Below are 52,657 nucleotides of genomic sequence, written 5' to 3' on the forward strand. Positions count from 1 at the left end.
CACCGCTTTCGCCAAGGCGCACCAGAACGATTATGCGGGCAAGGAATTCGACGATATCGTCGATGCCAAGCGGGCACTCGTATCCGTAGGTATTGCCGATCCCGACCGCACCGGCATTACAGGCGGATCGTATGGCGGCTATGCCACGGCCTGGGGCTCCACCGCCCAATCGGAGGAATTCGGCGCAGGCGTCATGTTCGTCGGCATTTCAAACCAGATCAGCAAATTCGGCACGACCGACATCCCGCAGGAAATGTACCTCGTCCATGCGCGGCAGTTCCCGTGGGAAGACTGGCAGGGCATGCTGGAAGCCAGTCCGATCTACCATGTCGAGAATGCGAACACCCCGCTGCTGATCATGCATGGCGAGGAAGATACGCGGGTCAGCCCGACGCAAAGCTACGAGCTTTACCGCAACATCAAGGTCCGCAAGCCGGACACCCCGGTGCGGCTGGTGCTGTATCCCGGCGAAGGCCACGGCAATCAGCAGGCGGCAGCCCGTTACGATTACAATCTGCGGATGATGCGCTGGTTCGAAACCTACCTGAAAACCGGCGACCGCGACGCTGCCAAGCCCGCACCGCGCCCGTTGCTGCCAGCAAGTGTCCTCGGCGAGGAATGACTTAGCGACATCGTTGAAGATGAGGGGGCGGCCGCAGGGTCGCCCCTTTCTCGTCCGTCTCGACTCCTCCGTACGGTACAAAGGGCAATTGCGCGGAATGGCATTGCGCCCTAGGGCTTGAGCCGGAATGGAAAGTCACGACCTCGACATTGCGATTGCCGGCGGCGGACTGGCGGGCGGGCTTACTGCCCTTGCCCTGCATTTCCGCTGCCCCGACCTGAAAATCGCCTTGTTCGAGTGCGGTGAAAAGATCGGCGGGCATCACCGCTGGAGCTGGTTCGACAGCGATCTTTCACCCGCAGGCCGCGCCTTGATGAGCGCCTTCGATACGGCCTCATGGCCTGCCTATGACGTGCGCTTTCCGAAATACGAACGGACGCTGGGCTCGCGCTACAATTCGCTGGCCTCTGCCGATTTCGACCGCGCGATACGGCAGGAGCTGCCCGCTGCGGCAATCCGCACCGGCACGAAGGTCGTCTCGGTCGATGAAGGCGGGATTACACTGGCTGACCAGCAGCGGATTACTGCCGGCGCGGTGGTGGATTGCCGCGGGGCCGAAATCGGCACCGGCCTCGAGGGCGGATGGCAGGTCTTCCTCGGGCGGCACTTGCGCTGCGAACATCCGCACGGCGTGAGGCGGCCCATCATCATGGATGCCAACGTCGCGCAGCATGGTGCCTATCGCTTCGTCTATGTCCTGCCCCTGTCGGACACCGATCTGTTCATCGAAGACACCTACTATGCCGACGAGCCGGTGCTCGACCGCGCGGTACTGGCCAAGCGGATCGACGCCTATTGCGAAGCGCGCAGCTGGAGAGGCGAAACGATGGACGAGGAAACCGGCGTTCTGCCGGTCATCTCAGGAGGCGATGCGAGCGCCTTGGCCGGTAGTTCGCCTACGCCCGAGAATGGCTTCGGCGGCGTGGCGCTGGGCGGTATTCGCGGCGGCTTCACGCATCCCCTGACCAGCTACACCCTTCCCTTTGCTGTCGAAAACGCGATTGCGATTACTCGATCCGCCGGCATGCCGGGCGTGCACATGGCGGAGATGATGGCGCAGCGCAGCGCCGATCACTGGCGGCGGACGGGGTTCTACAGGCTGCTCGGGCGCATGCTGTTCGGTGCCGCGCTGCCCGAGCAACGCCACATCGTGTTCCAGCATTTCTATCGGCTGCCCCAGGCCTTGATCGAGCGGTTCTACGCCGGGCGATCGACTGCACTGGACAAGGCGCGTATTCTCTCGGGTCGGCCCCCTGTACCCGTAAAGCGGGCGCTACACGCCCTCGTCACCCCCGGCACGCCGCTTTCCGGCAGCCACGAACCGAAACGGACCGCTGCATGAATGACATGGCTCCCTCAAAGGGCGGCGAGATCCGCGCAAACCCCGCTTCCGCAAACCCGGCCTATGTCGGCAAGAGCGCCTGCGTGATCGGTTCGGGCTTCGGCGGCATGGCGCTGGCGATGCGCCTGCAAAGCGCCGGCATCGCCACCACGGTCATCGAAGGCCGCGACAAGCCCGGCGGCCGCGCCTATTTCTGGGAGAAGGACGGCTTTACCTTCGATGCGGGGCCGACCGTCGTGACCGACCCGCCCTGCCTCGAGGAGCTCTGGTCCATTTCCGGCCATGACATGGCGCAGGACGTTGAATTGATGAAGGTGCACCCCTTCTACCGCCTCAACTGGCCCGATGGCACGAATTTCGATTATTCGAACAAGGACGCCGAACTCAACGCCGAGATCGAGAAACTGAACCCTGCCGATGTGGCGGGTTATCGGCGCTTCCTCGACTATTCCGCGGGCGTCTACGAGGAAGGCTACGTCAAGCTCGGCACCGTGCCGTTCCTCGACTTCAAGTCCATGCTGAAGGCCGCGCCTGCGCTGGCCAGGAAGCAGGCTTGGCGCAGCGTCTATTCGATGGTGTCGAGCTTCATCGAGAATGAGAAGATCCGGCAGGCGCTGAGCTTCCATACCCTGCTGGTGGGCGGCAATCCGATGAAGACCAGCGCGATCTACACCCTGATCCACAAGCTGGAAAAGGATGGCGGCGTCTGGTGGACGCGGGGCGGGACCAACCGCCTGATTGCGGGCATGATCCGCCATTTCGAGCGGCTTGGCGGGCAGATGCGCGTGGGCGATGCCGTGAAGCGCGTCCACACGCTGGGCAATCGAGCCACGGAAGTGGAAACCGAAGGCGGCTTTCGCCAGCGCTTCGATGCGGTTGCCAGCAATGCCGACATCATGCACTCCTACCGCGACCTGCTCGGCGATACGAAACGCGGCAAATCCTATGCCCGGACGCTGTCGCGCAAGAAGTTCAGCCCTGGCCTGTTCGTGGTCCATTTCGGGCTGAAGGGCAAATGGCCCGGCATTCCGCACCACATGATCCTGTTCGGCCCTCGCTACAAGGAACTGCTGGAAGACATCTACGATAATGGCGTGCTGCCCGAAGATTTCAGCATCTATCTGCATCACCCCACGGTGACCGACCCGAGCATGGCGCCCGAGGGCATGAGCACCTTCTATGCGCTGGTGCCGGTGGCTCACATGGGCAAGATGCCGATCGACTGGGATGAAGTCGGCCCCATTCTCGCGAAACGCATTCTGGACGAAGTCGGCAGGCGGCTGATCCCCGACATTCATGACCGCATCGTCACACAGTTTCATTATGCGCCCAAGGATTTCCACCAAGACCTCAACGCCCATATGGGCAGCGCCTTCAGCCTGGAACCGATCCTGACCCAGAGCGCCTGGTTCCGCGGCCATAATCGCGACGACGATATCGGGAATTTCTACCTCGTCGGCGCAGGCACGCACCCGGGGGCCGGGATTCCCGGCGTGGTGGGAAGCGCCAAGGCGACGGCGGGACTGATGCTGGAAGATCTAGCCAAATGACGGAACTGATGACGAAGACCACCAAAGGCGAAGCCATTACCAGCCCCGGGGGCGTCCTTCGACGGATCGCCGTTTACTGCGGCAGCGCGACGCCTGCCGACCCTCGCTACATGCAACTGGCCCGCACTGTCGGCCAGGTGCTGGCGGAACGCGGCATCGGGGTGGTCTATGGCGGCGGGCGGCTGGGCCTGATGGGGGCGGTTGCGAGCGGTGCGCTGAATGCTGGCGGCGAGGTCATCGGAATCATACCTGACGCTTTGGCCGGCAGCGAGGTGGCAAACACCCAATGCACCGAACTGCGGATCGTTGGCGGAATGCATGAACGCAAGCAGGCGTTTACCGACCTGTCGGACGGCTTCCTGACTATTCCCGGCGGTGTCGGCACGATGGACGAATTGTGGGAAGCGGTAAGCTGGGCGCAGCTTGGCTACCACACCATGCCAGTGGGCCTGCTCAACGCGTTCGGCTTCTACGATCACCTCATCGCGTTCAACCGCCACATGGCCGAAACGGGTTTCGTGCGCGAGGCGCATCGCAACATCATCGTCTCCGATGACGACCTCGACAGCTTGCTCGACCGCATGGCCGCCTATGAAGCGCATGTGCCGATCTTCCGGATGAAGGCGGACGATCTGTGACGCGGGAAAGAATGCTCGCCCCAAGCCGGGTCATCCGCTCGACTCCGCAGCAGGCAGGCGGCGGTCGCGACCGTGCAGTGCTGGTGCAGAAGGCGCGGCAATCCATCGCCAAGGGCTCGCGCAGCTTCGCCTTCGCCTCACGCCTGTTCGACCGCGATACGCGAGAACGCGCCTGGCTGCTTTATGCGTGGTGCCGTCGATGCGACGATATAGCCGATGCGCAGGATCACGGTGGGGCCTTGGGCGAACAATCTGAAAAACAGGCGACGGACAGGATCAAGGCGATCCGCGCCCTGACCGACCGCGCTTTTGAAGGGCTGCCCACCGCCGACCTCGCCTTCGATGCGATCGGGCAGCTCAATACCGAGAGCGGCATCACGCGCGAGATGGCGGAGCATGTCATCGGCGGCTTCGCGCTGGACGCCCGCGAATGGCGCCCGCGCACCGAAGGCGATTTGATGCGCTATTGCTACCACGTCGCTGGCGCGGTCGGCGTCATGATGGCCTATGTCATGCGCGTTGACCCGAAAGATGGAGGCATGTTCGACCGCGCCTGCGATCTCGGACTTGCTTTTCAACTGGCGAATATCTCTCGTGACATCGTCGAGGATGACGCGGCGGGCCGCTGCTATATCCCCACCGAATGGCTGGCGGAGCGCGATCTTACGCCGGGCCAGCATACCAAGCCTGGCAACCGGTTCGAACTCGCGGCCATTATCCCGCGCCTGATCGATCTGATGGAAACGCATGAGGCCGCCGCCCGCCTCGGCACCAAACACCTGCGGTTCCGCCAGCGCTGGGCCGTCCTGTCGGCCGCGCGCATTTACGGGGCCATCGGACGCAAAGTACGCGACCGTGGGCAGCTTGCATGGCATAGCCGCGTCGTGATCGGCCCTCTGGCGAAGACCGGCCATGTCATCGCCGCCCTCTTCGAAGCGCTGGTGAATTCCCCTCCCACGCCGGAGCACATGCCGCGCTGGACGCGCAGCGAACTTGTTCCTGTTAAGGGCTGGTGATCGCTTGAGCATCACGCGGGGAGCGGATAGTGCTGCGCGCATGATCCAGTCCCTGCTTATCGCCAATCGCGGCGAAATCGCCTGCCGCATCATCCGCACCGCGCGGTCGATGAACATCCGCACCGTGGCCGTCTATTCCGACGCCGACCGCGATGCCCTGCACGTCCGCATGGCGGATGAAGCAGTGCATATCGGCCCCTCCCCCGCTGCGGAAAGCTATCTCGTGGGCGACAAGATCATCGCTGCCGCGCGCGATTCCGGTGCGGAGGCGATCCACCCCGGCTACGGCTTCTTGTCGGAAAACGCCGATTTCGCGCGGGCCGTTATCAATGCCGGGCTGGTCTGGGTCGGCCCGCAGCCGGACAGCATCAGCGCAATGGGCCTGAAGGATGCCGCCAAGACGCTGATGCAGGAGGCGGGCGTGCCCGTCACTCCCGGCTATTTGGGCGAGGACCAGTCGCCGGAACGCCTGCGCAAGGAAGCCGACGCGATCGGCTATCCTGTGTTGATCAAGGCCGTCGCGGGCGGCGGCGGCAAGGGCATGCGCAAGGTGGATACGCCAGACGATTTCGCCGCGATGCTGGAAAGCTGCAAGCGAGAGGCCGAGGCAAGCTTCGGCAACACGCAGGTGCTGCTGGAAAAATGGATCACCAGCCCGCGTCATATCGAAGTGCAGATCTTCGGCGATTCTCACGGCAATGTCGTGCATCTGTTCGAACGCGACTGTTCCTTGCAGCGCCGCCATCAGAAGGTCGTCGAGGAAGCGCCCGCGCCCGGCATGGACGATGCGACGCGGCAGGAAATCTGTGCGGCAGCGGTTCGGGCAGGCCAAGCGGTGAATTACGAAGGCGCCGGAACCATTGAATTCATCGCCGATGCCAGTGACGGTCTGCGCGCCGACCGCATCTTCTTCATGGAGATGAATACGCGGCTGCAGGTCGAACATCCGGTGACGGAGGAGATTACCGGCATCGATCTGGTGGAATGGCAATTGCGCGTCGCCAGCGGAGAGCCCCTGCCCTGCGCCCAGGACGAGCTTGCGATCCACGGCCACGCCATAGAAGCGCGGCTGTATGCCGAAGATCCGGCGCGCGGGTTTCTGCCCAGTACCGGTACGCTCGAACACCTCAACCTGGGCGATCAGGGCCGGGTCGAAACCGGAGTCGAGGAAGGCGATGCGATCTCGCCCTTCTACGATCCGATGATCGCGAAGCTGGTGGCATGGGGAGAAGACCGTGACGACGCCATCGACCTGCTGGTCGACATGGCCGAAAGCGCGGAGATATGGCCGGTTCGCAGCAATGCTGGCTTCATCGCCAATGCCGTTGCCGACGCCGATTTCGTCGCCGGGCGGATCGACACCGGCTTCATCGAACGCAAGGGCGACAGGCTGATACCGGACCAGCAGCCGGACGAAACCGTCATGAAGGCCGCAGCCGAAATCGCCATGGTCGCAAATCGCAACCAGCCTTCGCAGCTATCGGGGTTCAGGCTCAATGCACCGCGCCGCCTTGCCGTGACACTCGGCCAGGGCGGCGACTTCACCACGGTCGAACTCGACCCCGATCAGGTCGCCGGTATCATGCTTGGCTATGCCGAAGGCGCGCGGATCGTCGTGTTCGACAATGGACAGGCGCACGGATTTGAAACCGAAGCACGCGGAACGGGCGTTGCAGCAGCAGGCGATGGCGCCATCCTGGCACCGATGCCGGGCAAGGTCATCGCCGTCGATGTGGCGGAAGGCGAGGCGGTCAAGGCGGGCCAGCGCCTGCTGGTGCTGGAAGCCATGAAGATGGAACACGCCCTGACCGCGCCGTTCGACGGAACAGTCGCTGGCCTGAATGCCGCTGTTGGCGGGCAGGTCGAAGTGGATGCATTGCTCGCGCAGATCGAAAGCGACGCCGAAAGCTGATCTCTGCCGGGCGCGGCCGTCTATTCGGGTTGGGGGCTTCCTTGTGGATCGTCGACTTCATCCGGGCGCGGCGCACCGAACAATTCGCCGCGTTCGCTGAAAAGCACGAAAACGAGGCTCAAGGTCGCCGTAACCAGCAAAGCAAATGCCAGCGGCCGGGCGGTTCCGTCATAGGCAAATCCGATCAGCGCGCCGAGTATGGCACCGGTGGTCAGGCGCAGGAAGCTCTGCGCCGAACTGGCTGCGCCCGCAATATGGCGGAAGGGCTCCATCGCGATCGACCCGAAGTTCGCGCCGATGAAGCCGAGCAGCGCCATGTTGGCGGCCATCAGCGGCACGAAGGTCCACAGGCTTTCGTCGGGCTGGTTCGCAAACCATAGTTGCAGGGCGGCGACGATGATGAAGATGAACAGGGCGACATGGCTGACCCGCCGCGCGCCGAAGCGTTCGACGATCCGCGAATTGGACCAGTTGGCGACAGCCATCGCACCGGCGCACATTGCGAAGATAAGCGGGAATATGTCGCCTGCGCCAAAGGCTTCGCCGATCAGTTGCTGACTGGAATTGATGAAGCCGAACAATCCGCCGAATACCAGCGCGCTGCCGAGTGTGTAACCGATGGTTTCGCGGAAGGTGACCGCATGGCGCATGTTGCGCGCGATGACGGGCAAGCGGATCGGCTGGCGGTCAGTTTCGTCCAGCGTTTCTGGCAACCGGGTGTAGACCCAGATTGCCATGACTGTACCGGCAATCGCCATCGCTGCGAAGATCCAGCGCCAGTTGCCCAGAAGCGAGATGATGCCCTGCCCTATACTCGGGGCGATTGCAGGCACGATGAGGAAAATGACGAAGATCAGGCTCATCATTCGGGCCATCTTGTCGCCGCCCACCCGGTCGCGGATGATGGCCGGCGGCAGGGCGATGATTGCCGCCGCGCCGAAACCCTGGATCGCTCGCAGCACCAGCAGGACGGTGAAATCAGTCGCCAGCGAACAGGCGATGGATAGCAGAATGTACACGGCCAACCCGACGAAGAGCACGGGGCGGCGGCCGAAGCGATCGGCAAAGCTGCCCGGCACCAGCGCGCCGAGACCGGCGGAGATCAGATAGGCCCCGATGACGAACTGCCGGCTGTTGCCGCTCGCGCCCAGATCGGCGGCGAGATCGTCAAGCGCTGGCAGGATCGCGTCGATGCCGAAAGCATTCAGCGCCATCAGCAGCGCCATCATCCAGATCAACGTGTTTTCGCCTATCCTGCGCTCCTCCGATTTTCTGCTGGTGGACGCAGGGGAGGAAGCGGAGACAGGTTCGGCGTGAGACATAGAACGCCAGTTAAGGTCCGCAGCGCCGCTTTGTAAGACATCTTTTCGCATCTGCACAAAATCCGGCTGCGCGTAGGCTGTTCCGCTGAAGCCGTAAAACTCCTATTCCAAGGAGCATGAGCGACTACCCGGCAGCAGAAGGCGAAGAAGAGTCGGAAGGGGCGGAAGCTGACGCCAGTGTCACGGATGCGGCCACCAGCGCGGAAGGCACCGACGCTTCACGCAAGATCATTCACATCGACATGGACGCCTTTTTCGCCAGCGTCGAACAGCGCGACAATCCTGAACTGCGGGGAAAGCCGGTGGCGGTCGGCGGGTCGGCGGGTCGCGGCGTAGTTGCCGCCGCTAGTTATGAAGCGCGTAAGTTCGGGGTCAGATCGGCCATGCCGTCCGTCACCGCCAGGCGCCTGTGCCCCGATCTGATCTTCTGCAAGAGCCGCTTCGATGCCTATCGCGAGGCATCGGACATTATCCGCGGCATATTTCGCGATCACACGCCACTGGTCGAACCGCTCAGCCTGGATGAAGCCTATCTGGACGTGACCGCCGACCCCCGCCAACTGGGCAGCGCCACGCGCATTGCGCAGGCGATCCGCCGGGAAATCTTCGCCGCGACCGGCCTGACCGCCAGCGCGGGCGTCTCCTACAACAAGTTCCTGGCCAAGCTGGCGAGCGACGAGAACAAGCCGAACGGCATCTGCGTCATTCGTCCCGGCGATGGCGCCGCCTTCGTGCAGAGCCTTCCCGTCCGACGTTTCCATGGCGTCGGACCCAAGGGTGCCGAGAAGATGGCGCGGCTCGGCATCGAAACGGGTGCCGATCTGGCGGCAAAGGACATGGTCTGGCTGCGCGCAAATTTCGGCAGCTTCGCCGACTACCTTTACGAGGCGGCCAGAGGCATTGACCTCCGCCCCGTCCGCGCGAACCGCATCCGCAAGTCGTTCGGCGGAGAGCGCACCTTCAGCGAGGATATTTCTTCTCCGCCCGAACTGCGCGAAACGATGGACCGCATCGCCGACATCGTCTGGGAGCGGATCGAGCGAAACGGCGCAAAGGGCCGGACGGTCACGCTGAAGCTGAAATACAATGACTTCCAGATCGCCACACGCGCACGGTCATTGCCCCGCAACGTGATCGACAAGGCGGATTTTTCACAAATCGGCCATTCGCTGCTGGAGGAGGTCATGCCCTTGCCCATGCCGATCCGGCTGATGGGGCTGACGCTGTCGAACCTGCAAGGGGCCCCGAAGGGCGGCCGCAAGGAGCGGCGTGATGCCGAAGCGCAGCTGACGCTGTTCTAGCGCATCACTTCCGCCATTCGCGGTACAGATCGAGCCGCCGTCTGCCCACCGGGGTGAGCGACGACGGGGGTGCATCGACGGGGAAGAAGCGCGCTTCCATGACCTCGCGGTGGTCGATGCGCGGCATGTCTTCTGTCTTGCCGCCAAACACCGCCACGATGTTGGAGGCGCCGTGCAGATCCTCCGACACGCTGCCGAGCAGTTCCATCTTGGGGATGCGACAGCCGGTTTCCTCCAGCAACTCGCGGTGCGCGGCGGCATCGAAACCCTCACCCTTGTGACACCCGCCGCCGGGAAAACTCCAGTAGCCCCTGCCGTAGCTGAGGCGCACCATCAGCACTTCACCGCGTTCGTTTTCAGCTACGGCCGACACGCCAAGAAGGGTTGGGCGCGTCACTTGCCACCACTTCTTGCGCAGCCTGTCGGCAAGACGAAGCGCGCTTCGGAACAAGGGGTCGGGGATCAGGCGAAGCATGTGATCTTCTGACTTGCTGCGCTGAGCAACCGGGCCACTGGCATGTCGTTCTCACCGCGCAGGGCAGCGTCGAAGACCTCCCGCTTATCCGTTCCGCGGATCACGAACATGATCTGCCCTGCCTTCAGCAGCGATGGCAGCGTCAGGGTGATCCTGTCGAATGGAGCCTCTGGCGGTAGCGGATCGGGGGTAAGCCGGCGGATCGGCTCGTGATCATCCACCCGCGCATCGCTGGCCGGGAACAGCGAGGCAATATGCCCGTCAGCGCCCATGCCCAGCCAGGCGAGCGCGAAATGGGGCACCTGCTCCATTATGGTGAGGGTGACCACCTCCGCACCGGCCGGTTCGAACACTGACCGGATGCGCCCCGTATTGCTGGCCGGGTGGTCTTCGGGAACGGCACGGTCGTCGCCGGGCCAGACAAGAAGACGATCCCAGGCCAGCGACATCTCCACAAGCCGTTCCATGATAGGGAACGGCGTGGAGCCGCCGGGCACGGTGATCGCGACCGGCCCCTCTGTCTCGGCCATGCACTCGCTCAGTTGCCGATGCAGCCACGCAGCCACCGCCTCATCGTCAGCCCCCTCGATGATCGTGCAATTCGCCATATCGCTCCCTTTGTTCACTTTGAGAGGTGGTTAGCTTTTCAGCGTCTGCGACAGGAACCAGATGCGTTCCTCGGCCTGGTCGATCCAGTCGTCGACAATACCATTGGTGGCATTGTCGCCCGCTTCTTCGGATGTTTCCTTTACGACCAGCAGCCCTTCGTGCAGCTTGCGATTGGCATCGCGCAGTTCCGCGATCATCTGGTCGCTCGAAAGCGATGTGTCGTCCTGATCGGCGATGCGAGACGTCCGGCCGATGGAGCCGATCGAGGTCTGAGTGTCGCCGCCCATTTTGCGGACCCGTTCCGCAATCGCATCCACCACGCCGATCAATTGCGCGGCCTGTTCGTCGAACAGCAAATGCAGATCGCGGAAGCGCGGGCCTGCCATGTGCCAGTGGAAGTTCTTGGTCTTCACATACAGTGCCAGATGATCCGCCACCGAACCGTTCAGCGCCGCGAACAGCGCCTGTTTCGAATTATCGCCCTTGTCGGCCATATATGCCTCTTTCGTTTGGTGTTTGTCTGCCGGATCAACGAGCCTTGAGTGAAAGCGTTTCTCGCCTTCATTGCATCGCCGTCATCGCCTCAGTCGATGATCTGGCTCAGGCTACCAGACCTCTGGCGGACAAGCCGATTGCCGCCGCTGCGACTGCGGTCAGGATCGCCAACCCGATCCGTATGGCTCGCAGCGGAACCCGGCTTTCGAGTGCATCGCCCGCAGTCCACGCCAGGGCCGTCGCCAGAAATCCGCCGAGCGCGGCTCCGATCCCGCCCAGAAGCGGCGAGGCTGTCGCGACGACCACGGCCAGTGCGACGAACCTGCCGGCGTCCGTCACCTGCCGTGAAAACAGCACCAGGAAAATGGCGAAGATCGACATGGTGGGTTCGACTGGTTTCGTCACACGGATTGGCCAGGCCAATTCGAAAGCGGCAAGGCCAAGCGCCAGCGCCACGAACATCGTCCGCGCCGAAGATGACATCAGGCCAGCCATCCACGCTCCGCCCATGGCGATCGCACCCGCTGCAACCGCCGCAGATGCGAGGCCAACCAACAACACCGAAGCCGACTGCCCTGACCTGGCGGAGAGATGGGCGATCAGCAACTGGTCGCGTCCGCCGAAGGACAGGACCAGCACTGCAAGGAAAGCGAGGAACAGGGCAGGCACTTTCAGCGCCGCCTGAACAGACGACCTGCCCCGAAAGGCGATGGGTGTGTCAGGTGGAGACCCACGGTCCCGTTATCGCCAGGGTCAGCGCTGGGCTGTAGGCATTGACGAAGAACCACTTGCCGTCGGGCGACCAGCACCCCCCTGCAAGCTCCGTCTGCATTCGCAGCATTCCCAAGGGGTAAGCGACGCCCTGCGGGGTAATGCCACGCAAATGATTGGTCACGACCTCGGTATATTGGTCCTCGCAAACGATCAGGTGCCCGTTGGGCGAAGTCGTCAGATTGTCGCCGAAGTTGAACTGATCGGGGCTGTCGCTCTCGAAGAACAGTTCGAAAGCATCCGGCGCATCCGAGCGCGAAGGACGCAGGCGGAAGACCTGCCCCAGCTTTTCCGCACCGCCATTGGTGGAACAGACGTAGAGTTCGTTCCGGCCCATGTGAATGCCTTCGCCCCGGGCGATAAGCAGCGCACCCTTGGCCGCACCGCGCTCTCGCAGATCGTCGGCGGGGCTTTCGACATTGTCGATGTCGACCCAGCGTGCCGGATGGCGGTTGCCGACCTGCATGGCGATCGTGTTCCAATTGCGGCTGTCGCGCAGTCCATCGTCCAGCACCATCACCTGCAGCTGCCCGCCACGCGCCAGTTGCCCCGGCACTGCGGGTATGAAGCGATAAAGGAGGCTGTCGTCACGATCTTCGGTCAGATAGACGTAGCCGGTCACAGGATCGACGCAGGCAGCTTCATGATTGAACCGGCCCATCGCCTTCAGCGGCACGGCATCGACCAGACCCGTTGCGCTGGCCGGAACCTCGAAGACCCAGCCGTGATCCTTGGAAATCCCTTCGCCATAGCGCTCGCCGGGCCGCACCGGCGCTTCCTCGCAGGTCAGCCAGCTGCCCCAGGGGGTGATGCCGCCAGAACAATTGCGGATCGTGCCGCCAAGCGAGCGGAATTCCGCCTGCCGCTCGAGCGTGGTTTCGTCCAGCACCAAGGTCGTCGTGCCGCCCGGCAGGACCAGCCCGTCGCGGCTGTCATAACCATGCGCGATTGGGCCGCCATGATCGTCGGTCGTGACGAGTTCGTGATTGCGGACGAGAGCCAGACGTCCGCCGCCAAGGTCTATGCAGCCCATGCCGTCCGCCTTGTCGGGCACCGTGCCGCCGTCGTCCATCCGGTCGCCGAGACGCGAAACCACCCGATAGGTAAAGCCTTGCGGCAGATCCAGCACACCCGCCGGATCGGGCTGCAGCGGCCCGTAGACCAGACTTTCACCGCCCGCAGCCGCCAGCCGGCTGGCGCCCGCCGTCGAACAGCCACTGGCGACCAGCGCAGTGAAGGCGCTGCCGGTGGCGAGAAAATTGCGGCGGTTCAAAACAGGCTGGTTCGTCATGATCGGCCCTCTAGCACAAGAGAATGCCAGTTGCGCGCATCTTGTGACAAGCCAGTGACAAGGCACCGCGCCGCCCGTGACTGCTTAATCAGACTTCGTTGGCTGCCGAACGCGTGAGTCAAGATCGCTCCCGTAGCGAGGATAAACATCGCGCAATATCCTACCCTGCGCGTAGCTGAACACGAACAGGATCAGCACCATCGACACGAGGAAATCGGCAAACGTGCTGTAAAAAAGCCAGATGTCGGTTGAGGCGTAATGCGCGACGAGAAAGTTCAGCCCGGCCAGGATCACACCCAGCAAGCCCATTCCAATCCCGAGGCGCGCCGCGTCCATACCGCGATACGGAACATAGCGCATGAGCCTGACCGAAAGCCGGTTGCCTCCCGCCAGCCCGTCGAAGAAGAACAGCGTCGCACTGACGAGGCCCACTACCGACGAGCGATACTTGACGGCTTCGTCGGACTGGAACGTTACAGCGAGGATGGCGGACAAAAGCAGCAGCATTATCCCGAACATCGCCAGACCGCCGAGAAGATCGATTTTGGTAACGCGCTGCACCCCGAGCAGCACCAGCCCGACCGCGGCCCCGATGAGAGCCGCGGTGGTGAGATCGGTCGCTTTCGCCAGGACGAAGAACAGGAGCCCGAGCAGAAGATCGACCGCCAGCGGAACACGGTTTCGCTTCAGTTTTGCAAAATCGACGCTGCCCGAGGCGCCCCCCTCGACACCGTCCCGCATGCCTTGTCTGATGCCTTCGCTCAACGACCCGTCACCCATGGATTCAGCCATTTTCCGATATTTCTCCGGATAAACTATCGTCCGACCCGGGTGGCTTTCGTGAACGAGCTCGCCATTGCGGCGCACCGCAATGCCTGTGTTCAGCGTATTGATGTAGCCTGCCTCGACTTCGACGCCGGAGCCATCGGGAAGGGTCGCGCAAAGCCGGTGGTTTCGCACGGAGTTGGGTCCGAGAGCAGGAGTCTGGTCCGATGCCACAAGCCGGTCATCAAGACGAAGCTCTGAAAAGAGCCCATTGGTGCGCGAACGCAGCACCGCTTCCCCATCCGTGTCACCGATACGGAAGCGCCGACGATAGCGCCAAATGGTAAGTCCGCTCATCCTGCTATGCTCCGTCCGCCGACAGGCGTTTCGTCTTGCCTTGGCTCGCATGCCCCCTCAGGCACTGAAGTCTGACAGTCAACTACGCGCGATTTGTTCGCCTATTGAAGGCCGAGATTCGCGTTTCGGAAGCTGCGACCGTATCAGGCTCGTAAGCAGCAAGGGCGCGGAAGAATGGATCCGGCACTCGCCCTGTCCGTTGGTGCTCTGAAAGGAGACTGTGGTGAGTTCATCGATCGAGGCGCAGACGAAGGGATGCGGACCGAAGCTCCTGCTCGTTCACGGGTTAGGTGGGAGCCGGGAATCCTGGTTGCCGATCCTGCCCATCGTCTCCGCACAGCGTCAGATAGTCATGATCGACCTGCCCGGCCACGGAGCATCTCCCGCTCACCCGGACAGTGGCACGTTCGCAGGATTGGCCGACTCTCTGGAGAGCTACATTCGTGAAAACGGACTCGAAACCATAGGCATCGCAGGGGTTTCGCTGGGCGGGCGGCTCGTGCTGGAAATGGCGAGGCGGGGCTGCGCTGGAAGCGTCGTGGCGCTAGACCCCGGTGGCTTCTGGCAGGGCTGGGAGCGAAACTACTTCAAGTGGACATTGGGTGCGTCACTCAGCGCTCTGCGCTTGCTGAAAGGCCAGCTTGGTGCGCTGAGCGCCTCGCCGGTGACCCGAACAGCCCTGCTGGCGCAGCTTTCGGCAAGACCCTGGGCACTGCCTCCCGAGCTTGTCGAGAGGGAACTGACAAGTTTCGCTACCACGCCGACCGTCGCCCCTCTGATCGAGGATCTGGCCCGTGGCCCTGCACAAGCGGGGCCTGCTTCCGCAGCCGCTGGCAGCATCACGATCGGCTGGGGGCGAAAGGATCGCCTCTGCCCGCCGCGGCAGGCGGCCCGCGCCCAAGCAGCTTTCCCGAGTGCCGCGCTTCACTGGTTCAAGGACAGCGGCCATTATTCCATCTGGGATTCGCCTGAGGAGGCGGCCGAACTGATACTACGATCGACCGCGATCAATCGCCCATGAGATAGCAATCGGGATCACGCGCAGCCTGAGTCAACCAGTCGCCTCATCAGGAGAATGCAAGCTTCTTGCAGGCCTCTATGAAGCTGGTGGAGAGTCTTCGATGGCTTCGCGAACACCTTCTGCGATAGTGTGTTCGTCGCTTGCGGCAGCGTCGCGCGTTCGGGATGCGTCCCCTTCTCCGCTCTGGGCGCTGTTCTTCTGAAAATATTTGTAACCAGCGTATCCGAGTGCACCGATTGCAGCGAGTCTGAGCATTATTTCCTCCTTCTGAACTCGCAAAACGCACCACCGACCTGACGGGTTCCTGCACAGCATCGGGAGCGCTGCGGCTCTCCACCGTTCACCCCGTGACGTAATATGTCGGGGAGCCCGGTCCGACTGGCAGGCCGAGGCCGAATACCCAGAGGAAGAACAGCAGCATCCACGCGATAGTGAAGAATATCGAGTATGGCAGCATCATGGCGATCATGGTGCCGATGCCTACATTGCGGTCGTAACGAACGGCCCAGGCGAGGATCAATCCGAAGTAACTCATCATCGGAGTTATGATGTTCGTCGTGGAATCGCCAATCCGGTAAGCTGTCTGGATCACTTCGGGAGAATAGCCGATCAGCATCAGCATCGGCACGAAGATCGGGGCCGTCATCGCCCATTGAGCCGAAGCTGATCCGAGCATCAGGTTGATCAGCGCACAGACGAAAATGAACCCGATAAACAATGCGGGTCCGGTCAGCCCCACATTTTGCAGGAAGATGGCGCCATTCACTGCCGTGATCGCGCCGAGGTTCGACCAGGCGAAGAAAGCGACGAACTGGGCCGCGAAAAAGATGATGACGATATAGAGACCTAGCGAAGACATCGCCTTGGCCATTCCGTCGATCACATCGCGGTCATTTCGAATGGTGCCCACCACCTTGCCGTAAGCATAGCCGACGACGAGGAAGAATATCAGGATCCACACGGCGAAGCCGGTGAAGAACGGCGAACGCATCCGGTCGCCTGTCTCTCCGTCCCGCAAGACTCCCCATTCGGGCAGAAGCGTTAATGCCATCAGCGCCAGAACGCCCAGAACCGCCAGCCCTGCGCGTCTGAGCGCTTTTCTTTCCTGCTGATCCAACGGCGAGATCTGCGTCTGCAGCAGGTCGGGCTCGGCTCCGGAATCGTCGAACCGCCCCAGTTTCGGTTCGACAATATAGATACTTACCAGCGCGCCGATCCCTGTCACGAGGAAGGTCGAAACCGCCATGAAATAATAGCTGGCCGTTGCGGTTACCGAGTAGTCGGCATCGATCAACTGTGCTGCCTCTTCGGTGATGCCCGCCAGCAACGGGTCGATCGTCCCGATCAGCAGGTTTGCCGAATAGCCGCCCGAAACACCTGCGAAGGCCGCAGCCATGCCCGCGAGCGGATGACGCCCAAGCGAGTAATAGACAGCGCCTGCAAGGGGAATGAGAACGACGTAGCCAAGCTCCGATGCAGTGTTGGAAATGACCCCTGCGAACACGATGGCGAGCGTGACCACCTTGGGCGAGGCCCCGAGAACAACCCCTCTGACAGCGGCAGAAAGTACTCCCGACTTTTCCGCGACACCGATCCCGAGCATCGCCACCAGCACGACGCCGAGCGGCGCAAAACCGGTGAAGTTGTCGACAAGGCCTGTGAAGATGCGCCGGATACCGTCGGCGTCCATCAGGTTCACCGCGCGGATCATGCCGTCCTCAGACCGCCCCGCAGCGCCAATCGGGCGCGGGTCCTGAACCACCAAGTCCATCCAGGCGAACAGCCCGGAGAGCAGGACCATGGCAAGCGACAGGATCGCAAACAGCGTCACCGGGTGAGGCAGGAGATTGCCCAGCCATTCGACGCTGTCGAGAAAACGGGTGAACACGTTGCGCCGGGCTGGTTGGGCGGCGGCGGGAAGCGCAGGCTCATCCGTCGGCCTTGGAAATTCTGTCACGCAATCATCCTGTGGCGAAGCCGGTTGCGGCTAGATGCCAGGCATTTATTCCATGCCCGCAAGGATATCGCAATGAAACTAGGGACCTGTTGGAAACCAGGGGCCTGATGCTGCGCCCATCAGGGAAAGCTCTCGTCGGTCCTGATGCCGGGTGCGACTTTTGCGCCTGTCGTGCCAAATGGCTATGAGCTTTGGCCAGCGGGAGTCATCCTGAAGGTATGCTTTCGATGGCTAAACGGACTGGCCCTGCTAACATGCAGTCAATGCGCAGGAGTTTTTAGAATTGCCGTTGGAGAAGCGCGAAAGTCTGACGCTGCGCCGTAGGTCGTCGCTGCGAGCTTCGACGCAGCTTGCCATCCGTTTCGGATTTTTGCTGGCCCTCGTTACCCTCATGGTCGGCTTCCACTGGTGGGAACGGGAGAGTCTGCGAGACCAGATCGACGGTCACGTCAGCTTCGTCGACGTCATCTACTTCACCATGATCAGCGCCACCACCACCGGATATGGCGACATCGTGCCGATAACGGATGGCGCTAGGCTCTTCGACGCCTTGTTCGTGACTCCTGCGCGTATCTTTTTCATCCTGATCCTGGCCGGAACGGCCTACACCTTTGTCCTAAAACGTATCTGGAGCAGATGGGTCATGCGGATTATCCAAAGCAGACTGCACGATCACATCGTGCTTGCCGGTTTCGGAGTAAGCAACAAGAAGGCGTTGGAGGAACTGATCGCGCAAGGATGCGATCCTCAGCGCATTGTCGTGATCGATCAGGACCATGACGCGATCGAGCGCGCGAGCGATTACGGGGCTGCGGTTTTGCGCGGCGATGCGACGGACGACGAAACCTTGCGGTCGGTTCATGTCGAGCGCGCATCTGCCGTGCTGATCTCGGCTGGCCGTGATGACACCTCGATACTCGTCGTGCTCACTGCTCGCAAACTGGCGCCCCATGCCAAGATCAGTGTCACGATCCGCCACGGGGGCAATGAAGACACCGCACAGCAAGCCGGAGCGGACACGATCATTAATCCGGTGAATTTTGCGGGGCTGCTCCTGGCCAGTTCGCTTCAGGGGCCGCACCGTGCCGAGTACCTGATCGATCTCGCCACAACCGAAGGCCGCGTGATGCTGCGTGAACGCGTCGTCGAACCGCATGAGGTGGGAGTTCCCATCTCCGAAATCTCGACAGGTCAGGCGGTACGCCTCATCCGCGAAGGTAAACCCCACGGACCGAGGGATCCGACGTTTGCCGTCCTGCAGCCAGGTGATCGGGTCCTTGAAATCGTGGACAGCATCTAGGACGATTGCGGCACCTGCAGGGCTCAAAAATGCCGGTAATCTGAAGAGCTGCCTGCGCAGGTCCGCTAAGGAGAAGGTGCCCTGCCAGCAGAGGGTTGCTGCCTGTCTGCGTAATGATCGAGGATCTCCAGCGCCTGCTCTGTCAGCGCGGGAGCTTCCTCCAGCTGGCTGAGCGGAAAGAGCACAGTCCATTCGGCACTACCGTGCGAGACCTTCATGCCGCAGCCTGTCTGCGCCGACGAGGCGGGTCGACAGACGATGGTTCCTTCCGGTCCAGACTGATATTGGAGGTTGGGGTATTCGCCGTCATTTATCGAAAACATGCGAGGCGCACCGGCAGCATCGGTAAGACCGTTCGATTTGCCGTCGAAAACCAGCACGATGGAGGAATCCGGGTGTTTCAGGCGCACGAAGGATTGCTCGCCACCTTTTCGAATGGCAGGCACCTGCGATGCCGGAACAAAATAGGACTGTCCTGCCAGCTCGAACTGCTCGAACTTTTCGGTGAACACTGCTTCAGCTTGTGCTGGCTCAGCAGGTTCTGTTTCGCTCCGCCCGCTGCTTTCTTGCAATAGGCCCGAATTGCGTCTGTCAGGACCGCCAGCATCGCAGCCGATCAGTGCGGTAGCGAACAGGATTACGCTCGTTGTTCTCATGCCGGCTTCCTCGATCTGCGTATGACATCGTGACCTGCCTGCCATCGGATTGGAAGAAGCAGCCTTGTACCAGTGCCGGACTTGAATGAGCAGTGTTCTGCAGGATGTCCAGTGTTGCAATGCAGCGGCCTTCACGGTCTTAGGAGTTCATGCCGTCAATCAACCCTGAAATCGCGCTTCTGATCGTCGGCGTCCTGCTACTCGCAACGGTCTTTGCCGGTACGCTGTCGAGCAGGTTCGGACTGCCTGCGCTGATCGGCTTCCTTGCCCTGGGCATGCTGGCAGGCGTGGATGGACCCGGCGGCATAGGGTTCGACGATTACCCGCTGACACAAGGCATCGGTATCGCCTGCCTCGTATTCATTCTCTTTTCCGGCGGGATGGATACCGACTGGCGTGACGTTCGCCGGGTTGCGGCACCAGCACTGCTCCTTGCTACCGTGGGGGTTTTGTTCAGCGCGAGTATCGTCGCGGCAGCCGCACATCTGCTTCTCGATTTCAGCCCGACGCAAGGCTTCCTGCTCGGAGCGGTCGTCGCATCCACGGATGCAGCGGCCGTGTTCGCCATTCTTCGATCCACCGGCCTGGATCTTCATGGCGATGTTCCTGCGCTGATCGAGGTCGAATCTGGATCAAATGATCCGATGGCGATTTTCCTAGTCGGCGCGGCCCTGCTTTTCATCGCAGACCCGCAGACTTCCCCGCTTGCGCTTGCACCCGATTTCGTAATTCAAATGTCTCTCGGAGCAATCATCGGTCTGCTGATCGGCTATCTGCTTCCTGAAATATTGAAGCGTTCTCAATTCCGGCATGGTGGATTGGCGTTCGTTATCTCCATTGCAGGAGCACTGATCGCCTATGGCCTTGCCGAGGTGGCGGGCGGCAACGGCTTCCTTGCCGCCTATATCGCAGGTCTGGTCGCAGGAAATCGCACCTATACCGCCAAGCTGATCATCTCCACCTTTCAGGACGGCATGGCCTGGCTTGCACAGGTCGTCATGTTCCTGACGCTGGGACTGCTGGTCGCACCATCAAACCTGGTTGACGTCGTCCTGCCCGGCCTTGCCATCACCTTCATCCTGATGCTGGTTGCTCGGCCACTGAGCGTGTTCATCTGCCTCGCCCCGTTCACGCGGTTCGGCTGGCGGGCGAAATTGTTCGTGTCGTGGGCGGGCCTGCGGGGGGCAGTGCCGATCGCTCTTGCCACCTTCCCGATTGTCGCCGGCGTCGAGGGCGCTTTCGCGATCTTCAACATGGTGTTCTTCGTCGTACTTGTCTCGAGCATCATCCAGGGTCCGTCGATGAACTGGATGGCGGAGCGGCTGAAGATCGGTTCTCGGGAGGAACGAAGCGGATTGCAACCTGATAAGCCGGGTTCCCTGCCTTAGATACGGTTTACTTCCTCGGTCAGGCTTTTTCCGCTGCGCACTCAAGGCATCTCGTGACGGTCAGGTAGTTCCTAAATCGAGCATCGGCAATCGCATCGCCGCGCGGCTGAAATCGCACTGCGTCCGGCCTTGCGTCGACGCTCCTGTGCCAGTGCCATCGCCTGAAGCTGCATTGCGTAAGCGCGATGATTATGCCGGCGAGAATATCCCGCCGGGGTTATGGAGAGCCATTCACGTTTCAGCGCGGCAATATTGAACGTGTGAACTTTAACACGCCTCACACGACCGGCACGGCCCAAACAATGCGAGCTCAGCAGCGAACAAGATGTGCGGCTGCGAAAAGAACCGGTCTGATAGGTTGTCCCGGGATAGGCGCCGGGCCGAACCAGCCGGCAAGGCCGAGTTCGATCTACGGCAGCCTCTATGCTGCCGGCGCAATTGTTCAAATGCGAAACAAGTTCCTGGTATCCGCGAAAGTGCTGCATCGGTAGTTCACGGTGTCAGATGCTAAAAGCCGTCCGGCAATGCCCGACGGCAGCGTGAAATGAACGCTAAGCCAATTTCGCGATCGTCACCATTCGGACGAGGTCCGACAGCGTCTTCGCCTGCATCTTCATCATCGCATTGGCGCGATACACCTCGACGGTGCGCGGGCTGATGTCGAGATCGAAGGCGATCACCTTGTTGGCCTTGCCCGCGACCAGTCCCTCCACCACTTCGCTCTCCCTCGTCGATAGCGAGGCGAGGCGCTCGCGCACTTCGCTTTGCTCGCTGGCCAGCACGTCATCTTCGTTCTTCCGCTGCAATGCCTTGCGGATAGCCGACAGGATCGCCTCGTCATCGAATGGCTTCTCGATGAAGTCCGCAGCGCCCGCTTTCATCGCCTGGATGGCCAGCGGCACATCGGCGTGGCCGGTGATCACGACGACCGGAACCGTGGCGTCGCGCTCCTTCACCTTTTCGGCCAATTCTATGCCGCTCAGGCCGGGCATGCGGACATCGGTTACCACGCAGGCACCCGGCAGCGGCGGCGACGCCTTGAGGAAGGCATCGGCCGAAGGGAAGGATCGCACGCGGATACCGGCGACATCGAGGAGAAATTCGAGCGAGTCGCGTGCGCTTTCGTCATCATCGATGACATAGACCTGCGCATCGCTCGCACCGCTATTCGCCATGATCCAGTTCCTCCTTTTCCACCCGTTGCAGCGTGAAGCCGAATTCGGCACCGCCGCCAGTCGCCGGCCCTGCACGGATACGGCCGCCATGTGCCTCGACGATCGTTCGCGATATCGACAGGCCCACGCCCATACCCGTGCGCTTGGTCGTTATGAAGGGCTGAAACAGGCGGTCGGCCACTTCCGGATCGATACCCGGCCCGGTGTCGGTCACAAGAACCTGCGCCATGTCGGTTCCGGACGGCGCGATCGAGATCGTAAGTTGGCGTTGGCGGGATTCCTGCTCCGCCATCGCATCCACGGCATTGCGCACCAGATTAAGCACGACCTGCTGGATCTGCACCTTGTCGGCCAGCACCAGATCGATCGCCGGATCGAAGTCGTAAAGAACACGGATGCCGTGTTCCTTGGCGCCCACCAGAGCCAGCGCGCTCGCTTCCTCGACCAGCTTGGGCAGGCTTTCGATGCTGCGCTCGGTTTCGCCGCGAGCCACAAAATCGCGAAGGCGGCGAATGATGTCGCCCGCGCGCAATGCCTCGTCTGCCGCGCGTTCCACGGCATCGGCAACCCGTTCATGGGGTACTTCGTCTCGCGCCAGCAGCATGCGGCTGCCCTTGAGGTAGTTGGCGATGGCGGAGAGCGGCTGGTTGATCTCATGCGCGAGCGCCGAAGCCATTTCACCGAGGGCCGTCAGGCGCGAGATATGTACGAGTTCGCTCTGCAATTCCTGAAGCCGGGTCTCCGCCTGCTGCCGTTCGGTGAGGTCTCGGATGAACCCGGTGAAGAAGCGTTGCCCCTCGGCCTGCATCTCTCCCACCGCCAGTTCGATGGGGAAAGTGGCCCCGTCCTTGCGCTCACCGACGACCACCCGTCCCTTGCCGATGATCCGCTTCTCGCCGGTGCGGTAATAACGCTGAAGGTAGCCGTCATGCGCGTCCCGATAGGGGTTGGGCATAAGCACGCTGACATTTCGGCCCGCCACTTCCGCCGCCTGCCACCCGAACATGCGCTCGGCCGCCAGGCTGAAATCGCGGATCAGGCCGGCTTCGTCGATCACGACCATCGCATCGGGCACGGTGTCGAGGATCGATTGCAGATGGGCTTCGCGCCGCGTGAGTGCGGTGGCCGCCCGTTCCGTTTCCACCCGTGCGCGCTGGAACCATTCTCCGCCCAGAGCCACCGCGAAGCCGATAGCCACGAAGGTCGCTGCTGCGATCGCACTCCCGCTTTCGATGGGACCGCTCAGGTGGTCGCACCAGAGACCTGCAGCAGCGCCTGCAAGAGCCGCGATGCACCCCGCCCGCAGGCCCGAGAGCGCGCTGGCGACCACCACGCCGGGAACGAAGAAGATGAAGGTGGCGCGCTGGCCCAGTTCTTCCGCAAACAGCAGGCGCACCGCCGCGCCCGCCCCGATCGCCAGCAGCGCGAGCAGCGATGCGGTTGCAACCGAAAGCCGCGGAAGGAATCGGCTGCTGAAGCTGGTGCCTTCTGCCTCCGGTAAAGCCCTTAGGGTGCTGGCGGTAGGGGGATCATCCAAATTTCGCGTTCCCGTTCATGGCCATAGAAGCAGGTCATCGGCGGCGACCACAGGATCTCTGCCGCCAAAGCGGAGAAGTTTCAATGACTGCACCCTTCATCGATTTGAGCGTTCACCACAACCCCCGCGGGCTGTCGGACCGGATCGCCTTCGGCTTCACCAAGGCGCTGCGCTGGACCGCCGATACTTTCTTTGCCGAACGATACGGCCACCGTGCCGTCGTGCTCGAAACCGTCGCGGCAGTGCCGGGGATGGTAGGAGCAACGATCAATCATCTCGCCTGCCTTCGCCGCATGTGCGACGACCGGGGCTGGATCAAAACGCTCATGGACGAAGCCGAAAACGAGCGCATGCACCTGATGACCTTCATCGAAGTGTCGAAGCCGACCTGGTTCGAACGGGCAGTGATCATCGGCGTGCAATGGGTATTCTACCTGTTCTTCTTCGCGCTCTATCTGGTTAGCTCCAAGACCGCGCACCGGGTGGTCGGCTATTTCGAGGAAGAAGCGGTCATCAGCTACACCCATTACCTCGCCGAAATCGACGAAGGCCGCAGCGAGAACGTGCCGGCGCCCGAAATTGCCAAAAAGTACTGGAACCTGCCTGACGACGCCACTCTGCGCGATGTGGTGCTGGTGGTGCGCGCTGACGAGGCTCATCACCGGGACGTCAACCACGGCTTCGCCAACGAACTTGCGGGCCTTCCCGTCGGCCAGATTGCCGACTGCCCGCCCCATGTGACCCTCGAACCAAACTGGAAGAACGCTGCCTGATCGCAGCTGCGCAGGAGGACGGACCATGATCGATCAAGCTGCAATCATGTTGCTAGTCGACGATGCCTCCGTCCTCGCTGCCTTGCAATTCTCGCTTTCCGTCGAAGGGTTCGACGTGGTCGTCCGGGCTGAGGGTCAAAGGCCGGAATCCGCTGCGGCAGCGCTGGTGATCGACGAACGCTACAGCGGGAACGGCCTCGAAGCATTAGAGGAACTGAGGGCGCTCGGCTGCACGTCGCCAGCCTTCATCCTTGTGACCAATCCGAACTCGCGCCTTCACGATCGCATCGCAGCCCAAGGCGCTATCCTGATCGAAAAGCCGCTTTTCGGCGATGAACTCAGCAGCGCCCTGCGCGGTGCAGTGGAATGGCAGAGGGCCGCCTGATGAGACCCGATCAGATCAGCGAACTCACGCCCTACAAGCGCACACCGAGCTTTTCGGAAGCGACGGTCCCTGCCGGCCTGCTTGCGGACCATGCGACCAAGGAAGGCGTCTGGGCGCTCATCCAGGTCGAAGAAGGGGCGTTGCGATACTTCGTGACAGACCCTCGTCGCGAAGCGACCGAACGCCTGCTGACGCCAGAGGGCGAAGCCGGTGTGGTCGAACCGACGATCCTCCACAGGGTCGAGCCGGTCGGAGCAGTACGCTTCCACGTCCAATTCCTGCGCCAGCCCGGCGAGACCCGGTCTGCAGAGGGGTGCAAGGCATTATGACCAACCCTGCCAGCCAGACAGAAGCGCAGGCCCATACGCGGCAGAAACGGGCCGAAAAACGCGCAGCCGCCGAAAAAGTCGGCGTGGACGAGGCATTCATCGACCACCTTGTCGAGGCATTCTACACCAGGATCAGGTCGGACGATCTGCTCGGCCCCATTTTCGCACGGCACATTGCCGAATGGCCTCCGCACCTCGCCCGAATGAAATGCTTCTGGCGTTCCGTGCTGCACAATAGCGGCGAATTTTCCGGCAATCCGATGCTCAAGCATTTGGCCATTCCCGGACTCGCCATCGAACATTTCACCCGCTGGCTCGACCTCTTCTACGCGACCTTGCGCGAGCAGGAGGGCCAGCATGCCGCAAGCGAACTCGTCGGCACGCGGGCAAGAATGATTGCTGACAGCCTGCTGACTGGAATTTCAATGCGCCGCGACGGATTGGCCGGAGGGCGCGCAGGAAAGGATCTACCTCATGTCTGATGCCATCCGCGACTTGCCCGCACGCCCGCTGCCACTTGACAGCCAGGAGGCGCTGCCCGGTGTGCTGGTCACCCTTCCGCATATCGAGGCCAACGACAACGAAGCATTTGCTGCCTCGCAACAGCCGGAGGCGCGCCTGTTCGAACTGCCGTCTTCTATCTGGCTGGCGATGGTGGCCTGCTATGCCATCTTCCTGGTCGCCTTGCTCGGTGCAACAGGCGGCGCCCATGCAACATTCGCGATCGCCATTGCGGGTGTCTATGTTGCAATGTTCTTCGGGACGGCGCGCGTGATGCTGCGCACTGCACCGCCTCAACCCAGCACCCGGCTAAATCGCCCCGGCGCAGTTCTGGAGACCGCCTTCGGTCCGCTGGCCCGAGCCGAAGTCTATGCTCAGGCGCTTATCGTCCCGGCAGGCGTTGCATTCTTCGGTGTTGCGGTTGCCATTGTCAGGTCTTCCGTGACCTGAGCGGACACCTTGTACGAGCAAACGATCTGCCTCGTCATCCGGATTGAACCAATAGAAGCCCGATCCAGTACATCGCGTTACGGAGCGAGCCGTTCTTCGCTTCTTTTGCAGTAATCCCGAAATTTGCAGATCCGGCACGGCCTTCTCGCCATGCAGGAAGACTCGCATGAGAGTGGCTGGAGCGGGTGAAGGGAATCGAACCCTCGTCGTCAGCTTGGGAAGCTGCTGCTCTACCATTGAGCTACACCCGCGATGCTTATTGTCGCATTTGCCGGTTCCGGCATGCGCGGTCAATCCGCCTTGCAGGACGACGAAAGCCTTTTTCTCACACCCGCCAATTTGATTTGCGCGTTGTGAAGGCGTAGGACTGATGCCAACAGGCTTAAAATATTCAGATAGTCGAGAGGAAGATTATGCGTATCGTCGACCATTTCATTGCCGGAGGAGCCGACACGAAATCTGACGGACGCATGCACGACATCTTCGATCCGAATCAAGGCGAAGTGCAGGCACGCGTGCCGCTCGGCGATGCGGCGTTGCTGGAGCGCGCCGTGGCAGCGGCGAAAGAAGCGCAGCCCGGCTGGGCAGCCACAAATCCGCAGCGCCGCGCACGCGTCATGTTCGAATTCAAACGCCTTGTCGAAGGCGACATGGATAATCTGGCGCAGATGCTGTCGAGCGAGCATGGCAAGGTCATCGCCGACTCTCGCGGGGATGTGCAGCGCGGGCTGGATGTGATCGAATTCGCCTGCGGCATTCCTCATGCGCTGAAGGGCGAATACACCCAGGGCGCAGGGCCGGGAATCGACGTTTATTCCATGCGCCAGCCGCTCGGCATCGGCGCTGGCATCACGCCGTTCAACTTTCCGGCCATGATCCCGATGTGGATGTTTGGCGTGTCTATCGCGGTCGGCAATGCCTTCATCCTCAAGCCGAGCGAACGCGACCCCAGCGTTCCCCGCCGTCTTGCCGAATTGTTCCTCGAGGCGGGCGGTCCGGAAGGCATCCTGCAGGTTGTGCATGGCGACAAGGAAATGGTCGACGCCATCCTCGACCACCCTGATATCGCCGGGGTCAGCTTCGTAGGATCCTCCGACATTGCACATTATGTCTACAAGCGCGGAGTCGCGGCGGGCAAGCGAGTGCAGGCCATGGGCGGCGCGAAGAACCACGGCATCGTTCTTCCGGATGCGGATCTGGACCAGGTAGTTGCCGACCTGACCGGAGCGGCATTCGGCTCTGCGGGCGAGCGCTGCATGGCGTTGCCCGTTGTTGTGCCTGTAGGCGAAGACACGGCCGAACGGCTGAAGGACAAGCTGATCCCCGCTATCGACGCGCTGCGGGTCGGCATCTCGACCGATGACGAGGCGCATTACGGCCCCGTCGTCACTGCCGAGCACAAGCAGCGTATCGAGAACTGGATCGCCACGGCCGAGAGGGAAGGCGCCGACATCGTCGTCGATGGACGCGGGTTCACCCTGCAGGGCCATGAAAACGGCTGGTTCGTCGGTCCGACGCTGATCGACAATGTCACGCCCGACATGGAAAGCTACCGCGAGGAAATCTTCGGGCCGGTGCTGCAGATCGTGCGCGCCAGGGATTTCGAGGAAGCCGTCGCCCTGCCCAGCAAGCATCAGTATGGCAATGGCGTCGCCATCTTCACGCGTAACGGCCACGCCGCGCGCGAATTCGCCGCGCGCGTGAATGTCGGCATGGTCGGCATCAACGTGCCGATTCCGGTGCCGGTTGCCTATCACAGCTTCGGCGGCTGGAAGCGCAGCGCTTTCGGCGATACCAACCAGCACGGCATGGAAGGCATCAAGTTCTGGACCAAGGTGAAGACCGTCACCGCCCGTTGGCCCGACGGGCTGGGCGGCGATGGCGAACTGGCCAATACCTTCGTCATCCCGACGATGGGCTGAGCTTTTGCGGGTTGCGGCAGCGCTGCTCCCGACTGCATCAAGAGGAACAGGCAAGTGATCTATCCAGCAAGCAGAACGGGGTTGTTGGCCCTGATCGGGGCAATGGCCTTGGCTTCCTGTTCCGAGACCGCTCCTGAGAACAGCGACGCAGAAAATGCGCTTGCCTCGGGAGAGGACATGATGCCGGTCGAGCCCGACGGCGGCATCGGTGACGGTGCGCCGCCCCCGATGCAAGAATCGCCCGCAGGAACGATCCCTGCCTCGCTGCAGGGGCGCTGGGGCCTCGTTCCGGCGGATTGCACCTCAACCCGGGGCGATGCCAAGGGGCTGCTTACCATCGCGCCTACCACCCTCACCTTCTATGAATCGCAGGCGCAGATTAGCGATGTCGAAACCGTTGGAGCGAACAGCATCAGCGCAGATTTCGATTTTGAAGGCGAGGGCATGAGGTGGGAACGGAGCATCGACCTTGAAGCACGCGAAGGCGGCGCCAAACTGATCAAGCGCGAATTTGGCGAGAATGCTCCCGGCCCTCTCGAATACGCACGCTGCGCCGCAGATCCACGGACTTAACCGAAAACAATCCAAAGTAGATCCAATGAGCAACCAGTTCCAACTCACCGAAGACCAGCGCGCGATCCAGGAATTGGCGCAGCGTTTCACCGCCGACAACATAACGCCATACGCGGGCGAATGGGACGAGCAGAAGCATTTTCCCAGGGACGTCATCCGCAAGTCGGCAGAGCTTGGCTTCGGAGCGATCTACGTTTCCGAAGAGTCGGACGGCATCGGGCTTGGCCGCCTCGAAGCAGCGCTGATCATGGAAGCGATGGCCTATGGCTGCCCGACCACCAGCGCCTTCATCTCGATCCACAACATGGCCGCTTGGATGATCGACAAATTCGGCAACGATGCCCTGAAATCGCGCTTCCTTCCCGATCTTGTGACGATGGAAAAGATGGCATCCTATTGCCTTACCGAACCCGGCAGCGGTTCGGACGCCTCCGGCCTGAAAACGAGCGCCGTGCTCGATGGCGATCACTATGTCCTGAACGGCACCAAGCAGTTCATATCCGGCGCGGGCGTGAACGACATCTATGTCACGATGGTTCGCACGGGAGAGGAAAAGACGAAGGGAATCACCTGTCTGGTGGTCGAGAAAGACACACCGGGCGTTTCCTTCGGTGCACCGGAACGCAAGCTCGGCTGGCATGCAAGCCCCACCGCGCAGGTCATATTCGAAGATGCGAGGGTACCGGTCGCCAATCGAGTCGGCGCGGAAGGGGAAGGCTTTCGCTTCGCCATGATGGGCCTCGACGGCGGTCGCCTGAATATCGGCGCCTGTTCGCTGGGCGGTGCGCAGCGCTGCCTCGACGAAGCGGTCGCCTATACCAAGGAACGGCAGCAGTTCGGCGCGCCCATCGCGGAATTCCAGAACACGCAATTCATGCTGGCCGACATGGCGACCGATGTGGAATCGGCACGCGCCCTGCTCTACCTCGCGGCGGCGAAGGTCACGGCCGATGCGCCGGACAAGTCGCGCTTCTCCGCCATGGCCAAGCGGCTGGCCACCGATAATGGCAGCAAGGTTGCAAATGATGCCCTGCAATTGTTCGGCGGCTACGGCTATCTGAAGGATTACCCAATCGAACGGTTCTGGCGCGATCTGCGCGTCCATTCCATTCTCGAAGGCACGAACCAGGTGATGCGGATGATCGTCGGCCGTGCCCTGCTGCGCCAGTAAAGGGCTCTCATGACTGACCAGGTTCATATTCACCGCCACGGCAGGATCGGCCATCTTTCGCTTAACCGGCCCAAAGCGATCCATGCGCTGACGCTGGAGATGTGCGAGGCGATGATCGAGGCGCTTGCTGGTTGGGCGAAGGACGACGACGTCGGAGCGGTCATTCTGGACCATGCCGAAGGCCGCGGTTTCTGCGCCGGCGGCGATATCGCTTTCCTGCGGAAATCCGCCATCGAAGACGGGGGGATGTCGGGACGGCAATTCTTCCACGCCGAATACCGCCTCAACCACCTTTTGTTCACCTACGCCAAGCCGGTTGTCGCCTTTATGGACGGCATTACGATGGGCGGCGGCGTCGGCATCGCGCAGCCGGCGAAATTTCGCGTCGCAACGGAGAACACGAAATTCGCGATGCCCGAGACCGGCATCGGCCTGTTCCCGGACGTTGGCGGCGGCTGGTATCTTTCGCGGATGGACGGGCGGCTCGGCCAGTTCCTGGCGCTCACCGGAGCACGGCTTGACGGTGCGGAGTGCCTGTGGGCGGGCATCGCGACCCACTATCTGACCAGCGATCGGCTGGCCGAAGCGAAGGCGCGCATCATCGCCGACCCGAATGCCATCGGTACGATCCTCGACGATTTGTCGGCCGCTGCACCCGAAGCGCGGCTTGCCGGGAACAAGGACAGGATCGACCGTCTGTTCGCATCCGATCGCTACGAGGACATACTGGCCGCGTTGAAGGCAGACGGTTCGGAATGGTCGCAGAAAGAATTGAAAACCCTCGGCACCAAGAGCCCCCAGACCTGCAAGGTGGCCCTGCGGCAACTCGCCGAAGGGGCTGAAAAGCAGGATTTCGCGGCCAATATGCAGATGGAATACCGCATCGGTGCGCGCGTGCTGACCAGACCCGATTTCGCCGAAGGTGTCCGCGCCCTGATCGTGGACAAGGACAACAATCCGCAGTGGAACCCCGCGACGCCCGAGGGTGTCACCGAGGACATGCTCGATGCGATCTTCGCGCCGCTGCCCGCCAACGAGGAATGGACCCCGCTATGAGCGCAGAATACGAGACCATCACCAGCGAACAGCGCGGCGCAGTGACGCTGATCACGCTCGACCGGCCCAAGGCGCTGAACGCCCTGAACGCCAGAGTGCTGGAAGATCTGATCGCTGCTTTCGCCGCCTACGAGGCCGATGAAGGGCAGCGATGTGCGGTGCTGACCGGCTCCGGCGACAAGGCCTTCGCGGCGGGCGCCGACATCAAGGAAATGGCCGACAAGGCTGCCGCCGATTTCTTCCGCGAGGACTTCTTTGCCCGCTGGACGAGCCATCTGGTCAAGGCCGTTCGCAAGCCCTGGATCGCGGCGGTCAACGGCTTTGCTCTGGGCGGAGGCTGCGAATTGGCGATGATGGCCGATTTCATCATCGCCAGCGACAAGGCGAAATTCGGCCAGCCGGAGATCAAGCTGGGCGTAGCTCCCGGCATGGGTGGCAGCCAGCGCCTCACCCGCGCCGTCGGCAAGGCGAAGGCCATGGAGATGTGCCTGACGGGACGGATGATGGATGCCGAGGAAGCCGAACGCAGCGGCCTAGTGGCGCGAATGGTACCGCACGACACGCTGCTGGACGAGGCATTGAAGACCGCCACGACAATTGCGGGAATGCCCCCCCTTGCCGCCATGGTGAACAAGGAAATGGTCAACGCGGCGTTCGAGACGGATCTTGAAACCGGTGTTCTCTTCGAAAGGCGCCTGTTTCAGATCCTGGCCGCGACGGAAGACAAGGCAGAAGGCATGCAGGCCTTCATCGAGAAACGCGAAGGCAAGTGGAAGGGCCGCTGACCGTCACCTTCGCTTGATTGGAGAACGGCAACACCGGCCACGCTTGGGACAGGAAGACAATAAGATGAGAATAGGATTTATCGGGCTTGGCAACATGGGCGGCGGCATGGCTGCCAATCTCGTCAAGGCGGGCCATGATGTCCGCGCCTTCGACCTGAGCGAGGTGGCGCTGGGACAGGCCAAGACCGCTGGCTGCGCGACATTCCCGACCGCCAGGGAAGCCGTGAACGGAGTGGATGCGGTGGTGTCCATGTTGCCCAACGGCGGCATCGTGAAATCGGTCTATGCCAGCGACGTCATCGGCCATGCTCCGGACGGCGCCATTCTCATCGATTGCTCCACCATCGACGTCGCGACCGCACGCGAAGTAGGTACGCTGGCCGCAGACGCCGGATACATGATGGTCGATGCGCCTGTCTCCGGCGGAATCGCCGCTGCCTCCGCCGGCACGCTTACCTTCATGGTCGGCGGCGAGGCCGAAGCCTTCATGCGCGCCGAAGTGGTCCTTTCGGACATGGGCAAGGCGGTAATCCACGCTGGTGATGCCGGAAACGGACAAGCTGCGAAGATCTGCAACAACATGCTGCTCGCCATTCAGATGATCGGCACGGCGGAAGCCTTCAAGATGGCCGAGAGGCTGGGACTCGATCCGCAAACCTTCTACGACATTTCTTCGGTCTCATCAGGCCAGTGCTGGTCCATGACCAGCTATTGCCCCGTAGCCGGCGTCGGTCCGGAAAGCCCCGCCGACAAGGACTATCGCGGCGGATTTGCGACGGCGCTGATGCTGAAGGATTTAAAACTGGCGATGGCCGCGGCGGAGAATGCGGGCAGCAGCACTCCGCTGGGCCAGCACGCCAGAGCGCTTTACGAGGATTTCGCCGCCGAGAATGGAGGGCTGGATTTCTCGGCCATCATCAGAACGCTCTAGCCGTTCATCTCGGCCATTCGATTTGCCAGCCAGCGGCGGGGTGCCTGCCTGCGGCCGATCGGTGCGACGAACTCCTGACCGCGCGATACGGTAAGCAGGCGACCGCCTTTTTGCCAGCGGTCGGGCCGGTCATGATAGCTGAGACCGCCGGGACGGAGCCACGCAGGGCGCTTCCATAGGCTGCAGGGCCCGCCCGGCACCGTAAGACGCAGAGTTTCCGTGGCGCTCTGAGCTATCCCGCCGGATCCGCTCCAGATTGCATCGTTCCTGCCATGCACACCCAGCGCATGGGGATGGCCCCGGGCGGCGAGCGACCGCCATTCGTGTGCGGAAAGTTTCGCGACGTCTCGCATCGCCTCGATCTTCATCCAGCCGAATATCCGGTGGTGCCGCTCGCCGGTCGATTCATCGGCGAACAGGCCGAAGAACAGAAATACGTCGCCTGGGCGAACCCCCTGATTGAGAAGGTGTGTCTGCGCTGCACCGGCTTGACCGAACAGGCATTCGCCGGCCTGAAGGAACATGGGATCGTGATGGCATAGATCGCCTGCATCCAGGCGCCCCCTGCTGGCCTGCCGCACCTCCTGCTCCAGACCGAGGCTGCCGTAAGTGGTTTGCGAAAAGCGGGTCGCCGGGATCGGCAGGCTTACCGGTCTGCCGCTCACGATGGGAGACGGGCCGCCGCCGCTGGCGCTGTCGAACCCCTTGCGGCTGAAAATGATGCGCATTGCACCTTTCTGCCGGTTTGCGCGCCGCATCGCAAACCTTGCGTAATTCAGGGCAGGACCTAGAGGTCGCCGGTCATGCTGTCATGCTACAAACGATCGCCCGCAACCTAGCGCGATGCAAAGACTTTTCGGCAATATCGGCTGGCTGCTCGGCGGGCGTGGCTTTAATGCTGTGCTCAGCCTCGTCTACCTTGCCCTGGCGACGCGCACGCTGGGGCTCGACGGCTTCGGCTATTTTGCGCTGATCGTCGCGCTCGGTCAGACCGTGACCGGTCTTGCCAACTTCCAGACCTGGCAATTCGTGGTCCGATGGGGTTCTGAAGGGGATACTGCCGATGCGACCGGCTTCGCCATCGCGCTCGATGGCCTCAGCGTATTGCTCGGCCTCGTTCTCGCCGCAGCGCTGACCTGGAGCGCGCAATTCTGGCTGCCCCTGCCAGGCGATCTGCGACTGGTCGCCTTTCTCTATTGCCTCGTGTCGCTGCTTTCCATTCGCTCAACTCCGACCGGCCTGCTGCGGCTGCGCTTCGCCTATGGCCTCGCTACCACGGCCGAGGCGGTTCAGCCGCTGATCCGCGCGCTTGGCGCAGTTGCAGCCGTTTTCTTCATGCCGGATGTCTTGGGATTCATCATTGCCTGGGCGCTGGCTGAAGTGGCGGTGGCGATTGCACTCTGGTTCGCGGCGGCGCGCAAGTCTTCCATCGATTTCAGCCGCATATCGCTGCGCCATATCCCTCGCAGCCACCCGGGTGCATGGTCCTTCGTCTGGGCAACCAACATGTCGGGCAGCCTGGCCGTCGGCGGCAAGCAAGTGCTGCTGCTGCTGGTCGGAGCCATCGGGGGCGAGGCTCTGGCCGGCGGGTTCCGGGTCGCCGCACAACTCGGGCAAGCGCTGGTGCAACTGGCGCAGACGATTTCCAAGGCGATCTATCCGGAACTGGTCCACGCCCGCGACGCCGCACTCGACATAGCTCGGCGCATGGCGCGCATCGCGCTGTTCGGCGGCACGATTGCCGTCGGAATTGCCCTGCTGTTCGGTCGCTGGGGCCTGGAAGCGATCGCGGGTCCCGAATTTACGGGAGTTTATTGGGCGATGGTCATCCTGGCCGTGGGGGGCGCTTTTGAACTGGTCGGGGCTAGCCTTGAATCGCTGCTGGTATCCGCCAGGCGGGCAGGCACGGCATTCTTCATCCGCGCGGTGCCAACGCTGCTCGCCCTGGCGCTGCTGGATGTCGCGATGGAATGGAACGGGCTGAAAGGCGCGGCCCTGGCAGTACTCGGCAGCAGCGCCCTCGCCGTCATCGGCTTCTATGCGGCCGTCATGTCGCTGAGCCAGATTACCATCACCCTGCCGGAAGCGGAGGCTGCCAAGCGCAAGCCCCACCCCGACACGGGTGACGTGACCTGACGGATCAGGTCAGGTTAGGATCATTCCAGGCCAGCACGGGTTTGCGTGCGGCCTGGGTTTCGTCCAGCCGGCGCATCGGCGCATGGATCGGCGCATCCTTGAGCGTCATGTCGCCGGCATTCGCCCTTACAGCCAGGCTGCGCAGCGCCGTGATGAATTGATCGAGCGCCGCCTTGCTTTCAGTCTCGGTCGGTTCGACCAGCATCGCCCCATGCACGACCAGCGGGAAATACATGGTCATCGGGTGGAAGCCTTCGTCGATCAGGCCCTTGGCGAGATCCAGCGTGCTCAGCCCTTCGGCGAAGTCGCGGTCGCCAAACAGCGCCTCGTGCATGCACGGTCCGCTATCGGCATAGGGCGCGAAAAGGACATCCTCGCATCGCCGCAGGATGTAATTGGCGTTCAGCACGGCGTCGCCCGAAACCTGCGCGAGCCCATCGGCACCGTGGCTCAAGATGTAAGTCAGGGCACGGGTGAACATGCCCATTTGGCCATGAAAGGCCGTCATGCGCCCGAAGGTTGAAGCATGGTGCTCGCCCGCATTCTCTTCCTCGACCAGTTCGAACCGGTCGCCGTGCTTTTCCACGAATGGCAACGGAGCGAACGGCGCCAGCGCTTCGGAGAAAACGACCGGGCCGCTGCCCGGGCCGCCGCCGCCATGCGGGGTGGAGAAGGTCTTGTGCAGATTGATATGCATGGCATCGACGCCGAGATCGCCGGGGCGGACCCGGCCGACAATGGCGTTGAAATTCGCCCCGTCGCAATAGACCAGCCCGCCCGCTTCATGCACCGCATCCGCAATCTCGCGGAATTGGCGCTCGAACAAGCCGCAGGTGTTGGGGTTGGTGATCATCACGGCGGCGATATCCGGGCCGAGGCGCTTCTTCAGCGCCTCCAGATCGACGCGGCCTTCCGGAGTCGCCGGTATATCCTCGACCTCGTAGCCCGCAAAAGCAGCGGTCGCTGGGTTGGTGCCGTGCGCGCTTTCGGGACAGAGCACCACCTTCCGGGCGTCACCGCGCGCTTCCAGCGCAGCGCGGATGGCGAGGATGCCGCATAGTTCGCCGTGAGCACCGGCCTTCGGGCTCATCGAGACAGCGGCCATGCCCGTCAGCGTCTTCAGCCATTCGCCAAGCTGGTAGATGACTTCCAGCGCGCCCTGTGTGACCGAGGACGGCGCCATCGGGTGCAGGTCGATGAAGCCAGGCATCCGCGCCACTTTCTCGTTCAGGCGCGGATTGTGCTTCATGGTGCAGGACCCGAGCGGGAACAGTCCGAGGTCGATGGCATAGTTCTGCCGCGAAAGGCGTGTGTAGTGGCGTACTGTTTCGGGTTCGGACAAACCGGGCAAACCGAAGCTCTCCGTCCGCTCCATTCCGCCGAGGCGGTTCGCGGCCTTGGCATTTGGCTCCGGCAGGTCGACGCCGGTGGTTTCAGTCGTGCCGATCTCGAAGATCAGCGCCTCTTCCAGCATCAGCGCGCGGTTGCCGGTGGTGGTCGCACCATCTTCGCGAGGACCGTCATTCGCGGGACTTTCGGGCTTCCACCCGGACTTGTTCGGAGCGTTCATGACAGCGCCTCCTTCAGGGCAGCGCATAGCGCATCGATATCATCTTCGGTGGTGGTTTCGGTCACGGCTACTACAAGACCGCCGCTCAGGTGATCTTCCATGGGGAAAAGCCGGCCCAGCGACACGCCCGCCAGGATGTTCTTTTCGGCAAGGTCGCGGACCACTTCGCGCGCGTCGCCATCGATGGTGATGGTGAATTCGTTGAAGAAGCTGTCATTGAGCACGCTGACGCCGGGCACCTCGGCCAGCCGATCGGCGGCGAGGCAGGCGAGGCGGTGGTTCTCCGCCGCCAGTGCCCGCAGGCCCTTTTCGCCGAGCAGCGTCATATGGACACTGAATGCCAGAGCGCACAGGCCGGAATTGGTGCAGATGTTACTGGTCGCCTTCTCGCGCCGGATATGCTGCTCACGGGTGGACAGGGTCAGCACGAAGCCGCGCTTGCCCTCGGCATCCACGGTCTCGCCGCAAAGCCTGCCCGGCATCTGCCGCACATGCTTGGGATCGCGCACCGCGAACAGGCCGAGATAAGGGCCGCCGAATTGCAGGCCGACGCCCAGCGCCTGGCCTTCGCCCACGACGATGTCCGCGCCGAGTTCCCCCGGCGACTGGATCGCGCCCAGTGCCACGGGTTCGGTATTCACCGCAATGAGCAGCGCACCGGCGGCCTTTGTTGCGGCCGTAATCGCCTCAAGATCAGGCAGTCTGCCCAGGATATCCGGATATTGCACCACGACGCAGCTCGGCTCGTTCGCCACGATCTCCGCGATCAGCGCTGCGGTGCCGCAATCGGCAGACAGCGTCGGCGCGCGGTCGGCCATGGAATCGCCGGTGAACTTCGCCATCGTGCGGACGGTGGCGACATAATGCGGGTGCAGCCCTTCGTGCAGGATCGCCAGATTGCGGCGCGTGATCCGCCCGGCCATGCTGATCGCTTCCCAGCAGGCGGTGGACCCATCATACATCGACGCATTCGCCACCGCGCAGCCGTAGAGCCGGGCGACCTGCGTCTGGAATTCGAACAGCATCTGCAGCGTGCCCTGTGCGATTTCCGGCTGATAGGGCGTATAGGCGGTGAGAAATTCGCCGCGCTGGATGATGTGATCCACACTCGCAGGAACATGGTGGCGATAGGCACCCGCGCCGCAGAAACTGGGCACGCTGCCTGCGGGCACGTTCCGCGCTGCAAGAGCCGCCATGTGGCGCTCCACCGCCATTTCCGAAGCATGCATCGGCAGGCCGTGAATGGGGCCGTCCAGCCGGGCGACCTCGGGCACGTCGCTGAAAAGCGCCTCGATGCTCGGCGCGCCGATCGCCTCCAGCATTTCCGAACGGTCGGCATCGGTCAGGGGAAGATAACGCATAGATCAATTCCTGCAGACCGCGCGAGGCGATCGGTGTTTCGTGCAACGCCTTGCCGGCTCGGGGCCGACGGACGAGTGATCAGAGCCCGGCGACGAATTCCTTGTATTTCGCCTCGGTCATCAGGCCGTCCAGTTCGCTCGCGTCTGAGATGGTGGCGCGGAAGAACCAGCCGTCGCCCTCGGGTGCGGTGTTGACGAGCGCCGGGTCTTCCTCGAGCGCGGGATTGGCCTCGGTCACTTCGCCGCTGACAGGGGAGTAGACATCGCTGGCGGCCTTGACGGATTCGACGACGGCGGCATCCTTGCCCTTCGTCAGCTGGGTGCCAGCGGCAGGAAGTTCGACGAAGACAATATCGCCAAGCTGCCCCTGCGCGTAATCGGTGATTCCGACGGTCGCGGCATCGCCATCGAATTCGATCCATTCATGGTCTTCGGTGAAATAGCGGCTCATCAGGCTTCTCCGCGATAATATTTGTGGGGAACGAAAGGCATGGGCGCGACACGGGCATCCAGCCGTTTGCCGCGCACGTCGATGGAAAGTTCGGTGCCGTCGGCGGCATGTTCGCTGGCGACATAGGCCATGGCGACAGGATGGCCGAGTGTAGGCGAAAACCCGCCCGAGGTCACGCGGCCCACCTGTTCGTCGCCATGCATCACTGCTGCACCCTCGCGCGCGGGCAAGCGGCCCGATAGCACCAGCCCGACGCGGCGTTCGGCGCAACCTTCGGCGAAGCGGCTCACGCAAGTGCCATGCCCCATCCAGCCGCCACTCTCGCGGCGTTTCTTCGATAGGGCGAAGCCGAGGCCGGCGCTGACTGGATCGGTTTCCGGCGAAAGATCGTGACCGTAGAGCGGCAGGCCCGCCTCCAGCCGCAACGAATCCCGCGCGCCGAGGCCGACAGGCTTCACGCGCTCGTCGGCAATCAGCGCATCGGCAAAGGCTGCCGCGCTGTCTTCCGGCACCGAGATCTCGAAGCCGTCCTCTCCGGTGTAACCGGCGCGGGAGATCCACAGCGATGCTCCCTGCCAATCGAAAGCAGCAGCCTTCATGAAGGTGAGCTTGCCGACGCCGGGCACCAGATCCTCCAGCACGGCGGCCGCTTTCGGGCCTTGCAGAGCCAGCAGCGCCTTGTCGTCATGCAGGGTCAGAGTGATGGCGTCGGGCAGATGTTCGCGCAGATGGGCGATGTCGTCCCACTTCATCGCGCCGTTCACGACCATTCCCAAGGCCTGGCCTTCCGCCGCGCCCATATTGGTCACGATCAGATCGTCCAGTACCCCGCCCTCGTCGCCTAACAACAGGGAATAGCGCATGCGCCCGGGCTTCAATCCGGCGATATCGCCCGGCAGCAGCCGTTCCAGCGCAGTGGCGGCATCCTCTTCCGCGCCCTCGTCGCTGGAAAGCGTCAGCTGGCCCATGTGGCTGACATCGAACAGCCCGGCGGACGAGCGGGTCCAGTCATGTTCGGCAACGATGCCGGAATATTGGATGGGCATGTAATAGCCGGCGAATTCGACCATGCGCGCGCCATTTGCGCGGTGCCATGCGTCGAGCGGAAGAGTACCCGTCTCAGGCGCCTCGACCGTTTCGGTTTCGCTTCCCACTTCCAATTCATTCATCTGACATCATCCCGACAACGACGGCCGCATCCCGCAAAATGCGGGACGGTCCGACCGATGCCCCCTCTGTCGGGAAGACCTGAGAGCTTGCTCCGCACGGTTGCAGTCCGCGCGGAATTACCCCTTCGGTGGCGACGGAGGCTGTGGCCCTCGGCGCGCTTTCCAGAGTGTCTGCCGATGCACGGTCCGTCGACCTGAGAGTTTCCGGGGCGGTTGCTCCTTCGGTGCCCTGCTCTCCCATTCAGGATGCAGGGGCTCTCCCGCACATCGGCCGGAGAATCATTTTCCGGCGACTGCCCAGCCCTGCGTGAGTCCGGCGCGATAATCAATTGCCTTCCTTCGCTCAGACCGCTTTTCTGGATCCCCGGCTGGGGATAAGCGCAGCCTACTTAATCGAGATTGGGCCGGAGCCAGCGGGCCGCCTGCTCCTGATTCACCCCGCGCCGCTGCGCATAGTCGGCGAGCTGATCGGGTCCGACGCGCGCAACTCCGAAATACTGGCTCTCGGAATGACCGAAGTAGAACCCGCTGACCGCAGCGGTCGGCCACATGGCGAAGCTTTCCGTCAGTTCCAGACCGGCATTGCGCGGCGCGTCGAGCAGATCGAACAGGATCGGTTTCAGGCTGTGGTCGGGACAGGCAGGATAGCCCGGCGCCGGGCGAATGCCGTGGTATTTCTCGCGAATCAGGTCGGCGTTCGAGAGCGCCTCGTCGGGCGCATAGCCCCAAAGCTCCGTCCGCACTTTCTGGTGCATGCGTTCAGCAAGGCTTTCCGCGAGCCGGTCGGCAAGCGCCTTTAGCAAGATGTCGGAATAATCGTCATGCCCTGCCCGGAAGCGGGCGGAATATTCGTCGATGCCGTGAATGCCGACGGCGAAACCGCCCAGCCAGTCATCTTCCGTCGCGACGAAATCAGCGAGGCAGAAATTCGCGCGGCGCTTGTCATCGGCCCGGCTCTTGGCGACCTGCTGCCGCAGGAACGGCAGGCGGATCTCGCCCTCGCTCCCTTTCACCAGGACATCATCGCCATCGCGTTGCGCAGGCCACAATCCGCAAACCGCGCGCGCCGTGAGCCATTTTTCCGCGATGATGCGGTCGAGCATGGCCTGTGCATCTTCATGCAGCGCGGTGGCGCTTTCGCCCACGACGCGGTCGGTCAGTATCGCCGGATAGTTGCCGGCCAGCTCCCAGGCGCGGAAGAAGGGCGTCCAGTCGATCGTCTCGCGCAGATCGTCGAGCGACCAGTCTGGAAAGACATGCAAGCCCGGTTGCCGGGGCGCGGGGGGCTTGCGGCTCGTGTCGGGCTGGAAACCGCGTGCACGCGCCTCGGCCAGTGGCAGCAATTCCGATTGGCCCTTGTTCGCGCGGGCGATGCGAACCTTATCATATTCGTCGGCCGTGTCGGCCACCAGTCCGTCGCGCTGGGTGTCCGACAGCAACCGGCTGGCCACGCCCACCGCGCGGCTGGCGTCCAGCACATGCAGCACCGGGCCATCATAGGCCGGGTCGATCCGGAGCGCGGTATGCACCTTGCTGGTCGTCGCACCGCCGATCAGCAGCGGCATGGTCATCCCGGCGCGCTTCATTTCTTCGGCCACGGTGACCATCTCGTCCAGCGACGGGGTGATCAGGCCGGACAGGCCGATCATGTCGGCGTCCCGTTCCTTCGCGGTTTCGAGGATCGTGGACCAGGGCACCATCACGCCAAGGTCGATCACCTCGTAGCCATTGCACTGCAGGACCACGCCGACGATGTTCTTGCCGATATCGTGCACGTCGCCTTTCACCGTCGCCATGATGATGCGGCCCTTGGGCTTGCTGCCTTCCTGCTTCTCCGCCTCGATATAGGGGATGAGGTGCGCGACCGCCTTTTTCATCACGCGCGCCGATTTCACCACCTGCGGCAGGAACATCTTGCCGCTGCCGAACAGATCGCCGACGACATTCATGCCGTCCATCAGCGGGCCTTCGATGACGTGAATGGGCCTGCCGCCCTCCGTCTCGACGCTGGCGCGCATTTCTTCGGTGTCATCGACAATATGCGCGTCGATGCCTTTCACCAGCGCGTGTTCAAGGCGTTTCTCGACCGCCCAGCCGCGCCATTCGGCCGCCGCTTTTTCCTCCGACGCGGTTTTCCCGCGATAGCTTTCGGCAAGGGCGATCAGCCGCTCCGTCGCATCGGGATGGCGCGCCAGGATCACGTCCTCGCAGGCTTCGCGCAGGGCCGGGTCGATCGTGTCGTACACGTCGAGCTGCCCGGCATTGACGATGGCCATGTCCAGCCCTGCCGGAATGGCATGATAGAGGAACACCGAATGCATCGCGCGGCGCACCGTCTCATTGCCGCGGAAGCTGAAGCTGAGGTTCGACAACCCGCCCGAACAATGGACATGCGGGCAGCGCTGCTTGATCTCGGCAACCGCTTCGATGAAGTCGAGACCGTAGCGGTCATGTTCCTCGATACCCGTCGCCACGGCGAAGATGTTGGGATCGAAGATGATGTCTTCCGGCGGGAAGCCGATGCCGGTCAGCAGATCATAGGCGCGGGCGCAGATGTCGACCTTGCGCTGCTTCGTATCGGCCTGACCGGTCTCGTCGAAAGCCATGACGACGACGGCGGCGCCATACATCATGCAGATGCGCGCCTGGCCGAGGAAAGCCTCCTCGCCCTCCTTCATCGAAATGGAATTGACGATCGGTTTGCCCGAAACGCATTTCAGCCCCGCCTCGATGACGTGGAATTTCGAACTGTCGATCATCACCGGCACACGGGCGATATCGGGTTCGGCGGAAATCAGCTTGAGGAAAGTCGTCATGGCGTGAACGGCATCGAGCAGCCCTTCATCCATGTTTACATCGATGATCTGCGCGCCGTTCTCAACCTGTTCGCGGGCGACTTCGACTGCCGCGTCGTAATCGTCGGCAAGGATCAGCTTCTTGAACCGGGCGGAACCGGTCACATTGGTACGTTCGCCGATATTGACGAAGCTGGCTACGCTCGCGGGATGACGCATCAGGCGGCCATGGTGAAGGGTTCGAGCCCGGCGAGGCGAGTCCGGCATTGCGGAACCGCGACGGCCCGCGGAGCCACGCCTTCGACCGCGCGCGCCATGGCGGCGATATGTTCGGGCGTCGATCCGCAGCAGCCGCCGAGGATGTTCACACGCCCATTCCGCGCCCATTCGCCGGTCAGCTCAGCCGTGGTCTCAGGCGCCTCGTCATATTCGCCGAGTTCGTTCGGAAGGCCCGCGTTGGGATAGGCGAGTAGCAAGGTGTCGGCGATGCCGGCAAGCAGCTGGATATGCGGGCGCAACTGCTCCGCGCCGAAGGAGCAATTAAGCCCCACCGCCAGCGGGTCCGCGTGGCGAACCGAATGCCAGAACGCCTCCACCGTGTGGCCGGAGAGATTGCGGCCTGACAGATCGGTCAGCGTCATCGAGATCATCAGCGGCACATCCCTGCCCAGATCGCGTGCGAGTTCGCGCACGGCCATGATCGCAGCCTTGCAGTTCAGTGTATCGAACACCGTCTCAATCAGGATCATGTCCGCGCCGCCTTCAATCAAGGCGGCACTTTGCTGGCGGTAGACGTCCTTCACCTCGTCGAAGGTCACCTCCCGAAAGCCCGGATCGTCGACCTCCGGCGAAAGTGACAGAGTCTTGTTGGTCGGACCGACCGCGCCCGCCACGAAGCGCGGAATACCGTCCCTTGCGACTGCCGCATCAACCTCTGCGCGAATGCAGCGCGCGGCGGCGATGTTGATGTCGTCGACCAGCGCTTCAGCACCGTAATCGGCCTGGCTGATCCGGTTGGCGTTGAAAGTGTTGGTTGCCAGCACATGCGCTCCGGCATCGATGTAGGAGCGGCAGATAGCGCGGATCAGATCCGGGCGGGTCAGATTGACGAGATCGTTGTTGCCCTTCTGGTCGCGGGCGAGATCGCAGGTTCCGCGATAGCCTGCCTCGTCCAGACCGGCCCGCTGGATAGCCGTTCCGTAGGGGCCGTCCTTGACCAGAATACGCGCCGAAGCGGCGTCGAGAAACTGCTGGCGAATGGTCATGAATTGCCCTCTTTCGTGGCCTCGTCCTGCGGCCGCATGCCCAGCATGTGGCAGATCGCATAGGACAGGTCGGCCCTGTTCAAAGTGTAGAAGTGGAAGTCGCGCACTCCGCCCGCATACAGCCTGCGGCAAAGCTCCGCCGCGATGGTGGCGGCGACCAGCTGGCGCGAGGCCGGGCGGCTGTCGAGCCCTTCGAACAACCCGTCCATCCAGCCCGGGATTGCCGCTCCGCAGGCACCGGCGAATTTGCGTGCCTGCGCCACATTGGTGACCGGCAGGATTCCCGGCACGATGGGTGCGGTGATGCCGCGCTTGTCCAGCCGGTCGCGGAACCGGAAATAAGCTTCGGGCGAGAAGAAGAACTGGGTGATGGCCCGTGTTGCCCCTGCATCCAGCTTGCGCTCCAGATTGTCGAGATCGCTTTCGGGGCAATCCGCATCTGGGTGGGTTTCCGGATAGGCAGCGACCGAAATCTCGAAATCATGCAGCGCTTTCAACCCGGCAACCAGTTCGGCCGCATTACGATAGCCATCGGGATGAGCGGCGAACGGCGCACCGGGCGCGCCGCTCTCGCTCGGCATGTCGCCGCGCAGGGCGACGATGTGGCGCACGCCTTCCTGCCAATATTGCTGCGCAACCTCGTTTATCTCACCCTTGCTGGCGTTGACGCAGGTAAGATGCGCTGCGGCCGGCAGTCCCGCTTCCCTGATGATGCGAGAAACGGTCGCATGGGTGCGTTCGCGGGTCGAGCCGCCCGCACCATAGGTAACCGACACGAAATCGGGGCGCAGCGGCGCGAGTTCGGTTACGGCATCCCACAGGCTTGCCTCCATCTTCGCGTTCTTGGGCGGGAAGAATTCGAAACTTACGTCAATGTCGCCTGGCAAAGATGCGAACAGGGGTTCGTCCAGCGCGGTCTTCGCCTCTCGCATCTGTTCAAGCGTCTGGCTCATCGAGAGGCCTCCTTTTTCACCTGGTCCCGCTCGTCCCTGCTCTCGGGCAAGGGGCGGCGGGTACCCGTCCAGATCTTCACGACCAATTCAGCGCCTTCCAGCGCGGTCGGCGGCGCGGGATCATAGCCTGCATCCTCGAGCAGTGCCGCCAGACTTGCATCGGTAAAACCGAGACGGGCATGTTCGTGGCGGGCCCGCAATTCCTCGAATTCATGCGCCGCAAAATCGACGATGGCGATCCGCCCGCCGGGCCGGGTCACGCGGGCCGCCTCTGCCAGGGCAGCGGCAGGATCCTGCGCAAAATGCAGCACCTGGTGCAGCAGCACGGTGTCGAATGCATGCGCGGCGAAGGGCAGATCGGCAAAGTCGCCCTGCACCAGCTCCACGCCGTGTGCGGGTAGGTGCTGCAGCTTCGCCCGCGCGATGCGCAGCATTTCGAGGCTCTTGTCCAACGCGACGATATGGTCGGCCTGCGGTGCGAACAGTTCCGCCATGCGGCCCGTGCCGGTGCCGATGTCGAGCAATCTCCCGAGGGGCCGGCCCTCCATTGCATCGGCCAGCCGCTGCTCCACCAGGCGGTCGGGCGAATGCAACTGGCGCAATTCGTCCCATTCTTCCGCATGAGCAGCGAAGTAGACCTCCGCGCTTTCGACGCGCGCCGCGCGTATCGCGGCAAGGCGGCGGCGATCGTCCTCGCACTGGCGGTGAAAATCCGCATCTTCCTGTTCGGCAATGGCGAGGAGCCGGGCAATGGCATCGCCCACCGGCCCTGCCCTGCCGCCGCCCGGCTGTGCACCCGTACCCATGCGCAGGAAAACCCAGCTGCCCTCGCGCCTACGTTCCGCAAGACCCGAGTCGCACAGTTTAGCCACATGCTGTGAAACCCGCGGCTGGCTTTGCCCCAGAACCTGCGCCAGTTCGCCCACGGCTAGTTCCATCGTGCCCAGCAGTCGCATGATGCGCAAACGCGTTGGGTCGGCCAATGCCCGCATGGTCGCTTCGATCCGCATGGCCATCGTCGTATAAGCATATCGTTATATCCGCAAGAGCCATCTACCGGGATTGCTGCGACTGCGAAAAGAATTGCAGCCAAAGCGGCTTTTGTCGTGTAAGGCCGGATCTGAACCGAACGAGATATGGCAAATGGACGCGCGCAATGGCCTCGGGGCTAGCGGCTGCTCCCAGCGCCTGCACCCCGTTGCCAAACCTACCCTGCCGGCCCGTGCAAACATCTTGCAGCGGCCATCCGGCCCTATGCGAGCTAGTCTAGATGCCTTTTTCGAAACTGCCCCCCATCCTTGCCCAAGCCCTGTCGGAAAAGGGGTATGAGGCACCCACCGATGTTCAGGCCGCCGTGCTTGAAGACGGCACCGACGGGCGCGACATGGTCGTCTCCGCCCAGACCGGCAGCGGCAAGACCGTTGCTTTCGGCCTGGCCATGGCGGCAGAACTGCTGGACGGCGAAGGTCGCGTGCCGCCAGTCGAATCGCCGCTGGCGCTGGTGATCGCTCCCACGCGCGAACTGGCCTTGCAGGTCAGCCGCGAACTCGGGTGGCTGTACCGGTCAGCGAATGCCCAGATCGCGACCTGCGTCGGCGGGATGGATGCCTCCAAGGAACGCCGCAACCTTCGCAGCGGAGCGCAGATCGTGGTCGGAACGCCCGGACGTCTGCGCGATCACCTCGAACGTGGGGCGCTCGACTTGTCGGCCCTGAAGGTCGTCGTCCTCGACGAAGCGGACGAGATGCTGGACATGGGCTTTCGCGAGGATCTGGAAGAGATCCTCGATGCGACGCCGCAGACTCGCCGCACACTGCTGTTCTCGGCCACGATGCCCGGTGCGATCGTCGCGCTGGCGAAGCGCTATCAGAACGATGCCCTGCGGATCACAACCGTCGGCAAGGATCGCGGTCACGGCGATATCGAATATAAGGCGGTCACCGTCTCCCCTTCCGAGGTGGAGAACGCGGTGGTGAACCTGCTGCGTTATCACGAGGCGGAAACCGCCATGCTGTTCTGCGCTACCCGCGACAATGTGCGGCGGTTGCACGCGACGCTCCAGGAACGCGGATTCGCCGTGGTGGCCCTGTCGGGCGAACATTCGCAAAGCGAGCGCAACCAGGCGATGCAGGCCCTGCGCGACCGCCGCGCCCGTGTCTGCGTGGCGACGGACGTGGCCGCTCGCGGGATCGACCTGCCCAGCCTCAGCCTTGTCATCCATGTCGAGGTGCCGCGCGATGCCGAGGCTCTGCAGCACCGCTCGGGCCGAACCGGCCGTGCGGGCAAGAAGGGGACCGCCGTTCTGATCGTGCCCTATCCGCGACGCCGCCGCGTGGAAGGCATGCTGCGTTCGGCGCGGATCGATGCCGAATGGGGCAACGCGCCCACCGCCAAGGAAATCCGCCAGCAGGACCGCGAACGCCTGCTGGAAACGCTGATGGCGCCGATCGAGGTCGAGGATGAAGACCGCGAATTGGCGGCACGCCTGCTGGAGGAAAAATCCCCCGCCGACATCGCCGCTGCGCTGGTTCACGCGCACCGCGCCAAGATGCCGCAGCCCGAAGATCTGATTGAGAACACGCCCGATGCACGCCGCGCCGCTCAGGAGGAACGCCACCGCCCGGGCTTCGAGGATACGATCTGGTTCAAGATGGATATCGGCCGCCGTCAGAATGCCGATGCGCGCTGGCTGTTGCCGCTGATCTGCCGCCGCGGCCATATCACTCGTAACGAGGTTGGCGCGATCCGCATCGGCCAGGCAGAAACCTTCTTCCAGGTGCCCCGCGGCATCGCCGACCGTTTTGCCGATGCGCTCGACCGCACCGCCGCCAGCGAATCGGACGAGGAAAACACGGTTCGCATCGTGCATTCGCCCGAAGGCCCGCGCGAGCAGGCGCGTGAGAACCGCAAGGGTAACTTCAAGGGCAAGCCGAAGGGTAAGTTCGGCAACAGCGGCGGCGGATCAGGAGCAGGTGCGCGTGTTCACGCCAAGCCTGCCGATGGCACGCCGTCGGGTGCGAAGAAGCACCGCAAGGGCGGCTTCAAGGGACCGAAAACCGATGGCAGTCCCGGCGGTCCGAAGAAGGGCAAGTTCGTCAACCAGAACAAGGGCCCTGCGTCCTGATCAGGGGCATGATACGCAGCAGGGCATAGCGGCTTGAGCGCCGGACCGCACATTTTCGTCGATGCCGACGCCTGCCCGGTGAAGGAGGAGATCTACCGCGTCTCCGCCCGAACCCGGGTCGGCGTGACCATAGTCGCCAACAGCTGGTTTCGCGTTCCGCAATCGCCGCTGATCACGCGCGAAGTGGTTTCGGACGGCTTCGACGCAGCGGATGACTGGATTGCCGAACGCGCACACCCGAGCGCCATCGTCGTGACGTCGGACATATTGCTGGCGGATCGCTGCGTGAAGGCCGGAGCAACCGTGCTTGCGCCGAACGGCAGAGCATTCACTGCCGATACAATCGGCGGCGCGGTGGCGACCCGAGCCATTAAGGAAGATTTACGCGCCGGGGCCAATCTCACCAATGCGGCCGTCGGCGGCCCGCCGCCATTCTCGAAGTCCGACCGCTCGCAGTTTCTTCAGGCGCTGGACCGGGAAATTACCCGGCTTCAAAGGGATTAGGCCAACGGCGGCAGGTGCTATTCGCGACCTTCGGATTTCGCGCGCTGCGCTGCCCGGGTCTTGTGAAGGTAATCACCGACCGCCCCGAATATCTTTTCCTGCAGCGCATCTACCTTCTCCGGCGCCGCTCGCACGGCAAATTCGATCTGGTACTTGCCGATCTCGCTGGTCCCGAACTGAACGGACACCAGATTGCCAGCGCTATCAGATGTGAAGGAGGTACAGGCCTCTTCCGCCAATCGCTCTATCGCCTTCCTCTCAGCGAAGATGTTGATGTCCGGCTCAACCGTCATGGTAAACCGGTGCAGCAATTCGCCAAACGATCTTCCTTCCATCCGGATGGGTGACGTAAATAGAATGCTGTTCGGCAGCGACACGACCCGTCCGGTCTTCCTGAACGACCCCGGTTTATCCTCGAACTCCTGCAACCTGGTGACGAGCCAGTCATGATCTAGCACTTCGCCCCGCAGCCCAGCAATCTCGATCCGGTCTCCGACGGAATAGGACCGCGAAAACGCCCGGAGCGCGGCACCGGAAAGGCACAAGAGCAGTTCCTTCGTCGCAACCACGATTGCAACTGCGACTGCCGTCAGCGACAGGGCGAACGTCCGCAATTGCGGAGCCCAGATCATGATGAGGCCGAGCAAACCGACAAGCAGCAGTACGTTGCGCGTGGCAGCGGCCCACCGACGGGTCGTCTGCGGAGCGGAGTCGCTGCGCCTTCTGAGCGCGTGCCCCACGATGATCCGCACAGCGATTAGCGCCGCGATCAGGCCGAGCGAAGCCAACACGTCGGCGCTGAGCAGCGCAATGTAACTGTCGTTGATCAAACTCTCACTCGCCCCGCTGTATCAAACGCCCGAAAAGACCATTTTGCGGGGATGCGCAAGGCGCGATCAGCTCTTACTGTTGAGGTTCCGAACCGCCCAGCGCTTCTTTCATCACTTGCGCTGCGTCCTGACCGGCCTCGCCGCCAACAGTTTCGCCGAGCTTCCGCGCCACCGCATCCTCATCGACAATCGCGCCGATGACTGCAGCTTCCTGGGCGGGAAGCACCTCGCGCATGGCTTCGCGCACGGCGCCGTCGACCGAATTGCGGACAAGTTGCTCGACCGCCTTCTCGTCCACTGCAGTGTCGACCAAGGAACCGAGCGTTTCACCGCCGGTAGCCGCATATTCTGCGCCGGAGGCCTGTTCGCCCCCGGTATCTCCGACACCGCAACCCGCCAGCGTGAACGCTGCCAAAGCCACAAAAGTCATTCTCTTCATTGTGGCCGATCCTTTCGCAAACATCATCGTTCCTCTCCTAAACTTGCGCGGTGCGCAGCATGAAGCGGCTGATGGCGCGCTTCGTCATGTCCTTCGCCGCGCGAAGCCATTCAACCTCCAGCGGGTCGGCGGCGTGTCGCCGCTCCGCAAGGCGAAGACGTTCGTCGATGCGCTGATGCTTCTCGATGAGGGTGTACAGTCGCGGGTTCATTTCACGTTTCCTCTCGTTGACAATGTCATCGGAGTTCCGTGTTTCAGGCGAGCGAAATGCCGGGCCTTGAACATCGGATAATCCGATGCGGTCCGACATCACGAGATCATCTCGTCAGAGGGGCCCGGCCCGCAACGACAAAATGGGGACGTTGCAGTCCGGTGTCAATGGCTGGTCGCCAGCGCAGACCCGGTCTGGCGACGCTGGCGAAGTTCGCTTTATAAGCTGCCTAAAGGTCAGCTGGTGCGGGGTGCCTCAAGCAGTGAATGTGCGTCCGCCCGTGCCGCAATAGCGCTCATATTCTTCGCGATATCGCGCGCTGAGCAGCGCCCTGCCCGCTGGCGAGGTATTCTCGACCAAGTCCGGTAGCCAGCTGTCTTCTTCCTGGTAAATATGCTGCTGCACTGCGCTCTGGATGTGCTCCAGCTTGTCGCTCCAGTCCTTGCTGAGCGGGTCCATGCGCTCAAGCTTCGATAGCTGGACCTTGGTCATGGCATGCTCCTCGTAAGCCATGACCGCATGGGTCTTGCCGGAATCCTCCGACACGATCGGATAGACGACGGCCTCCTCGGCATTTGCATGGCCGGTAAGTTCTGTGGCGAGTTTCCGGACGACCGCCTGCCGCTGTTCCGGGTTGGCGGAGGCTTTGGCTTCGCGGAAAAGAGCTTCGATCTGCCGGTGCTGATCCACGATCATCCGCAGCCAGTCCTCACCCGCAGAGAGCGCTTCAACCCTGCGCCGTGCCTCGGCGCGATCTTCATCCGATGCCGCAGGTGCAACCGCGGCGGCAATCTTGTCGAGAAATGACATGCTGTGCTCCTTTGTAAGTTACAGTAACAAAAGCTTTACCGAGACAGAGCGGTTCCCGGCGAGGTCGTGCAACCCGGTGCAGTCGAGACGGGGCGAGCGGAAAACGAGACGCAGTTATCCTTCGCGCCCGCCTCTCTAGATTTCGATGCTTTTCGTGAGCACGCTAGGCCCGGGTCAATCGGGGCAATTGTTCGCCTAGGAATTCATTCGCTTCGACGCCCGCCTGTCGCATATCCTCGAGGGCGGCTACATCGTTATCATTGCCACTTCGCGAGAGCACTATTGCGGTTTCCAGCGATACGATGTCGGAGGCCAGCAATTTGCGGATTGCGCCGATCAGGGCGACATCGCGAACAGGGCCTGCAGCATTGGACGAAGCATCGCGGCAAGCATCGTCGAGAATGCCGCCCGCCCATAAATTGGGCTCGCCACCAGGATCGCTCGACATGCCAGCAAATTGAGCCTTTTCATCGTCAGCACGCGCAATCAGCTGATCGAATGCGCCGCGAACGGCTTCGTCACGAACTGCCGCAGCAACGTCCGGAAGACGGTGCAAGATCACCAGCCGCCCTTCCCGCAGATCCTGAAGGGCCACTACCAGCAATTCGTCCATGTTCGTTGTCGTCATGCCTTGTCATCGTGCGACCGGCGTCTTTGTTCCTCGCTCTGATAAGTCTGGCAAAGCCGGTGAGCCTCGGCGGATCAAAACCGGGTGGTCCAAACCTGCCGGACCGACCCTTTCGCACGCTTCTTCCGGCCCGCCACCTCGTCCATGCGGACCTCTACCAGAGCAGAAGCCAGGTGCCGCGCCATTGCTACGGTATGTGCTGCCCCGGCGTTAGGCAAAAGCGTTCGATGCCCTGCGGCACGGTGGCGCAATCCGGCGAAGCGGGCCTCCCCCATAAAAGCCCGATTTTACCTGCTGAAGGTAGTGGTGCCGCTTAGGTGATTCGAACACCTGACCTCATCATTACGAATGCAAGGGAAGAATAGTCGAAACTCTAGGTTTACTGAGCTCTTGCGGCGCTCTGCGGGCGTCCTGCTTGCCTTCACCCACGCCATACCCAAACACTGCAGATGCCTGATCTAGGCCGCTTCCTACTGAAAGCACTTTCATAGGAAACAAATTTAGGAAGTGACCCCCGCTATACTTCTTTGAGCCGCCAAAAACCGCCGTAAGATCGACTGCTTCGGGCGAGGACTTTAGCCGTACTGCGCATCTCTAACTTCGCAGAAAGTGCAAGACGAGTTGGACTCAATACGCATCGGCGCGATCGATTTTGAATTTATGCAAAAGGCTTAAGCGAGCCTTATCTCAAGCCGGATTTAATCCAAAGTTCTGGTCGACTATACGCGCCGCCATCCGGTCAGAATCATTCCCTTTCTCATCTGCCGCAACCGCTTCAAGAGGAGCGCTTAGGCGGTAACTCAGTCCTCCCCTTTCGAACTTCCTGCTTGCATTTCCACGCAAAATCGCGGGCACTATTCGGGTTAGAAGCTTTGTGCCGAACCCTTCTGGTCGCACTTGATCATCGCCAAGTAGCTGCGGAGCGCCGTATTCCCTCCAATGAAGTTCAAATTGCTCGGCATCAATGCTCCAGCTTACTTCGACATGCGCCGTTTCCGATTCACAAAGGCTATATTTCTGAGCGTTAGTAGCTAACTCATGCAGAGCGAGGCTTATTTGCTGAGCAGCCTCCGGGTTAATCGTGAGCGACGGTCCAGCATAAGACACACGCTCCCCATACGCTTCTTCCATGGGAGCTAGCCCGGCATCGATTACCGCATCGAGCTCGGTTGAAGAATGGTTCTTCCGCTCAATTGCCTTTGTTCCTTCAGCCAAAGCTCCTATCCGCCCGACAAAAGTATCCAGAAAGTCCTCGGTTCTCTTCGATCCTTTCGCGGTTTGAACGGCGAGGGATGAGACGACTGCAAGAAGGTTGCCGCTACGATGAACTGCCTCACGCGTTTGAACCGCAAGAGTAGTAGTTGCAGCCTCTAACTCCTTGGTTCGTTCCGCAACTTGCCTCTCCAGGGAGGCGAGAGTTTCCTCATGCGCCGCGATCTCGGCACGCAATCTTCGGTTAGCTTCCGTCATTGCGCCAGGGGAAGGCAAATTCACCAGCGTGGGGACCAGCCTGAACAAAACGACCGCGGTTGTCATCGATACGAGGCCGGTCGCCAGCTTTACCGATCCGACCCAAGGATAGATGGGGTACCAAAGCGTCACAATACCAAAGAGGTGAGTGAGACCACACAGTAGGATGAAAGCGGCGAAAAGCGCTACCAATCCGGCGTGAGGCACTTCCTTGCGCTTACGCAGCACGGTCAGCAAAGCAAAGGGGATGGCGGTATAGGAGAGGAAGATCAGCAAGTCTGATCCGGCCCATAAGATCACCAGCCAGGGTTGCCAGAGCAGGCACATGCCGTGCGGCATGTAATCCCCGTATTCTACTATGTGTTCCAAGCTCTTATTTCCCCGCTGCTCAAGTGCTGAGCCCGCAGCACCCTACTCTCAGGGCCAATCAAGCGCTACTTAGAAAACTGTTCAAGAGACTGGTGACGTGACCCCCTGATTTTCCTCCAAGTTGGATTAGAGTCCGGCCCTGACAGAAGGACGGACGAGATGAAGAGAACGAGGTTTTCAGAAGAGCAGATCATTG

Annotated in this window: 52 protein-coding genes, 1 tRNA gene and 1 riboswitch; of the genes, 25 read left to right on the forward strand and 28 right to left on the reverse strand. The window is 62.2% G+C overall.

The genetic code is table 11. The features are described 5' to 3' along the window. The 6 genes from G7A66_RS14155 to G7A66_RS05895 form a co-directional block, all read left to right on the forward strand. On the forward strand, positions 1-622 hold a 622-nt coding region (locus G7A66_RS14155; RefSeq protein ID WP_232366686.1), incomplete at its 5' end, for an alpha/beta hydrolase family protein. Positions 623-749: 127 nt separating this feature from the next. Then, entirely contained in the window at positions 750-1,964 is a 1,215-nt protein-coding gene (gene crtY, locus G7A66_RS05875; protein WP_174294770.1) for a lycopene beta-cyclase CrtY, read from the forward strand. Further along, entirely contained in the window at positions 1,961-3,514 is a 1,554-nt protein-coding gene (locus tag G7A66_RS05880; protein ID WP_269748167.1) for a phytoene desaturase, read from the forward strand. The genes crtY and G7A66_RS05880 overlap by 4 nt, the downstream gene beginning before the upstream one ends. Positions 3,515-3,522: 8 nt before the next feature. Further along, positions 3,523-4,152, forward strand: a complete 630-nt coding sequence (locus G7A66_RS05885) for an LOG family protein (protein ID WP_174294771.1) — start codon at positions 3,523-3,525, stop codon at positions 4,150-4,152. Positions 4,153-4,163: 11 nt separating this feature from the next. Next, on the forward strand, positions 4,164-5,168 hold the full coding sequence (locus G7A66_RS05890; protein ID WP_174294822.1) for a phytoene/squalene synthase family protein: 1,005 nt from the start codon (positions 4,164-4,166) through the stop codon (positions 5,166-5,168). A gap of 40 nt (positions 5,169-5,208) precedes the next feature. After that, on the forward strand, positions 5,209-7,080 hold the full coding sequence (locus G7A66_RS05895; RefSeq protein ID WP_174294772.1) for an acetyl/propionyl/methylcrotonyl-CoA carboxylase subunit alpha: 1,872 nt from the start codon (positions 5,209-5,211) through the stop codon (positions 7,078-7,080). Between the two features lie 20 nt (positions 7,081-7,100). Here the strand turns inward: G7A66_RS05895 and G7A66_RS05900 are convergent, their stop codons facing one another. After that, entirely contained in the window at positions 7,101-8,294 is a 1,194-nt protein-coding gene (locus G7A66_RS05900; protein ID WP_332310500.1) for a multidrug effflux MFS transporter, read from the reverse strand. Here G7A66_RS05900 and G7A66_RS14485 point away from each other — a divergent pair. Continuing rightward, the gene (locus G7A66_RS14485; RefSeq protein ID WP_332310501.1) at positions 8,272-8,397 is read left to right on the forward strand and encodes a hypothetical protein; all 126 of its coding nucleotides are present in this window, start codon (positions 8,272-8,274) and stop codon (positions 8,395-8,397) included. The genes G7A66_RS05900 and G7A66_RS14485 overlap by 23 nt on opposite strands. A gap of 121 nt (positions 8,398-8,518) precedes the next feature. Continuing rightward, positions 8,519-9,703, forward strand: coding sequence for a DNA polymerase IV (dinB, locus tag G7A66_RS05905; protein WP_174294774.1), 1,185 nt, complete (start codon positions 8,519-8,521; stop codon positions 9,701-9,703). 4 nt (positions 9,704-9,707) lie between these two features. Here the strand turns inward: dinB and G7A66_RS05910 are convergent, their stop codons facing one another. From G7A66_RS05910 to G7A66_RS05935, 6 genes are all read right to left on the reverse strand, one after another. Further along, entirely contained in the window at positions 9,708-10,178 is a 471-nt protein-coding gene (locus G7A66_RS05910; protein WP_174294775.1) for an NUDIX domain-containing protein, read from the reverse strand. Beyond that, on the reverse strand, positions 10,166-10,786 hold the full coding sequence (locus tag G7A66_RS05915) for a 6-phosphogluconolactonase (protein WP_174294823.1): 621 nt from the start codon (positions 10,784-10,786) through the stop codon (positions 10,166-10,168). The genes G7A66_RS05910 and G7A66_RS05915 overlap by 13 nt, the downstream gene beginning before the upstream one ends. A gap of 30 nt (positions 10,787-10,816) precedes the next feature. Continuing rightward, the gene (locus tag G7A66_RS05920) at positions 10,817-11,281 is read right to left on the reverse strand and encodes a Dps family protein (protein ID WP_174294776.1); all 465 of its coding nucleotides are present in this window, start codon (positions 11,279-11,281) and stop codon (positions 10,817-10,819) included. 106 nt (positions 11,282-11,387) lie between these two features. Further along, positions 11,388-11,951 carry a hypothetical protein gene (locus tag G7A66_RS05925; protein WP_174294777.1) on the reverse strand — a complete coding sequence of 188 codons (564 nt, stop codon included), beginning with the start codon at positions 11,949-11,951 and terminating at the stop codon, positions 11,388-11,390. 49 nt (positions 11,952-12,000) lie between these two features. Beyond that, complete coding sequence (locus G7A66_RS05930) at positions 12,001-13,344, reverse strand: alkaline phosphatase PhoX (RefSeq protein WP_174294778.1); 1,344 nt, start codon at positions 13,342-13,344, stop codon at positions 12,001-12,003. Between the two features lie 84 nt (positions 13,345-13,428). Then, on the reverse strand, positions 13,429-14,466 hold the full coding sequence (locus G7A66_RS05935; RefSeq protein ID WP_174294779.1) for a septation protein IspZ: 1,038 nt from the start codon (positions 14,464-14,466) through the stop codon (positions 13,429-13,431). Between the two features lie 223 nt (positions 14,467-14,689). On the opposite strand from G7A66_RS05935, the gene G7A66_RS05940 reads away from it, so the two are divergent. Continuing rightward, positions 14,690-15,487 (forward strand): alpha/beta fold hydrolase, encoded by a 798-nt coding sequence (locus G7A66_RS05940; protein ID WP_332310502.1) that lies wholly within the window; start codon positions 14,690-14,692, stop codon positions 15,485-15,487. Positions 15,488-15,562: 75 nt separating this feature from the next. Here G7A66_RS05940 and G7A66_RS05945 read toward each other — a convergent pair whose 3' ends face one another. Next, positions 15,563-15,742 carry a hypothetical protein gene (locus G7A66_RS05945; protein WP_174294780.1) on the reverse strand — a complete coding sequence of 60 codons (180 nt, stop codon included), beginning with the start codon at positions 15,740-15,742 and terminating at the stop codon, positions 15,563-15,565. Between the two features lie 85 nt (positions 15,743-15,827). After that, on the reverse strand, positions 15,828-17,444 hold the full coding sequence (locus G7A66_RS05950; RefSeq protein ID WP_174294781.1) for an AbgT family transporter: 1,617 nt from the start codon (positions 17,442-17,444) through the stop codon (positions 15,828-15,830). 370 nt (positions 17,445-17,814) lie between these two features. Here G7A66_RS05950 and G7A66_RS05955 point away from each other — a divergent pair, with 370 nt between their 5' ends. Continuing rightward, positions 17,815-18,744 carry a potassium channel family protein gene (locus tag G7A66_RS05955; RefSeq protein WP_232366687.1) on the forward strand — a complete coding sequence of 310 codons (930 nt, stop codon included), beginning with the start codon at positions 17,815-17,817 and terminating at the stop codon, positions 18,742-18,744. Positions 18,745-18,809: 65 nt separating this feature from the next. On the opposite strand, the gene G7A66_RS05960 is transcribed toward G7A66_RS05955, so the two are convergent. Continuing rightward, positions 18,810-19,535: a hypothetical protein gene (locus tag G7A66_RS05960; RefSeq protein ID WP_174294782.1), complete on the reverse strand. Its 726-nt coding sequence runs from the start codon at positions 19,533-19,535 to the stop codon at positions 18,810-18,812. 14 nt (positions 19,536-19,549) lie between these two features. On the opposite strand from G7A66_RS05960, the gene G7A66_RS05965 reads away from it, so the two are divergent. After that, a complete protein-coding gene (locus G7A66_RS05965; protein ID WP_174294783.1) occupies positions 19,550-20,788 on the forward strand; it encodes a potassium/proton antiporter in 1,239 nt (412 codons plus the stop codon). A gap of 551 nt (positions 20,789-21,339) precedes the next feature. On the opposite strand, the gene fixJ is transcribed toward G7A66_RS05965, so the two are convergent. Both fixJ and G7A66_RS05975 read right to left on the reverse strand, forming a co-directional pair. Next, complete coding sequence (gene fixJ, locus G7A66_RS05970) at positions 21,340-21,963, reverse strand: response regulator FixJ (RefSeq protein ID WP_174294784.1); 624 nt, start codon at positions 21,961-21,963, stop codon at positions 21,340-21,342. Then, the gene (locus G7A66_RS05975; protein WP_174294785.1) at positions 21,953-23,500 is read right to left on the reverse strand and encodes a sensor histidine kinase; all 1,548 of its coding nucleotides are present in this window, start codon (positions 23,498-23,500) and stop codon (positions 21,953-21,955) included. Before G7A66_RS05975 ends, fixJ begins: the two co-directional genes overlap by 11 nt. An 83-nt stretch (positions 23,501-23,583) precedes the next feature. Between G7A66_RS05975 and G7A66_RS05980 the strand changes: the two genes are divergently transcribed. The 5 genes from G7A66_RS05980 to G7A66_RS06000 are packed head-to-tail and all read left to right on the forward strand — an operon-like array spanning position 23,584 to position 25,938. After that, positions 23,584-24,273, forward strand: coding sequence for an alternative oxidase (locus tag G7A66_RS05980; RefSeq protein WP_174294786.1), 690 nt, complete (start codon positions 23,584-23,586; stop codon positions 24,271-24,273). A 25-nt stretch (positions 24,274-24,298) separates the two neighbouring features. After that, entirely contained in the window at positions 24,299-24,658 is a 360-nt protein-coding gene (locus G7A66_RS05985; RefSeq protein WP_174294787.1) for a response regulator transcription factor, read from the forward strand. Then, on the forward strand, positions 24,658-24,987 hold the full coding sequence (locus G7A66_RS05990) for a DUF1971 domain-containing protein (RefSeq protein ID WP_174294788.1): 330 nt from the start codon (positions 24,658-24,660) through the stop codon (positions 24,985-24,987). Before G7A66_RS05985 ends, G7A66_RS05990 begins: the two co-directional genes overlap by 1 nt. Beyond that, positions 24,984-25,469: a group III truncated hemoglobin gene (locus G7A66_RS05995; protein WP_174294789.1), complete on the forward strand. Its 486-nt coding sequence runs from the start codon at positions 24,984-24,986 to the stop codon at positions 25,467-25,469. The genes G7A66_RS05990 and G7A66_RS05995 overlap by 4 nt, the downstream gene beginning before the upstream one ends. Next, positions 25,462-25,938, forward strand: a complete 477-nt coding sequence (locus tag G7A66_RS06000; RefSeq protein ID WP_174294790.1) for a hypothetical protein — start codon at positions 25,462-25,464, stop codon at positions 25,936-25,938. Before G7A66_RS05995 ends, G7A66_RS06000 begins: the two co-directional genes overlap by 8 nt. 177 nt (positions 25,939-26,115) lie before the next feature. On the opposite strand, the gene G7A66_RS06005 is transcribed toward G7A66_RS06000, so the two are convergent. Continuing rightward, a tRNA-Gly gene (locus tag G7A66_RS06005) sits at positions 26,116-26,189 on the reverse strand. A gap of 162 nt (positions 26,190-26,351) precedes the next feature. Between G7A66_RS06005 and G7A66_RS06010 the strand changes: the two genes are divergently transcribed. Genes G7A66_RS06010 through mmsB form a run of 6 tightly spaced genes read left to right on the forward strand, consistent with a single transcriptional unit; the run spans position 26,352 to position 32,376 of the window. Beyond that, the gene (locus G7A66_RS06010) at positions 26,352-27,860 is read left to right on the forward strand and encodes a CoA-acylating methylmalonate-semialdehyde dehydrogenase (RefSeq protein WP_174294791.1); all 1,509 of its coding nucleotides are present in this window, start codon (positions 26,352-26,354) and stop codon (positions 27,858-27,860) included. A gap of 54 nt (positions 27,861-27,914) precedes the next feature. Beyond that, the gene (locus G7A66_RS06015) at positions 27,915-28,433 is read left to right on the forward strand and encodes a hypothetical protein (protein ID WP_174294792.1); all 519 of its coding nucleotides are present in this window, start codon (positions 27,915-27,917) and stop codon (positions 28,431-28,433) included. Positions 28,434-28,458: 25 nt separating this feature from the next. Beyond that, positions 28,459-29,604, forward strand: a complete 1,146-nt coding sequence (locus G7A66_RS06020) for an acyl-CoA dehydrogenase family protein (protein ID WP_174294793.1) — start codon at positions 28,459-28,461, stop codon at positions 29,602-29,604. A 9-nt stretch (positions 29,605-29,613) separates the two neighbouring features. Continuing rightward, entirely contained in the window at positions 29,614-30,660 is a 1,047-nt protein-coding gene (locus G7A66_RS06025) for an enoyl-CoA hydratase/isomerase family protein (RefSeq protein ID WP_174294794.1), read from the forward strand. Continuing rightward, entirely contained in the window at positions 30,657-31,445 is a 789-nt protein-coding gene (locus G7A66_RS06030) for an enoyl-CoA hydratase-related protein (RefSeq protein WP_232366688.1), read from the forward strand. The genes G7A66_RS06025 and G7A66_RS06030 overlap by 4 nt, the downstream gene beginning before the upstream one ends. A 16-nt stretch (positions 31,446-31,461) precedes the next feature. Beyond that, the gene (mmsB, locus tag G7A66_RS06035) at positions 31,462-32,376 is read left to right on the forward strand and encodes a 3-hydroxyisobutyrate dehydrogenase (RefSeq protein ID WP_332310503.1); all 915 of its coding nucleotides are present in this window, start codon (positions 31,462-31,464) and stop codon (positions 32,374-32,376) included. Here the strand turns inward: mmsB and G7A66_RS06040 are convergent. Then, complete coding sequence (locus G7A66_RS06040) at positions 32,373-33,104, reverse strand: Nmad3 family putative nucleotide modification protein (protein WP_174294797.1); 732 nt, start codon at positions 33,102-33,104, stop codon at positions 32,373-32,375. The two genes, mmsB and G7A66_RS06040, sit on opposite strands and share 4 nt — an antisense overlap. A gap of 115 nt (positions 33,105-33,219) precedes the next feature. Between G7A66_RS06040 and G7A66_RS06045 the strand changes: the two genes are divergently transcribed. Beyond that, on the forward strand, positions 33,220-34,512 hold the full coding sequence (locus tag G7A66_RS06045; RefSeq protein ID WP_174294798.1) for a lipopolysaccharide biosynthesis protein: 1,293 nt from the start codon (positions 33,220-33,222) through the stop codon (positions 34,510-34,512). 4 nt (positions 34,513-34,516) lie between these two features. Here G7A66_RS06045 and gcvPB read toward each other — a convergent pair whose 3' ends face one another. The 8 genes from gcvPB to G7A66_RS06085 all read right to left on the reverse strand — a co-directional run bounded on the left by gcvPB (position 34,517) and on the right by G7A66_RS06085 (position 45,086). Continuing rightward, positions 34,517-36,082 (reverse strand): aminomethyl-transferring glycine dehydrogenase subunit GcvPB, encoded by a 1,566-nt coding sequence (gene gcvPB, locus G7A66_RS06050; RefSeq protein ID WP_174294799.1) that lies wholly within the window; start codon positions 36,080-36,082, stop codon positions 34,517-34,519. Beyond that, a complete protein-coding gene (gcvPA, locus tag G7A66_RS06055; protein ID WP_174294800.1) occupies positions 36,079-37,443 on the reverse strand; it encodes an aminomethyl-transferring glycine dehydrogenase subunit GcvPA in 1,365 nt (454 codons plus the stop codon). Before gcvPA ends, gcvPB begins: the two co-directional genes overlap by 4 nt. Positions 37,444-37,522: 79 nt before the next feature. Next, positions 37,523-37,894, reverse strand: a complete 372-nt coding sequence (gcvH, locus tag G7A66_RS06060; RefSeq protein WP_174294801.1) for a glycine cleavage system protein GcvH — start codon at positions 37,892-37,894, stop codon at positions 37,523-37,525. Beyond that, positions 37,894-39,063 carry a glycine cleavage system aminomethyltransferase GcvT gene (gene gcvT / locus G7A66_RS06065; RefSeq protein ID WP_174294802.1) on the reverse strand — a complete coding sequence of 390 codons (1,170 nt, stop codon included), beginning with the start codon at positions 39,061-39,063 and terminating at the stop codon, positions 37,894-37,896. The genes gcvH and gcvT overlap by 1 nt, the downstream gene beginning before the upstream one ends. A gap of 172 nt (positions 39,064-39,235) precedes the next feature. After that, positions 39,236-39,336: riboswitch (glycine riboswitch) on the reverse strand. Positions 39,337-39,452: 116 nt separating this feature from the next. Further along, on the reverse strand, positions 39,453-42,077 hold the full coding sequence (gene metH / locus G7A66_RS06070; protein ID WP_174294803.1) for a methionine synthase: 2,625 nt from the start codon (positions 42,075-42,077) through the stop codon (positions 39,453-39,455). Next, positions 42,077-43,123 (reverse strand): homocysteine S-methyltransferase family protein, encoded by a 1,047-nt coding sequence (locus G7A66_RS06075; RefSeq protein WP_174294804.1) that lies wholly within the window; start codon positions 43,121-43,123, stop codon positions 42,077-42,079. The genes metH and G7A66_RS06075 overlap by 1 nt, the downstream gene beginning before the upstream one ends. Continuing rightward, positions 43,120-44,076, reverse strand: a complete 957-nt coding sequence (gene metF, locus G7A66_RS06080; protein ID WP_174294805.1) for a methylenetetrahydrofolate reductase [NAD(P)H] — start codon at positions 44,074-44,076, stop codon at positions 43,120-43,122. The genes G7A66_RS06075 and metF overlap by 4 nt, the downstream gene beginning before the upstream one ends. Next, positions 44,073-45,086, reverse strand: coding sequence for an ArsR/SmtB family transcription factor (locus G7A66_RS06085; RefSeq protein WP_174294806.1), 1,014 nt, complete (start codon positions 45,084-45,086; stop codon positions 44,073-44,075). The genes metF and G7A66_RS06085 overlap by 4 nt, the downstream gene beginning before the upstream one ends. Positions 45,087-45,346: 260 nt before the next feature. Between G7A66_RS06085 and G7A66_RS06090 the strand changes: the two genes are divergently transcribed. Next, on the forward strand, positions 45,347-47,200 hold the full coding sequence (locus tag G7A66_RS06090) for a DEAD/DEAH box helicase (protein WP_174294807.1): 1,854 nt from the start codon (positions 45,347-45,349) through the stop codon (positions 47,198-47,200). 33 nt (positions 47,201-47,233) lie between these two features. Continuing rightward, positions 47,234-47,704, forward strand: a complete 471-nt coding sequence (locus G7A66_RS06095; RefSeq protein WP_174294808.1) for a YaiI/YqxD family protein — start codon at positions 47,234-47,236, stop codon at positions 47,702-47,704. Positions 47,705-47,721: 17 nt separating this feature from the next. Here the strand turns inward: G7A66_RS06095 and G7A66_RS06100 are convergent, their stop codons facing one another. The 6 genes from G7A66_RS06100 to G7A66_RS06125 form a co-directional block, all read right to left on the reverse strand. After that, on the reverse strand, positions 47,722-48,534 hold the full coding sequence (locus G7A66_RS06100; protein WP_174294809.1) for a mechanosensitive ion channel family protein: 813 nt from the start codon (positions 48,532-48,534) through the stop codon (positions 47,722-47,724). 73 nt (positions 48,535-48,607) lie between these two features. Then, positions 48,608-48,973 carry a membrane lipoprotein lipid attachment site-containing protein gene (locus tag G7A66_RS06105; RefSeq protein WP_174294810.1) on the reverse strand — a complete coding sequence of 122 codons (366 nt, stop codon included), beginning with the start codon at positions 48,971-48,973 and terminating at the stop codon, positions 48,608-48,610. Between the two features lie 37 nt (positions 48,974-49,010). Next, positions 49,011-49,184, reverse strand: coding sequence for a DUF465 domain-containing protein (locus tag G7A66_RS06110; protein ID WP_174294811.1), 174 nt, complete (start codon positions 49,182-49,184; stop codon positions 49,011-49,013). Positions 49,185-49,439: 255 nt separating this feature from the next. After that, positions 49,440-49,994, reverse strand: coding sequence for a hemerythrin domain-containing protein (locus G7A66_RS06115; RefSeq protein ID WP_174294812.1), 555 nt, complete (start codon positions 49,992-49,994; stop codon positions 49,440-49,442). A 163-nt stretch (positions 49,995-50,157) separates the two neighbouring features. Then, positions 50,158-50,622, reverse strand: coding sequence for a ferritin family protein (locus G7A66_RS06120; protein WP_174294813.1), 465 nt, complete (start codon positions 50,620-50,622; stop codon positions 50,158-50,160). A 687-nt stretch (positions 50,623-51,309) separates the two neighbouring features. After that, positions 51,310-52,461: a sensor histidine kinase gene (locus G7A66_RS06125; RefSeq protein ID WP_174294814.1), complete on the reverse strand. Its 1,152-nt coding sequence runs from the start codon at positions 52,459-52,461 to the stop codon at positions 51,310-51,312. Between the last annotated feature and the right edge of the window lie 196 nt (positions 52,462-52,657).

The sequence above is a fragment of the Alteripontixanthobacter muriae genome (genome assembly GCF_013336795.1).
Taxonomy (GTDB): Bacteria; Pseudomonadota; Alphaproteobacteria; order Sphingomonadales; family Sphingomonadaceae; genus Pseudopontixanthobacter; species Pseudopontixanthobacter muriae.

What these genes read in the sequence shown, in the direction of transcription:
- crtY (WP_174294770.1), top strand. Translation starts at nt 750, where the DNA reads ATGGAAAGTCACGACCTCGACATTGCGATTGCCGGCGGCGGACTGGCG.
- G7A66_RS05880 (WP_269748167.1), top strand. Translation starts at nt 1,961, where the DNA reads ATGAATGACATGGCTCCCTCAAAGGGCGGCGAGATCCGCGCAAACCCC.
- G7A66_RS05885 (WP_174294771.1), top strand. Translation starts at nt 3,523, where the DNA reads ATGACGAAGACCACCAAAGGCGAAGCCATTACCAGCCCCGGGGGCGTC.
- G7A66_RS05890 (WP_174294822.1), top strand. Translation starts at nt 4,164, where the DNA reads ATGCTCGCCCCAAGCCGGGTCATCCGCTCGACTCCGCAGCAGGCAGGC.
- G7A66_RS05895 (WP_174294772.1), top strand. Translation starts at nt 5,209, where the DNA reads ATGATCCAGTCCCTGCTTATCGCCAATCGCGGCGAAATCGCCTGCCGC.
- G7A66_RS14485 (WP_332310501.1), top strand. Translation starts at nt 8,272, where the DNA reads ATGCCGAAAGCATTCAGCGCCATCAGCAGCGCCATCATCCAGATCAAC.
- G7A66_RS05900 (WP_332310500.1), bottom strand. Translation starts at nt 8,294, where the DNA reads ATGGCGCTGAATGCTTTCGGCATCGACGCGATCCTGCCAGCGCTTGAC.
- dinB (WP_174294774.1), top strand. Translation starts at nt 8,519, where the DNA reads ATGAGCGACTACCCGGCAGCAGAAGGCGAAGAAGAGTCGGAAGGGGCG.
- G7A66_RS05910 (WP_174294775.1), bottom strand. Translation starts at nt 10,178, where the DNA reads ATGCTTCGCCTGATCCCCGACCCCTTGTTCCGAAGCGCGCTTCGTCTT.
- G7A66_RS05915 (WP_174294823.1), bottom strand. Translation starts at nt 10,786, where the DNA reads ATGGCGAATTGCACGATCATCGAGGGGGCTGACGATGAGGCGGTGGCT.
- G7A66_RS05920 (WP_174294776.1), bottom strand. Translation starts at nt 11,281, where the DNA reads ATGGCCGACAAGGGCGATAATTCGAAACAGGCGCTGTTCGCGGCGCTG.
- G7A66_RS05930 (WP_174294778.1), bottom strand. Translation starts at nt 13,344, where the DNA reads ATGACGAACCAGCCTGTTTTGAACCGCCGCAATTTTCTCGCCACCGGC.
- G7A66_RS05935 (WP_174294779.1), bottom strand. Translation starts at nt 14,466, where the DNA reads ATGAGCGGACTTACCATTTGGCGCTATCGTCGGCGCTTCCGTATCGGT.
- G7A66_RS05945 (WP_174294780.1), bottom strand. Translation starts at nt 15,742, where the DNA reads ATGCTCAGACTCGCTGCAATCGGTGCACTCGGATACGCTGGTTACAAA.
- G7A66_RS05965 (WP_174294783.1), top strand. Translation starts at nt 19,550, where the DNA reads ATGCCGTCAATCAACCCTGAAATCGCGCTTCTGATCGTCGGCGTCCTG.
- fixJ (WP_174294784.1), bottom strand. Translation starts at nt 21,963, where the DNA reads ATGGCGAATAGCGGTGCGAGCGATGCGCAGGTCTATGTCATCGATGAT.
- G7A66_RS05980 (WP_174294786.1), top strand. Translation starts at nt 23,584, where the DNA reads ATGACTGCACCCTTCATCGATTTGAGCGTTCACCACAACCCCCGCGGG.
- G7A66_RS05985 (WP_174294787.1), top strand. Translation starts at nt 24,299, where the DNA reads ATGATCGATCAAGCTGCAATCATGTTGCTAGTCGACGATGCCTCCGTC.
- G7A66_RS05990 (WP_174294788.1), top strand. Translation starts at nt 24,658, where the DNA reads ATGAGACCCGATCAGATCAGCGAACTCACGCCCTACAAGCGCACACCG.
- G7A66_RS05995 (WP_174294789.1), top strand. Translation starts at nt 24,984, where the DNA reads ATGACCAACCCTGCCAGCCAGACAGAAGCGCAGGCCCATACGCGGCAG.
- G7A66_RS06000 (WP_174294790.1), top strand. Translation starts at nt 25,462, where the DNA reads ATGTCTGATGCCATCCGCGACTTGCCCGCACGCCCGCTGCCACTTGAC.
- G7A66_RS06010 (WP_174294791.1), top strand. Translation starts at nt 26,352, where the DNA reads ATGCGTATCGTCGACCATTTCATTGCCGGAGGAGCCGACACGAAATCT.
- G7A66_RS06020 (WP_174294793.1), top strand. Translation starts at nt 28,459, where the DNA reads ATGAGCAACCAGTTCCAACTCACCGAAGACCAGCGCGCGATCCAGGAA.
- G7A66_RS06025 (WP_174294794.1), top strand. Translation starts at nt 29,614, where the DNA reads ATGACTGACCAGGTTCATATTCACCGCCACGGCAGGATCGGCCATCTT.
- G7A66_RS06030 (WP_232366688.1), top strand. Translation starts at nt 30,657, where the DNA reads ATGAGCGCAGAATACGAGACCATCACCAGCGAACAGCGCGGCGCAGTG.
- G7A66_RS06040 (WP_174294797.1), bottom strand. Translation starts at nt 33,104, where the DNA reads ATGCGCATCATTTTCAGCCGCAAGGGGTTCGACAGCGCCAGCGGCGGC.
- G7A66_RS06045 (WP_174294798.1), top strand. Translation starts at nt 33,220, where the DNA reads ATGCAAAGACTTTTCGGCAATATCGGCTGGCTGCTCGGCGGGCGTGGC.
- gcvPB (WP_174294799.1), bottom strand. Translation starts at nt 36,082, where the DNA reads ATGAACGCTCCGAACAAGTCCGGGTGGAAGCCCGAAAGTCCCGCGAAT.
- gcvPA (WP_174294800.1), bottom strand. Translation starts at nt 37,443, where the DNA reads ATGCGTTATCTTCCCCTGACCGATGCCGACCGTTCGGAAATGCTGGAG.
- gcvH (WP_174294801.1), bottom strand. Translation starts at nt 37,894, where the DNA reads ATGAGCCGCTATTTCACCGAAGACCATGAATGGATCGAATTCGATGGC.
- gcvT (WP_174294802.1), bottom strand. Translation starts at nt 39,063, where the DNA reads ATGAATGAATTGGAAGTGGGAAGCGAAACCGAAACGGTCGAGGCGCCT.
- metH (WP_174294803.1), bottom strand. Translation starts at nt 42,077, where the DNA reads ATGCGTCATCCCGCGAGCGTAGCCAGCTTCGTCAATATCGGCGAACGT.
- G7A66_RS06075 (WP_174294804.1), bottom strand. Translation starts at nt 43,123, where the DNA reads ATGACCATTCGCCAGCAGTTTCTCGACGCCGCTTCGGCGCGTATTCTG.
- metF (WP_174294805.1), bottom strand. Translation starts at nt 44,076, where the DNA reads ATGAGCCAGACGCTTGAACAGATGCGAGAGGCGAAGACCGCGCTGGAC.
- G7A66_RS06085 (WP_174294806.1), bottom strand. Translation starts at nt 45,086, where the DNA reads ATGCGGATCGAAGCGACCATGCGGGCATTGGCCGACCCAACGCGTTTG.
- G7A66_RS06090 (WP_174294807.1), top strand. Translation starts at nt 45,347, where the DNA reads ATGCCTTTTTCGAAACTGCCCCCCATCCTTGCCCAAGCCCTGTCGGAA.
- G7A66_RS06105 (WP_174294810.1), bottom strand. Translation starts at nt 48,973, where the DNA reads ATGAAGAGAATGACTTTTGTGGCTTTGGCAGCGTTCACGCTGGCGGGT.
- G7A66_RS06110 (WP_174294811.1), bottom strand. Translation starts at nt 49,184, where the DNA reads ATGAACCCGCGACTGTACACCCTCATCGAGAAGCATCAGCGCATCGAC.
- G7A66_RS06115 (WP_174294812.1), bottom strand. Translation starts at nt 49,994, where the DNA reads ATGTCATTTCTCGACAAGATTGCCGCCGCGGTTGCACCTGCGGCATCG.
- G7A66_RS06120 (WP_174294813.1), bottom strand. Translation starts at nt 50,622, where the DNA reads ATGACGACAACGAACATGGACGAATTGCTGGTAGTGGCCCTTCAGGAT.